Here is a 46627-nt window from a genome sequence, read left to right on the forward strand (position 1 = left end):
CTGCTCGCCGAGGGTGTGCTGGGCGCCAACGGCGCGCTCGACCATCCGGTGACAGCGGGGCAGGGCGTGACCGCCGGCGCCTTCGAGGCGGTGTTCCACATCGGCGATTACCAGCGCGCGGCCGGCGTGGCGGTCGGGTCCCCGGCCTTCCTGGAGGAGGTGCCCTTCCGCTTCACCGTCACCGACGTGGACCAGCATTATCACCTGCCGCTGAAGTTCACCCCCTGGGGTTTCTCGCTGTTCCGCGGGGCGTGATCCTCAACGAAGCTGGCGCGACAGGCCGGCGACCCGCTCCATCACCACCATGGCGAAGACGGTGACGACGATCAGCACGCCCGACACCGCGGCGGCGCGGACGTCCAGGCTGTTCTCCAGGATCTGCCACATGCGGATGGGCAGCACCTCGTTGCGGGCGTCGGCCATGAACAGCGACACGGGGATGTTGTCGAAGCTGGACATGAAGGCGATGAAGGCCCCCGCCCCGATGCCGTTGCGGATCGTCGGCAGCGTCACCCGGCGGAAGGTGTAGAGGCGCCCGGCCCCCAGGCTTTCGGAGCTTTCCAGCAGCGCGGGGTCGAGCTGCGCAAGGCTCGCCAGCGTGGTGCGCAGCACGTAGGGCACGCTGACCACGATGTGCCCGACCGCCAGCGTCAGGAAGGACAGCTCGATCCCCGCCGTGCTGAAGAACATCAGCGACGCCAGGCCGAAGGCGAGCGCCGGCAGCACCAGCGGCGACATGAACAGCGCGTCCAGCCCGCGCGCCCAGCCCTTGCGGCTGCGCCCGATGGCGAGCGCCGCGGCAGTGCCCAGCACAACCGACACCCCGGTCACCACGACGCCGAGCTGGAGGCTGGTCAGCGCCGCGTCCTGGAGCTGCCACGCATCCAGCAGCGACACGTACCAGCGCAGGCTGTAGGACGGCGGCGGGAACTTCAGCGAATAGCCGTCGGTGAAGGAGGTCACCAGCACGACCAGCGTGGGTGCCGCCAGCAGCAAAAGCGCCGCGGTGGACAGCGTGCCCATGACGAGCCCGAAGGAGAAGGTGCCCCAGGTCGGGCGGCGCGGATCAGGCATGGATGTACCCCTTGCTGGCGCGGCCGAGCAGGTTCAGCAGCATCACCACCCCCAGCACCGACACCATGAAGACCATGGAGATCGCCGCGGCGAAGGGCCAATTGTGCAGCGTGATCGTCTGCTGGTAGATGTATTGCGGCATGAACAGCAGCTGGCCGCCGCCGACCAGCGACTGCGTGATGAAGGCGGTGACCGACGCCGCGTAGGTCAGCAGGCAGCCGGCGACGATCCCCGGCAGGCTGAGCGGCAGCGTCACCTTGAAGAAGGTCCGCCACGGCCCCGCCCCCAGCGCCGAGGAGGCGTCGAGCAGGTTGGGGTCCAGCCGCGTCAGGGTGGTGATCAGCGGCAGCACCATCAGCGGCATCTGCACCTGCACCAGCGCCGCAACCAGCCCGTTCTCCGTATAGAGCAGGCGCAGCGGCGTCTCGGCCAGTCCCAGCGTTAGCAGCAGGTTGTTGACGATGCCGTCGCGCCCCAGGATGACCACCCAGGCAAAGGTGCGCACCACGACCGAGGTCAGCAGCGGCAGGATGACCACCAGGATCAGCGCCGACTGCATCCGCGGCCCGCTGCGCGTGTAGAGCCAGGCCAGCGGATAGCCGAACAGCAGGGTCAGCACCGTGACCTTGACGCCCAGGAACAGGGTGCTGCCCAGCACCTTCCAATTGAAGGCGTCGCCGAAGAACTTGGCGTACTGGTCCAGTCCGAAGCGCGTCATCTCGCTGTCGGCGAACAGGCTGACGACGACCAGAAGCAGCAGCGGCGTGACGAAGAACACCGCGAAGAAGGCGGTCAACGGCAGCGCCAGGGTCCATTCCAGCCCCGCGAGGGGCTTGGCCGGGGCAACTGTGTCGGCGGTGCTGGCGACCATGGGCGGGAGTCCGTGGGGGTGTAGGTGTCTGGGGAAAGTGCGGGCGCTGGGCCCCCACCCAACCCTCCCCCACCTTCGGCGGGGGAGGGCTTTGAGGGATGCGGGGCGGAGTTCCCTCCCCCGTCGAAGATGGGGGAGGGTTAGGGTGGGGGCCCGGATCGACCCCTTAAACCTTGATTTCCTTATTGAACCGCTCGATCCAGGCGGCGCGGTTCTTGTTGATGATCGACCAGTCGTGGAAGACGAAGGAGGCCTTCAGCTCCTCCTGGTCCTTGGCGATCATCCGGGCGATGTCGCCCTCCATCTTTACCTTGCTGTTGGTCGGGATGACGAAGAAGGGCGCCTGCATCAGCTTGGTCTGCACCTCCGGCGCCATGGCGGAGTCGATCAGCGCCGCCGCCAGCGGGCCGTTGGGGGTGTTCTTGGCGATGTGCGCCGTCGTCAGGAAGGCGATGGTGCCGGTCTTCGGCTTGGCGAATTCCACCGGCACGCCGCGGGCGCGCAAGATCTGGATGGCGTTGAAGTTGCCGGGGGAGATGTCGATCTGCCCCTGCTGGAACAGGGTGGCGAGCGCGCCGGGGTTCGGGGCGACGGCACCCAGGTTCGGCTGAAGCTCCTTCAGCGCGGCGAAGGCCGGGTCGATGTTGTCCTCGCCGCCGCCGCGGGTCTTCGCCAGTTCCACCATGAAGGCGGTGCCGAGCGTGGAGTTCATGTTGGTGATGCCGACGCGGCCCTTGTACTCCGGCTTCCACAGGTCGTCCCAGCTGGTCGGCGGGGTCTTCACCTTCTCCGGGTTGTAGGTGATGCCGACGGCCTGGAAGAAGATGCCCGGCCCCTCCGGCAGCTGCGCCACCGGCAGCAGGTCCTTGTAGTTCTTGCTGCCGTCGGTCGGGAAGGGCGCGGTCAGCCCCTGGTCGATCAGGGTCAGGCGCGGCCCCGGATCCATCAGCATGACGTCGATCGGCGGGTTGTTCTTCGCCGCGGCGACCTTGGCGATCATGTCCACCGACAGCATCGGGTCGAGCGCGATGTCGGCGTTGCCGTTGGCCTTGCGGAAATGCGGGACGATCACCTCGCGGTGCGCTTCCTCCCAGCTGCCGGTGAAGGTGGCGAACACCAGCTTGCGCGCCTGCGCCCAGCTGAGGCCCGGAAACAGGTTCATGGCGCCCAGCGTGAGGCTCGCGGCCAGGATGTGACGGCGGTTGAGGGTCATGGGCGAAACACTCCGGAAGCGGAAGGAGGAGGGGAGGTCGGGATTCAGGCGGGCTGGGCGAAGACGCGGCAGGCCTGGGGGGAGACGGGGTGCAGGCGCACCGGTGTGCCGGCCGCGCGCAAGGGGGCGCCGGCCACGCGCGGCTCGGTCACCTTGACCTGCCCGCCGTCGGCGGTGCGCACCTCGTAGACCACGACAGGGCCGAGCGGCAGGGCCAGTTCCACCGTGCCGGGGATCTGCTGCGGCGCCGGCTCCGCGGCGAGCCGCAGGTTCTCCGGCCGCACGCACAGCACGGCGGGGTCGCCCGCCGACAGAGCGGTGTCGAAGGTGCCGGCGCTCAGCACCGCGCCGGCGTCGAGCGCCACCTCGGCGGTTCCTGCGGCGTTGCGCATGATGCGCCCCTTCAGCTGGTTGGCGCTGCCGACGAAGCTGTTGACGAACAGGCTGGCCGGGCGGTCGTAGACCTCCTCCGGCGTGCCGAACTGCTCCAGCCGGCCGCGGCTCAGCACGGCGATGCGGTCGGCCATGCTCAGCGCCTCCTCCTGGTCGTGGGTGACCATGATGGTGGTGATGCCGAAGCGGCGCTGGAGCTGTTTGATCTCGATCTGCATGTCGAGCCGCAGATTCTTGTCGAGTGCGGCGAAGGGCTCGTCCAGCAGCAGGATGCTCGGCTGGATCGCCAGCGCGCGGGCCAGCGCCACGCGCTGCTGCTGGCCGCCCGACAGCTGCTTGGGGAAACGGTCGCGCATGGCGTCGAGCTTTACGAGATCCAGCATCGCCTCCACCCTAGCCCGCACCGCGTCGCGGGGCGTGCCGCGCGCCTCCAGCCCGTAGGCGACGTTCTGCGCCACGGTCATGTGCGGAAACAGCGCGTAGTTCTGGAACACGATGCCGATGCCGCGGCCGGCCGGGGGCAGGCTGTCCACCACGCGGTCGCCGATCACCACGCGGCCCAGAGTCTGCGTCTGGAAGCCGGCGAGGATGCGCAGCAGCGTGGTCTTGCCGCAGCCGGACGGCCCCAGCAAGGCCACCATCTCGCCGGCCTTGATCTCCAGCGTGACGTCGTTGACGGCGGTGGAGGTGCCGAAGCGGTGGGTGATGCCGTCCAGCGTGACCGCCACGCCGCCCGGCGTCGCGGAAGTCTCGGTGCTGGGCGGCGGGGCCTTGCGGTGCTGGGAGCGGGCGAACTGAAGTGCGGCCATGTGCCATGTCCTGGTGGGGGGCGCCGGCCGGGAACCCCCGGCGGCGCATCGCCGTTTGCGGTGCGCCGACGTCAAAGGGAGCAAGCACCGTGCCAGCGCGGTGCCTCCTGGCATGGTGGGACCGGCAATAGGCTGCCTACTCCGGTATTCCCTTGGGGTGCCCTGTTGGGGAGGGGCGCGATGCTGGGCAGACTGCCTGCCGGCACTGCCCAAAAATTCATCGCTGCCTTGGCCTTGACCAGTCCGCACGGTGAGTGGGCAGCTCCGGCGTTCATCTGGCCCCTGGCTTGCTGTCGGTCCAGCATCGCTTTCTCGAGGATTCGCCTTTTCATGACCGACAGCAACGACGCCCTGACCCGCCTGAGCGCCGCCGAGATGGCGGAGGGCGTGCGCCGCCGGCGCTTCCGCGCGCGCGACCTCGTCGCGGCGAGCCTGGAGCGCATCGCGCGGCTGGATAGCACGCTGAAGTCCTTCATCACCCTGGCGCCGGAGGCGGCGCTGGCCGCCGCGGAGGAGGCCGACCGGCGGGTGGAGGCGGGCGGGCCGCTGGGCCTGCTGCATGGCGTGCCGGTGGGGATCAAGGACCTGACGCCCACGGCGGGGCTGCGCACCACCTACGGCTCCACGCTCTACGCCGACTTCGTGCCGGACGCCGACGACCTCAGCGTCGCGCGGCTGAAGGCGGCCGGCGCCATCGTGCTGGGCAAGACCAACACGCCGGAATTCGGCTTCGGCGCCATCACCAGCAACGAGCTGTGCGGACCGACCGCCAACCCGCACAACGTGGGCATGACCAGCGGCGGGTCGAGCGGCGGCTCCGCGGCGGCAGTGGCGGCGGGGCTGGTGCCGCTGGCGCAGGGGACGGACTTCGGCGGGTCGGTGCGCACGCCGGCCAGCTTCTGCGGGGTGGTGGGGCTGCGGCCGACGCCCGGTCGCATCCCCAGCCCCGGTCGGGCGCTCGCCTGGGACGGGCTGGCGACGCAGGGCTTCCTGGCGCGCACGGTGGAGGACGCCGCCCTGGCGCTGGCGGTGGCGAGCGGGCCGGCGGCGCAGGACCCGACCTCCGTCCCGGTGCCGGCCTGGGCGATGCCGGACCTCGACGCGCTGGATCCCAAGACGCTGCGGGTCGCTTGGTCGACGGATTTGGGCTCGGCGCTGATCGACCTCGGGCTGGCGGATGTGTTCGAGGGGGTGATGCGCGGGCTGGAGGGGCGGTTCGGCGCCTTCACCGAGGCCAACCCCGATTGCCGCGACGCCAGCGAGGCGTTCGAAACGCTGCGCGCCGCACACATCCACCACACCTACGGCGCGACTCTGGAACAGGACGGCGACCGGCTGAGCCCGACCGTGGCCTGGAACATCGCCCGTGGGCGCAACCTGACCGCCGCCGACTATCTGCGGGCGGAGGCGCAGCGCAGCGCGCTCTACCGGCGCTTCGCCGCCTTCTTCCAGACGCACGACATCCTGATGACGCTGAGCGCCAGCGTCCTGCCCTTCCCCAACGCGCAGGGCGACGTGACGGGGATCAACGGCTTCCGGCTGCGCACGATCATCGACTATCTGGCGATCACCTACACGGTGTCGCTGATCGGCTTCCCCTGCCTGTCCATCCCCTGCGGCTGGACGGCCGACGGCCTCCCCATCGGCCTCCAACTGATCGCCAAGCCCTATGGGGAGGACACGCTGCTGCGCTGCGCCCGCTATCTGGAGCGGGAGCTGGGCTTCCGCCACCGCTGGCCGGCGCTCTGATCTCTCTCCCAGGGCGGGAGAGGGTTACGACATCAGATCGAACGGCCCAGTCCGCCGTCCACGCGGATGTTCTGGCCGGTGATGTAGCCCGCCCCCTTCGATGCCAGGAAGGCCACGGTCGCGGCGATCTCCTCGGCCGTGCCGTAGCGCTTCATCGGCACGCCCTGGCGGCGTTCCTCGGTCGCCGGCAGGCTGTCGATCCAGCCCGGCAGGACGTTGTTCATGCGGACGTTGTCGGCCGCGTACTGGTCGGCGAAGATCTTGGTGTAGGCAGCCAGTCCGGCCCGCGCCACGGCCGAGGTCGGGAACATGGCGGCCGGCTCGAAGGCCCAGGCGGTGGAGATGTTGACGATCGACCCCGCCTTCTGCGCCACCATAATCGGCGCCACGAGGCGGGTCGCCCGCACGACGTTGAGGAAATAGACCTCGATGCCCCGGTGCCAGTCCTCGTCGGTGATCTCCAGGATCGGCGCGCGCGGGCCGTGCCCGGCGCTGTTGACCAGCACGTCGATGCGGCCCCAGCGGGCCATCGTCTCGTCGACCAGCCGCTTCAGGTCGTCGTTGGACTGGTTCGACCCGGTCACGCCAATGCCGCCCAACTCCTTGGCCAGCGCCTCGCCCTTGCCCGATGACGACAGGATCGCGACCTTGAACCCGTCGGCGGCAAGCTTGCGCGCCGAGGCGGCACCCATGCCGCTGCCGCCCGCCGTCACGACGGCCACCTTATCACCCGACATTCCGCAACCCTCCCAAGGCCATGTTGTTGGTCCACGGCCAGCCTAGGGGCGGATCGCCATCGGTTCAAACCCGTTCTGCGGCCCTATCTCGCAGCAGCCTCACCCGATCCCGAGCCGCTCCTTCAGCGGGCCGAGGAAGCGGCGGCTGACCGGGATTGCCTGCCCGCCGTGCGTCAGGATTTCGGCCAACCCGTTGTCGATCAGGCGGATTTCCTGGATGCGGTCGGGATTGACCAGATACTGCCGGTGGCAGCGGACCAGCGGCGTCTTCTCCTGCACCGTGTTCAGGGTCAGCTCGGTGAAGCGCTCCGCCCCGTCGGCGGCGACCACGAAGACGCCGGTCGCCTTGGACACCACGCACTCCACCTCCTCCAGCTTCAGCAGCAGGATGCGGTTGTGGCCGGAGCAGGGGATCTGCCGCAGCGGCTCGGCGGCCGGCTTCAGCACGCCGACATCCTGCGGCGCGCGGTCCCGGCGCAGGCGGGCCAGCGTCTTGTCGAGCCGCGCCGGGTCGGCGGGCTTCAGCAGATAATCGAAGGCGTGCTCCTCGAAGGCCTGGACCGCGTATTCGTCATGGGCGGTCAGGAAGACGATGCGCGGCATGCGTTCCGGGTCGAGCATGGCCAGCATCTCCAGCCCGCTGACCCGCGGCATCTGGATGTCCAGGAACACCACCTGCGGCGCGCAGCGGTTGATGGCGCCGATCGCCTCGATGGCGTTGGCGCACTCCCCGACCACCTCCACGTCCGGCGCGCCGTCCAGCAGGCGGCGCAGCTCCTCGCGGGCCAGCGGCTCGTCGTCCACGATCAGGACCGTCATCATCAGGCGATCTCCGCCGCAACGGGAATTTCAAGGGGCAGGCGCAGCGTGATGCGGGTGAAGACGTCCGCCTCGCAGGCCACGGTCACGCCGTAGGCCTCGCCGTGGCGGTTGCGGACCCGGCGGTCCACGATGGTCATGCCCAACCCGTCACCGCCCGGCTTCGCCTCGTAGAGGCCGGCGTTGTCCTCCACCGACAGCAGCAGGTCCGCCCCGTCCCGCCAAGCCGCGATCCGCACATGCCCGCCGCCGAGAAGCTGGGAGGTGCCGTGCTTGATGGCGTTCTCCACCAGCGGCTGGAGCGAGAAGGCCGGCAGGCGCGCGCGGCGCAGATCCTCCGGCACGTCGATGTCCACCGACAGGCTGTCGCTGAAGCGCGCCAGCTCGATCTGGAGGTAGGCGTTCACGTGCTCGATCTCGTCGTTCAGCGACGCCTCCTGGCTGGGGCGCTTCAGGTTCTTGCGGAAGAAGACCGACAGGCTCTGCACCAGCTGGCGCGCCCGCTCCGGGTCGTTGCGGATGACGGCGGAGATGGTGTTCAGCGCGTTGAACAGGAAATGCGGATTGACCTGGGCGTGCAGCAGCTTGATCTCCGACTGGGCGAGCAGGGCCTTCTGCTGCTCGTAGCGGCCGGCCAGGATCTGGCTGGACAGCAGGCGGGCGATGCCCTCCCCCAGCGTGCGGTTGATGGTAGAGAACAGCCTGGTCTTGGGCTCGTAGAGCTTGATGGTCCCGATCACCCGCTCGTCCTCCCCCACCAGCGGGATGACCAGCGAGGCGTTCAGCCGGCACTGCGGGTGGATGGAGCACTGGTAGACCACCTCGTTGCCATCCGCATAGAGCACCTGGTTGCTGGCGATGGCCTGCCGGGTCATGGGGGAGGTGATGGGCGTGCCGGGCAGATGGTGGTCGTCCCCCACCCCGATGAAGGCCAGCAGCTTCTCCCGGTCGGTGATGGCGACCGCGCCGACGCCCGTCTCCTCATAGATGATGCGGGCGACGCGGGTGCTGTTCTCCTGGTTGAAGCCCTGGCGCAGCACGCCGTCGGCGCGCGCGGCGATCTTCAGCGCCTTGGCGGAGAAGGCGCTGGACTGCTTGTCGATCAGGGCGCGTCGGTCCATCAGGATGCGCATGAACAGACCCGCCCCCAGCGTGTTGGCGACGATCATCGGCAGGGCCACGATCTCCACCAGATGCACCGCCGCGCTGAAGGGCTTGGCGACCAGCAGGATGATCAGCATCTGGACGATCTCGGCGAACAGGGTCACGCCCCCCACCCGCAGCGGGTCGAACAGCTGGTCGATGCGGCCGCGCCGGACCATGTGGCGGTGCACGAGGCCGCCGATCAACCCTTCCGCCACCGTGGAGATGGCGCAGGCCACGGCCGACATGCCGCCCAGCGAGTAGCGGTGCAGCCCGCCGGTGAAGCCAACCGCCAGCCCGACCGACGGCCCGCCCAGGATTCCCCCCAGCACCGCGCCGATGGCGCGCGTGTTGGCGATTGAATCGTCGATCTGCAACCCAAAATAAGTTCCCATGATGCAGAACATCGAGAAGACCAGGGCGCAGGCGAGCTTGTGCGGCCACCGCACGGTGACGTGCATGACGGGCAGGAACAGCGGCGTCCGGCTGAGCAGATAGGCGATCAGCAGGTAGACGCTCATCTGCTGGAGCAGCAGGAAGACGAGGTTGAGCGGGTCGACGGTCATGGGGAGGTGGTGCGGTCGCGGGGGTGCTGAACGGGTGCGAGGATAGGCCCGCCCGCATGCTCGGGGAATGATGGGGATCAATTGGTGTAGAAACGGAATAGCCCTAAGAAAAAAGAGGAAATACCGCTTGAGACCATCGTCCAATCCGGCCCGTCACGAACACCATTGACCGAGATTCCGGGTCAACTACTCTAGGACAAAAGAGCGAAAGCGTGTGGGGACGGGACTTGGCAGACGATATCGGGAGCGGGGGCATGGATCTGTCGGCGCGCTTCCAGGCCATGCTGGACACGGTGCCGGACGGCGTCGTCATCATCGACGGGCGGGGGCGCATCCAGACCTTCAACCCGGCCTGCGAGCGGCTGTTCGGCTGGACCGCGGCGGAGGTGATCGGCCGCAACGTGAAGATGCTGATGCCCTCTCCCTACCAGGAGGAGCATGACGGCTACCTGGAGCGCTACCAGCGCACGGGGGAGCGCCGCATCATCGGCATCGGGCGGGAGGTGACCGGCGCCCGCAAGGACGGCACCACCTTCCCCATGGAACTGTCGGTCGGCGAGGCGAGCCCCGGCACCAACGGCGACGCCGTCTACATCGGCATCATCCGCGACATCACCGAGCGCAAGCAGGCCGACACGGCGCTGCGCGAGCGGGAGGCGCGGCTGACCTCCATCCTCCAGACCGTGCCGGAGGCGATCATCGTGATCGACGAGCGCGGGCTGATCGAATCCTTCAGCCCGGCGGCGGAGCGCCTGTTCGGCTACGCCGCCGACGAGGTGCGGGGGCGCAACGTCAACATGCTGATGCCGCCGCCCTACCGGGAGCAGCACGACGGCTACATGGAGCGCTATCAGCGCACGGGGGAGCGGCGCATCATCGGCATCGGCCGCGTGGTGTCGGGCCAGCGCCGCGACGGCTCCGTCTTCCCGATGGAGCTGGCGGTGGGCGAGGTCCTTCTGGCCGGCCGGCGCTGCTTCACCGGCTTCGTCCGCGACCTGACGGAGCGGCAGGCGACCGAGAAGCGCCTGCAGGAGCTTCAGGCGGAGCTGCTGCACGTCAGCCGGGTCAGCGCCATGGGCCAGATGGCCTCCACCCTCGCGCACGAGCTGAACCAGCCGCTGACCGCGGTCATCAACTACGCCAAGGCGGTGAAGCGCCTGCTCGACCGGCCGGAAGGGGCCGAGAAGGCCAAGGAGACCATGGACAAGGCGGTCGCCCAGGCGGCGCGCGCCGGCCAGATCATCCGCCGCCTGCGCAACTTCATCGAGAAGGGCCACACCGAGCGGTCGGCCGAGAGCATCAACAAGGTGGTCGAGGAGGCGAGCGCGCTGGCCCTGGTCGGCGCCAAGGAGAGCGGCGTGCGCGTCCGTCTCGACCTCTACAATGACGACGGGCTGGTGCTGATCGACAAAATCCAGATCCAGCAGGTCATCCTGAACCTCGTCCGCAACGCGATCGAGGCCATGGCCGGCCGCGAACGGCGGGACCTGACCGTCACCACGCAGCCCGACCCGGAGGCGCCCGGCCTGATGCGCGTCAGCGTCGCCGACACCGGCCCCGGCCTGGACGAGACCGTCATGGCCCAGCTGTTCCAGCCCTTCGTCACCACCAAGGCCAAGGGCATGGGCCTGGGCCTGTCGATCTGCCGCTCCATCATCGAGGCGCACGGCGGGCGCCTGTGGCTGGAACATTCGCAGGAGGGCGCCGTCTTCTCCTTCACCGTGCCGGTTGCCGGAGACGAGCATGAGCAGCCCTGATCCGACCGTCTTCATCGTCGACGACGACGAGGCCGTCCGGGACTCCGTGGCCATCCTGCTGGAATGCGCGGGCTTCCGGGTGGAAAGCTACGACTCCCCCCTGGCCTTCCTCCAGTCGGACGCGCCGTCGCGGCGCGGCTGCCTGCTGGTCGACGTGCGCATGCCGCAGATGAGCGGGCTCGACCTCCAGGAGCGGCTGGTCCAGGAGGGGCGCGCCCTGCCGGTCATCGTCATGACCGGCCACGCCGACGTGCCGCTGGCCGTGCGCGCCATGAAGGCCGGCGCCATCGACTTCGTGGAGAAGCCCTTCGAGGAGCAGGCGCTGGTCGACAGCGTCCGCTCCGCCCTGGCCCGCGCCGGCAACGGCGCTGCGGACCCTCCCGCCGCGCCGGCCGCGACCACGCCGCCGCCGCCCGAGCCGGCCGTTTCGCCCGAAATCCAGGCCCGGCTGGACAGCCTGACCCCGCGGGAGCGCGATGTCCTGCAATGGCTGGTCGAGGGCAAGTCCAACAAGGTCATCGCCTTCGAGCTGTCCATCAGCCCCCGCACGGTGGAAATCCACCGCGCCCGGGTGATGGAGAAGATGCGGGCCGACAGCCTGCCGTCGCTGGTCCGCATGGCCCTGTCCGCCGGCGTGGGGCCCCGGTCCGCCGAATAGCGGCTTCGTCTCCATGGCCGGGGCGCGGATGATGTGGATCAAAACCGCGCCCGATAAGGGGAACTCCTTATTCCGGCCCGGCATTGGGGCTTCTATCTTCCCAACAGCGCCGTCCCTTGGCGCTTTTGTGCGTGGATAGTCACCTGGAGGCAGCCTTGGCCGAAGCGAGCGATGGGATCGTCTACATCGTCGATGACGATGAGCCGGTCCGTGACTCGATGAAGGCGCTGCTGGAAGCCTGCGCCTTCGAGGTGCGGGATTACGAGTCCTGTCAGAGCTTCATCGACCATTTCGACGAAAGATCAGGCGGTTGCCTGGTCCTGGACCTACATCTGCCGGTCATGAGCGGCCTTGAGTTCATCGAGCGCTTCGGGCCGCGCCTGCACGGCATGCCGGTCATCATGGTGTCCGGCCGCGGCGATCCCGCGACCTTCGCCCGCGCCCGCGAGGCCGGGGTGACCGCTTTCCTCGAAAAGCCCTTCGAGGAGGACCAGCTGCTCGACGCGGTGCAGAAGCTGCTGCCGTCGCACGCCTGATCCCGTACGGGGTTCCGCGTATAGGTAGTCTTACGTAGGGGAACCCCCTTAGGTATAAGACCGAACTGCACAGCCCGGCACGCGGCGGATAAGTTTCGGCTCATCAAGCGGTTGGCACGGACCGGACCGGCCGCTTCCGCCAAACAGCCGAGGTCGTCATGTCCGCTCTCACCGCCGCCGCCCAGCCGAACCGCTTCGTTCCGGGTTACCTGGCCGCCTCGCTGCCGTCTTCGATCGGTGGAATGGCCAAGGTCCAGCGCAGCGCCGACCCGCTGGCCGCCATCGCCCAGGTGAAGGTGTACGACCGCGAGCACGCCATCTTCGCGGAAGGCGAAGCGGCCGACGCCATCTTCCGCGTGGTCGACGGGGTGATCCGGCTCTACAAGCTGCTGCCCGACGGCCGCCGCCAGATCATCGGCTTCCTGCAGGCCGGCGACATGATGGGGCTGGCCTTCGCCGAGCGCTACCTCTACTCGGCCGAGGCGGTCACGGCGACCACGGTGCAGCGCATCTCCCGCGCCCAGCTCGACGACCTGCTCGACGCCCAGCCCTCCCTGGCCCGCAAGCTGCTGTCGGTGACCACGTCGGAGCTGGTGGCGGCCCAGGACCAGATGCTGCTGCTCGGCCGCAAGACCGCGCTGGAGAAGCTGGCCTCCTTCCTGCTGGCGCTGAGCCGCCGCACCGACGGCAACCGCGCCATCGCCCTGCCGATGAGCCGCAGCGACATCGCCGACTATCTGGGCCTGACCACTGAGACCGTGTCGCGTGGCTTCACCAAGCTGAAGACCAATCGCCTGATCCGCATCCTCGACGGCGGCAAGGTCGAGCTGCTGGACCGCGAGGCCCTGGCCGAACTGGCCGAGTGCGCCTGACCCGTTCCTAAACACCGGCCCATTGCCGAAGCGTCGGCTTGGGCCAGATTTGGGGGCATGCGTGATGCACCCCTGATCCTGACGCTGATGATGGACGAGGCGTCCTTCCGCCGGCTGGACGACCTGCGCCGGGCCCACTTTCCGCCGGCCCGCAACCTCATTCCCGCCCACCTGACGCTGTTCCACCACCTGCCCGGCGATGCGCTGGACTCCGTGGCCGCCACGCTGGCCGGAACCACGGCCCGGCAACCCGCCTTTTCCCTGCGCGCGACCGGCCCCCGCTTCCTCGGCCGCGGCGTCGCCATCGCCTTCGAAGCCCCCGACCTGGCCGACCTGCGCAAGCGGCTGGCCGCCGGCTGGTCCGCCTGGCTGACCCCGCAGGACCGCCAGGGCTTCCGCCCCCACGTCACCATCCAGAACAAGGTTCCATCGGACGAGGCCCGCGCTCTGCACGAGCGCCTGGGCGCCGGGTTCCAGCCCTTCGACGTGCGGGCCGAGGGCCTGCTGCTCTGGCGCTATCTCGGCGGCCCGTGGGAAGCGGTCGGGGAGTTCCCGTTCCGCGGGGCCGTTCCGTGCAACGCGTTTGGCGGCGCGTCATGAAACGGAATGAAACGCTATGAAACACGAAACGCGGTGATGTCGCACGGGCGGATCTCTCCCGTTTGTGATTCTTATCCTACAGAATGTGGGGTCGGGGCGCAACGGCAACGGCGGGAACCGCAGGGGCGCAAAGGCACGCCCTGCGGAGTCCTGGAGCCCCGCCTTCGCGCGGATGATGATCGTCAGCCGGGCCTCTGCGCTGACCCGACAGGCGGACTTTCAGTCCGTCGAAAGCGGGGAGAGGGTCGGGGTGAGGGGGTTGAGGGGGGACCGGACAGCCCTGCATCCGCCGGAGCCCCCTCACCCTAAAGCGAATTTTCATTCGCTTTAGATTCACATGGCCTCATTCGCCGGCCGGGCTTCGGCCGCACATGCGGCCGGGACCGCGGTCGCGGTCCAAAGCGGATTGCAATCCGCTTTAACCCGGGCGCTCGCAAGTCTCGCGCCCTCGCTCCGCCTCTGGTCGCCTCCGGCGCCCAGCCGGCCTGCGGCCGTCGGCTCCGCGCCCCAGAGGGGAGAGGGGATTAAGTCAGCGCTCGATTTCCTTGTTCCAGCGCTGGTTCCACTCCGGGCGCTTCTCGTTGATGACGTCCCAGTCCACCAGGACGGCGTTCTTCATGTAGCCCTGGAAGGTCTCGACCAGCTTGGCCGTCTCGGCGGTCGGCTTGACGGTGGTGTTGGACGGGATCTGGCTGCCGAATTCCAGCGCCTTGGCCTGGGCTTCGGCGCCCAGCAGGAAGGCGGCCAGCTTCTGCGACAGGTCGGGCTCGCTGTTGTTGGCGACGACGCATTCGGCGACCATCAGAACGGCAGAGCCTTCCTTGGGCTGCGCGTATTCCACCGGGATGCCCTTGTCCTTCAGGGCGCCGACGGCGGTCGGGGTCAGCGGGAACATGGCCGCCTCGCCGGTCTGCACCATCTCGGAGATCTTGGCGGAGCTGGGGATGTATTCCAGCACGTTCTGGCCGATGGTGCCGCGCCACGCCTTGAAGCCCGGATCCACGTTCGCTTCGGTGCCGCCCTGGATGCGGTTGAACATCAGGAAGGCGTGCAGGCCGAAGCTGCTGCTGGCGGCCGACTGCACGACGACCTTGCCCTTGTACTTGGCGTCGGCCAGGTCCATCCAGCTGGTCGGCGGAGCCCATCCCTTCTCCTGGAACATCTTGGTGTTATAAGCGAGGCCGGTCATGCCCATGTTGACGCCGACCGCCATGTCGCCCTTCAGGCGGGAGGTCGGGTAGACCTCGTCCAGCACCGGCGAGGCGGCGGTCTTCTGGCACAGCCCCATGCCCATGGCGCGGTACATCAGCCCGTCGTCCAGGAAGACGACGTGCATCTGCGGGTTGTCCTTCTGCGCCTGGAGCTTGGCCAGGATGTCCGACGACGTGCCCGGAACCACCACGACCTTGGCGCCGGTCGCCTTCTCGAAGGCGGGGAAGACGTGCTCGGTGTAGGTCTTCTCCATCGTGCCGCCGTTCATGCCGATGTAGAGCGTCTTGCTCTGCGCGGCGGCGGTGCCGGCGAATCCCGCGACCAGGGCGGTTGAGAGAAGGGCGGTGGAGAGAAGGGCGGTGGAGAGAAGGGCGGCGCGGAGCGTGCTGGCTTTGGACATGACGTGAACCTCCTTATCGTTGTTTGAACTTCAATGACCGGCGGGGGCCGCGACGCTGAGCGCCGGGTCGGCCTTGGCGAAGCGGGTGATGGAAAAGGCGTCGAGCGGGGCGGAGCTGTGGCCGTCGCGCACCAGTTCGGCCAGCGCCTCGCCCACCGCCGGGCCGATCTGGAAGCCGGCGCCGGAGAAACCGAAGGCGTGGAACAGGCCGGGCGTCGTCGCGCTGGCGCCGATGATCGGGTTGCGGTCGGGGGTGTAGCCCTCCACGCCCGTCCAGGTGCGGATGACGTGCGCGTGGCGCAGCTGCGGGAACAGGTCCACCGCTTCCCCCATCAGGGTCAGCACGGCGTTGCGCGCGGGGCGGGCGCGGTCGGCGTCCAGCGCGAAGCCGCGCCCGCCGCCGACCACCACGTTGCCGCGCTCCACCTGCCGGCCGTAGACGCCGCCGCCCTCCACCCCGATGTTTACGTCGAGGAAGCGCGGCAGCGGCTCCGTTACCGCCATGCAGGGATGGGCGGAGGAGAGCGGCACCGGTTCGCCGAAGCTTTCCGCCAGTCGGCCGGACCAGGCGCCGGAGCAGTTGAGGAGGATGCGGGCGCGGATTTCCAGACTGTCGCCGCTGCGCAGAAGGAAGCCGGTGCCGGTGCGCTCCACATGGTCGACGGGCGTCTGCTCCCGCACGACGGCGCCGGCTTTGGCGGCGGCGCGGGCGAAGGCGGGGGAGACGAGGCGCGGGTTGGCGTGCCCGTCCTCCGGGCAGAGGGAGCCGCCGACCGCCCGGTCGCCCAGCGCCGGGTAGCGCGCGCGGAAGGCCTCCCCCGCGATGATCTCCAGCCCCAGACCGAACGGCTCCACCTTCTTGTTGTAGGCGACCAGGGAGGCGAGGTCGGCCTCGCTGCGCGCCAGCTTCAGGTGGCCGGAGCGCACATACTCCCCGTCGATCCCGACCAGCTCCGGCAGGCGGCCCCAGATGGCGTGGGAGCGCTGGGAGAGCGGAAGCTGCTCCGGCGGGCGGCCCTGGCGGCGCACGCCGCCGTAGTTCACGCCGCTCGCCTTGGCGCCGCACCAGTCGCGCTCCAGCAGGGCGACTTTGAAGCCCATGCGGGTCAGGAACAGCGCGGCCGACCCGCCGACGATGCCGCCGCCGACGATGGCGACGTCCGTTTCCAGGCGTTCGGTCATGGCGCGGCCTCCTTGTCGAGGATGCCGGCGGAGAAGGGCAGCGGCTTCACCGGGGGCTGTCCGCGCAGGCGGCCCACCGCGTCCGGGCCGGTGCCCAGCGCCTGGGAGAGGATCTCCGCCGCCGCGGCGCCGCACATGCGGCCCTGGCAGCGGCCCATGCCGACGCGGGTCAGCGCCTTCAGGCGGTTGATCTCCGCCGCCTCGCCGTCGCGCGCGGCCTTGCGCAGGGTGCCGGCGCTGACCTCCTCGCAACGGCAGACCGGCGTGTCGTCGGGCACCGCGGCCGCCCAGTCGGTGGGGAAGGGGAAGGCGTCGGTCAGCGCCCGGCGGAAGCGGGCGGAGGCGGCGAGATTTTGCTCCAGAAGGGCCGCGCGGGTGGAGTCCACGGGGCGGCCGAGGTCTTCCAGCAGGGCGAGTGCTGCGCGCTCCCCCGCCATCTCCGCGGCGTCCGCACCGGCGATGCCGGCGCTGTCGCCCGCCACATAGACCCCGGCGACGGAGGTGCGGCCGGCGGCGCTGCGCTCCGGCACCCAGGCGCGGTCCATGGCGTCGAAACGGAACCGGCAGCCGGCGAGGTCGGCGAGCTGGGTTTCCGGCCGCAGGCCGAGCCCGAAGGCGACGGCGTCGCAGGCCGTGCGCTGCTCCCGGCCGTTGCGGCGCCAGACCAGCGCCTCCACGCGGTCGGCGCCCTCGATACGGACTGGGCGGACGCCGCTGTGCACCGGCACGCCGTGGGCGCGCAGCCAGCCGACGTAATAGACGCCCTTGGCGAAGGTCGCCGGGTCGCGCAACATGCCGGGCACGGCCCGCGCCTGGTCGGCGAAGCCGGAGGTGTCGAGCACCCCCGCCACCGTTGCCCCGGCCTTGGCGTACTGGTAGGCGACGAGGTAGAGCAGCGGCCCGGTGCCGAGGAACAGCACGCGCGATCCCACGGCGCAGCCCTGGAACTTCAGCGCGACCTGGGAGCCGCCCAGCGTGAAGACGCCGGGCGTCGTCCAGCCGGGGAAGGGCAGCACGCGGTCTGTGGCGCCGGGCGCCAGGATCAGGTGGGAGAAGGGCACCGTTTCCGACCGGCCGTCACGGGCTACGTCCAGCGCGCTGTTTTCCACATTCCAGACCAGCGAGCGCGGGCGGTAGTCCACCGCGGGCAGGATGTCGGCCATGGCGCGGTGCAGGGCGTCGGCCTTGCCGGCCTCGAATCCGTAGAGGGCGCGCTTGGGGCGCTGGAACCCCTCGGGCGGCTGGCGGTAGATCTGGCCGCCCCAGCGGGCCGCCTCGTCGATCACCAGCGGGCGCAGGCCGGCGGCGACCAGCGTCTCCGCCGCGCGCACCCCGGCGGGGCCGGCGCCGACGATGATCGGGGGATGAACCGGGGCGTCCGTCATGGCTGGGCTCCGGGCTGGGCTCCGGTGACGACGTGCATGCCGGGCTCGATGAAATTGGAGCAGGCGCGCAGGCGGCGGCCGTCCTCCAGCCGGACCCAGCAGTCCTGGCAGGCGCCCATCAGGCAGAAGCCGGCGCGGGGCTGGCCGCTGAACTCCGACCGGCGCAGCTGTTCCCCGTTGGTCAGCAGGGCGGTCAGGATGGTGTCGCCCTCCAGGGCCTCGCAGGGGCGCCCGTCGAGGACGAAGGGCACCGCGCGCCGGCTCGTCTCGGCGACACGCTGAAGAAGGGGCATGGGAGTGTCTGTCTCCGCGTCGTAATCGGGGTGATCGGATGAAGAACTTCTGTCTACAGCGTGGTATTTCCGTCATCCCCGCCTTCGCGGGGATGACGAAGGCACTGAAATTGAAAGCTCTTCTCCGTATCTGTTCCCCCCTGATGTTTTTGGGCCGGCTTATTTCTGGCCGACCAGGATCCGGTCGAGGCCGTACACGCGGTCGAGCAGCAGGGCCGCCGCCGCGGTGATGCCGATGATCAGCGCCGAGACGGCCGCCATCATCGGGTCGATGGATTCGGTGGCGTACATGTACATCCGCACCGGCAGCGTCACCGTGGACGGCGAGGTGATGAAGATGGACATGGTCAGCTCGTCGAAGCTGTTGATGAAGGCCAGCAGCCAGCCGCCGGTGACGCCCGGCAGGATCATCGGCAGGGTGACGCGGCGGAACACGGTGACCTCGCTGGCGCCCAGCGAATAGGCCGCCTGCTCCACGCTGCGGTCGAAGCCGCTGATGGCGGCGAGCAGAAGGCGCATCACGTAGGGCGTGACGATCACCACATGCGCCGCGACCAGCCAGCCGAAGCTGCCCGTCGCCCCGACCACCGCGAACAGGCGCAGCATGGCGACGCCCAGCACCAGGTGCGGGATGATCAGCGGCGACAGGAACAGCGCGTTCAGGAAGCCGCGGCCGGGAAACTCCCACCGCCCGATGGCGAGTGCGGCGGGCACCGCCGCGCCGACCGAGATGCTGGCGGCCAGCACGGCCAGCCACAGGCTGTTCCAAAAGGACTGCATGAAGTCCGAATGGGCGAAGATCGCCTGGAACCAGCGCAACGAGAGGCCCTTGGTCGGCAGGCTCAGCGTGTTTTCCGGCGTGAAGGCGACCAGGCACACGATGACCAGCGGCGCCAGCATGAAGACGACGACCAGCGTGTGGAAGAGGATGGCGAGCGGACCGTTCTTCGTCATGGCGCCGTCACCCCATCCGCTTGCGGTAATGGCCGTCCACCACATGGTGGTAGGTCAGCATCACGATCAGGTTGGCGACCAGCAGGATCACGGCGATGGCGGCGCCCAGCGGCCAGTTCAGCTCGCCTAGATACTGGTCGTAGACCACGGTGGCGACCATCTTCAGCCGCCGCCCGCCGAGCAGGCCGGGAATGGCGAAGGCGCTGGCGCTGAGGCCGAAGACGATCAGGCTTCCCGACAGGATGCCCGGCAGGATCTGCGGCGCGATCACCCGGAGCATGGTGGTGGAACGCGACGCGCCGAAGGACAAGGCCGCCTGCTCCACCGCCGGGTCGAGCTTCTGCAGCGAGGTCCAGACCGGGATGACCATGAAGGGCAGCATGATGTGGACCAGCGCCACCACCACCGTGCCCTCGCTGTAGAGCAGCCGGGTGCGGCCGATGCCGACGGCCTGGAGGATCATGTTCACGACCCCGTCAGGGCCCAGCAGCATGCTCCACCCGAAGGCGCGCACGACCACCGACACCAGAAGCGGCGCCAGGACCACCAGCAGGAAGACGCTGCGCCAGGGGTTGCGCATGCGGCTGAGGATCAGCGCCTCCGGCACCCCGATCACCGCGCAGATCGCGGTGGCGAGCGCCGCCACGCGGAAGGTGCGCAGGAAGATCTCCAGGTAATAGCCGTCGGTCAGCACCTCGGCGTAGTGGCTGAGCGTGAATCCGTGGGTGCGGCCGGTGGCGTGCTCGTATTCGTTGAAGGACAGCAGGAAGGTCAGCAGCAGCGGCGTCAGGACCAGGGCGGCGAACAGGAGAGTCGCCGGCCCGGCCATCAGCGCCGGAGCGAAGCGCTGGGCGAGGCCGGGGGATGGGGCCTTTTCGGAGACCGGGGCGGCCGTATCGGTGGACAGGCTGCTCATTCCAGCGACTCCAGCTCCGGGGCGGCGGGCATGGCGCCGCGGTGGACGCGGACCACGGCGGCCGGCCAGTCCACCCCGACCGGCGCGCCGGGGTCGAGCGGCGCCTCCCCGTCGTTGGTCGCCACGGCCATCAGGGGGCCGAGCGGCCCGTCCAGGTGGTAGAGCCACTGGCTGCCCAGGAAGAAGCGGTCGGTGACGCGGCCCTGGAGGCGACCCTGGCCGGCGGGGGTGAGGCGCAGCTTCTCCGGCCGGATGCACAGCACGACCGTCTCGCCCATCGACAGGCCGTCGGCCGGTACGTCCGCGGGCATGCCGGCGAGCGACACCGTGGCGCGGCCGTCGCCGACCGCCGACACGGTGCCCGGCAGCATGTTGGTCTTGCCGACGAAGCGGGAGATGAACTCCGTCTCCGGATGCTCGTAGATGCGGTAGGGCTGGTCGATCTGGGTGATGCGGCCGGATTCCATCACCACCACGCGGTCGCTGATGGAGAAGGCCTCCGCCTGGTCGTGGGTGACCATGATGGTGGTGGTGCCGACCTTGCGCTGGATGTCGCGCAGCTCGAACTGCATGGCCTCGCGCAGCTTGGCGTCGAGGTTGGACAGCGGCTCGTCCAGCAGCAGCACCGGCGGGCGGATGACGATGGCGCGGGCCAGCGCCACGCGCTGCCGCTGGCCGCCCGACAGCTCCCGCGGGTAGCGGCCGGCGTGCTTGTCCAGGTGGACCAGGGCCAGCGCCTCCTCCACCAGGGCCGCGCGCTCCGATTTGGGCACGCGCTTCATCTCCAGCCCGAAGCTGACGTTGTCGAACACCGTCATGTGCGGGAACAGCGCGTAGCTCTGGAACACGATGCCCAGGCCGCGGCTGTTCGGCTTGGTCCGGGTGATGTCGCGCCCGTCCAGTTCGATGGTGCCGCTGGTCACGTCCACGAAGCCGGCGATCATCTGGAGCGTCGTCGTCTTGCCGCAGCCGGACGGCCCGAGCAGGGAGACGAATTCCCCCTTCTCCACGGAGAGGGTCACGTTGCCGACCGCCTCGAACGAGCCGTAGCGCTTGGTGACGTTGCGCAGTGTGAGGAAGGACACGGGCCGGGTCTCCCTGGGAGCGAACGTTTAGCCGTCTGCCCATGATCGTTTTCCCGGATTGCGGGGTCGGTCAACGAGCTTTTTCATATGCGGAAAAGAATTTGCGATTCATTCCGATATGCGGAATGGTGGCGCGAAGATCAGCGATGCGGATTTCAGGGAGGAAAAAGATGGCCGCCGATGATGCAGGCGCGAAGACGAGTTTGCAGCGCGGCCTGGCGATCCTGCGGGTGCTGGCGGAGGCGGATGAGTCCGCGGCGGAATCCGGGATGCGGCTGACCGACATCGCCCGCGCGCTGGATCTGACGCCGCCGACGGTCCATCGGATTCTGAAGACGCTGCTGGACGAGGGCATGGTGGAGGCCGACAAGGCGACCAAGCGCTACCGGCTTGGCATCGACTTCTTCGCGCTGGCCGCGCGGGCGGGGAATCCGGGCAACCTGCGCGACGTCTGCCGGCCGATCATCCTGCGCCTGTCGGCGACTCTGCGGGACACGATCTTCCTGCTGGTGCGCAGCGGCTTCGACGCCGTGTGCCTGGACCGCAGCGAGGGGCCGGTGCCCATCCGCTCCTTCACCGGGGACATCGGCGGGCGGATCGCGCTGGGCATCGGGCAGGGCAGCATCTCCATCCTCGCCTTCCTGCCGGAGGAGGAGCGGGAGGAGGTCATCCGCTTCAACCTGCCGCGCATGCACGGGCTGGGCTTCCTGGACGAGGTGTATCTGCGCACGGAGATCGCGCGGGTGCGGGAGCTTGGCTACGCCAGCCGCTCCACCGGGTTGCTGCCGGGCATGGCCGGCGTGGCGGTGCCGATCCTCGACCAGCAGGGCCACGCCGTCGCCGCGATCAGCGTCGGCACCATCGCGGAGCGGCTGAACGACGACCGGCTGCCGGTCGTCGTGGACATCCTGAAGCGCGAGGCGGCCGGGGTCAGCCGCCTGATCAGCCCCTTCGACCCGGTGCTGCGCCGCCCCGCCTCCGTGCTGGGGGGCAGCGGGCCGTAACGGTTACGGGGTGCTCTCGGGCGCCGGTTCGGCGAGGCGCCCCTCTTCGGCCTTGTGGACGTACTGGGAGCTGACGATCCAGCCCTTCAGCGGGCGCAGCAGCGCCAGGCACCCGCCCAGCAGCATCGGCAGGGAGGTGACCAGATGGACCCAGATCGGCGGCTCGTGAACGATTTCGAGCCAGCCGGCGAAGGCGACCACCGGGAAGCTGACGATCGACATCACGAAGAAGGCCGGCCCGTCCGCCGGGTCGGCGAAGGAGAAGTCCAGCCCGCACACCTCGCAACGCGGCGCGATGGTCAGGAAACCCTTGAAGATGTGGCCCTTGCCGCAACGCGGGCAGAGTCCGCGCAGGCCCGTCTGGGCGGGCGGAAGGACGGGGTAGTCGGGTTCGGTCATGCTGGTGGCCTCCGCTGGGACGTCCGGTCCGGCGGCTTTCGCCTTTGGTCCGGCCGAGGTGGCGGTTCCGTGCCCCACAAAATGCAGGCAATGCATCCAACCGCCCGATGATGGCGCTAATGTATGGCGACGCGCGGCCGCTTGCAACGTATATGTATGGATTATGGCGGCCACTTTCATGTGCGTGGGCGGAGTTCCATACAATACAGGAGCGCTTTATCCATACAATATGGTGGGCAGAGGGTCGCGGGCATCCCCTCTCCCCTCTGGGGAGAGGGTTAGGGTGAGGGGGTTGCGCTTGTGCCGGACGTACCAGAGTCGCGGGACCCCCTCACCCTCCCCTCTCCCCAGAGGGGAGAGGGTTGCGAACAACGGCTTGCGTTCTCTGTACCGAACGGTAAACTGAAGTCCATCCAGTACAGGAGAGGTCCGATGGTGTCGCTCGTTCCCCCGTTTACCCTTGAAACCGCCACCCAGAAGGTCCGTCTCGCCGAGGACGGCTGGAACAGCCGCAACCCGGAGCGGGTGTCGCTGGCCTACTCGCCGGACAGCCGCTGGCGGAACCGTGCGGAGTTCGTCAACGGCCGCGCCGAGATCGTCGCCTTCCTGACCCGCAAGTGGGCGAAGGAACTCGACTACCGCCTGATCAAGGAGCTGTGGGCCTTCACCGGCAACCGGATCGCCGTGAGGTTCGCCTATGAATGGCACGACGACAGCGGCAACTGGTTCCGCTCCTACGGGAACGAGAATTGGGAGTTCGACGCGGAGGGCTTGATGCAGCGGCGCTTCGCCTGCATCAATGACCTGCCGATCACGGAGGCGGACCGGAAGTACCACTGGCCGCTCGGCCGGCGGCCGGACGACCATCCGGGCCTGTCCGATTTGGGTCTCTGAGCGGAGCTCGGGTCTCTGAGCCATAAGGAAGAGTCGTTGGTGCGCACCGTCTATGAAAAAGCGGACGTCGTCCCGATGATCGCCGAGATCTTCCGCGACCTCGGCTATGAGGGCACGAGCCTCAGCCGGATCACGGAGCGCACGGGTCTCGGCAAGGGCAGCCTCTATCACTTCTTCCCCGGCGGGAAGGAGGAGATGGCGGCGACCGTCCTTGCCGAGGTGGACGGCTGGTTCGAGCGGTTCGTGTTCGAGCCGCTGCGGCGCGACGACCCCGCGCAGGGGATCGCCACCATGTGGGCGGCGGTGGACGACTATTTCCGCTCCGGCGGGCGCGTCTGCCTGGTCGGCGCCTTCGCGCTGGACGAGACGCGCGACCGCTTCGCCACGGCCATCCGGGGCTATTTCGCCCGTTGGATCGAAGCGTTGCGCGACGCGCTGGTGCGCGGCGGGCGCGACCCGGCCGACGCGGCGCTCGACGCGGAGGAGGTGGTGCTGGGCATCCAGGGGGCGCTGGTGCTGGCCCGCGCGCTGGGCGACCCGGCGGTCTTCACGCGGGCGCTCGACCGGCTGAAGGATCGCCTCTAACACGACTCTGCCAAGTTCAAAGAAGCGGCAGACCGCTTAAAGCCCTTCTCCCCTTGTGGGAGAAGGGTTTGGGATGGGGGGTATGCGGCGAAGCCGCGCATGCGTATCGATTTGTTCTCCAGGCTGTTGCCTGTAATTCGACCCCTCACCCCAACCCCTCTCCCACAAGGGGAGAGGGGCTTTCAACAACATGCCCGTTACCTTAAAACGACTTGGCTGGCAGGGTAGCTTTAAGCCGACGGCCGCGCCGCGGGGCGGCGCGTGGGCTGGCGGTGTTCCAGGTTGCCGCGGATCTGCTCGCGCACCCGTGCCAGACGGGAGCGGATGGTGCCCACGGGAATGCCGAGCCGGGCAGCGGCGTCCTGGTAGGCGGCGCCTTCCATCACCACCATGTCGACGAGGTCACGGCGTTCCGGCGCCAGCCGGTCCATGGCCTCGCCGACCTCCTGCAGGGCGACGTGCCAGGGCTGTGCCGGCGGGATCGCGCGGTCGTTGTCGCCCAGCTCGCAAAAACTGCAGATCCGGCTGCGCCGCCGCTCCGTGAAGAACAGGTTCCTCAGGATGGTCATCAGCCAGGCCTGGAGGTTGGTGCCGGGCTGAAACTTGTCCATGTTGCAGAGCGCACGCTCCAGGCAGTCCTGGACGAGATCCTCCGCCGCGGAGCGTTCACCGGTCAACTTGTGCGCGAAGCGGTGCAGGTCGGGGATGGTCTCGATCAACTCGGACTCGAAGGCGGTCGGCATGCTCGGGATCCTCCGCAATTCCGCGGTGAGCCAGGGAAACCAAGCAACCGTGGCCGGAGCGGACAAGTTCCGGGATTCCGGCACATATGTGTTCGATTTAATGATCCGTTCATGTGGGACCGTCGCCGGCGGGCAGGCCCGCCGGCGGTGGTTCCCAACCTGTGGTCAGTGGCCGGTGTGCTGGGCCAGCGGGCCGACGCGGCTGGTGCCGCCGACCACCGACACGTTGGTCATCATGCCGACGTCCTCGTGGTCCAGGATGTGGCAGTGGATGGGGAAAGTGCCGGTGTAGGCGGTGTATTTGGTCAACGCCTTGTAGCCGTTCGGGCCGGCCAGCATGGTGTCGCGCCACATCGGCGTCGACAGGGGCTGGCCGTCCACCTCGGTCACCAGGAACGGGTTCACGTGGATGTGGAACACGTGCAGGCCCGGGGAGGAGACCACATACTGGTCCACCGTGCCCAGCTTCGGTTCGAACATCACGCGGCCGGGGCAGAACAGCTCGCCGTTGACCTGGAACTTGAAGGCCGTCGGGGTGGCGCCGGGGTTGTAGCTGGGCAGGCCGTTGGAGGGCGTCTTCGGCGGTGCGTTGAAGCTGTTCACGTCGAACACCACCGTGCGGTAGCCGTCCGGCGTGCTGTTCTTGTCGATGTCCGGCACCAGCGGGCGCGGCAGCGGGTCGGTCGGCAGGCTCATCGCGACCTTCTCGCCGGCCACGTCGACGGTGAACAGAGTGGTGGCGTCGCCGGCGAAGGGGGCCTCCTGCCAGACTCCGTTGATCTCGAAGCCGGCGGTCATGCCGCTCTTCGGCGTGAAGTTCTCCTGCACCACATACTGGCCGACCTGGGCCTTCAGCTTCGTCGCCTTGTCCGGAGCCTGGACCAGGATGTCCGCCCGGCCGCCCGGCGGCAGGTAGACGCCCTGGACGGTCGCCGCCTTCGGGCTGAAGTTCACGCCGTCCATGGCGATCAGCGTCACGGTCTGCGGCGCGCCGGTCGCGGCGTCGAAGAGTGCGAACTTCGCCTCCGCCTGGAAGCCGGTGTTGACGATGCGCCAGCGCTGCACCTCGCCCGGCCGCAGGGCCAGCGTGCGGCCGATGGTGCCGTTGACGGTCCAGGCGGCGGCGTTGTCGGGGGCGTTCCACAGGACGTCGAAGGTCGGCAGCTCGCCGTTCCGGTCCAGCACCACCTGCTGGATCAGCAGCACCTGCTCCTTGATGCCGGAGATGCCCGGGACGGCGTCGACGGTGCCGGGACCGCCGCGGACGATCAGCGCGCCGGCCGCCCCGCTGGCCACCTGGATCGCGACCGAGCCGTGCCGGTGCGGGTGATACCAGAAGGTGCCGGGCGTGTGGTTCTTCAGGTTGTAGACGTTCTGGAACTCGCCGACGAAGGTCGTGCGGCCGTTGGCGTAGCTGGCCGCCGTGCCCTTCGGCAGCACCTCCACATAGACGTTGTCGCCGTTGCCCTCCGGCGAGACGTGCAGGCCGTGGGTGTGCAGGTTGGTGGTGTTGAACTGGCTGGGGATGTTGACGATGTGCGGCTTCGCCTGGTCGGGGTTCAGCGGCAGCTCGTTCACCAGTTGCACGCCGAAGGAGCCGGTCTGGCCGAACTCCAGCGTCGGCCCCATCACATAGTCGCGGGCGGTGACGTTGTCGTAGGTGCGCAGGTTCTTGGCCTGCCGGTTGCCCACCATCGCGGTCTGCGGCTTCATGCCCAGCCGGGTGGACTTGCCGGACGCCACCTTGAAGACCGGCGGGGTCGGCAGGGCGCCCGCGGGGGCCGTCGCCTTCAGGGTCGGGGCGGCCCCGGGTGCCGCGGGCGCCGCCAGCGCGTCGAGGGACGGCGTCGGCCGGATGCGGGTGCCGAGCGCACCGGGATGGCCGCCGGTGTGACCGATATGCCCGACGCCGGTGGTGATCTGCGCCTGCGCGGGGCCGCCGGTCGCGGTGACCGCCACGGCCACGGCCGCCGACCCGCCCAGCAGGGCCGAACGCCGCGAGATGGTGCGCTTTTCAAGCCAGTTCTTGAGCATGCCTTCCCCCAATCAACGTGTCGGTGCGGCTTCGCCGCCCCTCTTTCCGGTTGAAGGGTAGGCCTGATAATCAACCCGCGCAAAATAAGTAATTGCGTCGGGATTCAACAATTTTCGCGTCGCGAACGACAGAATTGCGACCGACTGTCAATGGCATTCGGCCGGAATGACTGCGTACATACTTAGATATGCGATTTGAATTTCAGCGCGCACTTGGAAGCGGCGCGGATCCCCGCGGTGCTGGCCCCCTCTCCCCCGGAGGAAAGAGGGGACCTTGTTGCCCGTCAAGCACCGGCGCGCGGCCACTGGCGCCAGAGCTTGGCCGCGCAGACGGCCAGCGGGATGAACAGGCCGGCCCAGCAGATCCAGTGCCAGACCCCGTCGCCGAGGATGGCGGCGGCGAGGCCGACGAGCGACAGCAGGGCGAGGGCTGTGGGGATGCGCCAGACTCCGCTCATGCCTTGCTCCCCGCCTTGCTGCCGGAGATGGAGCGCTCCTCCGCCCCGGCGGTGCGGGACCGCGGGCGCTTCACCCAGACGATGAATCCGGTGACCGTCACCACGCCGGTCACGATGGTGAAGAGTGCCCAGAGGATTTGCAGCGGCAGCCCGCCGTAGTCGCCGAAGTGGAAGGGGCCGGACAGCAGAAGCACGGTCATGTACCAGGGCGTGTCCGCCGTCTCCACCACCTTGCCGGTCTCCGCATCGACCAGCGCGACGCTGAGCAGCCGCTTGGTCAATTCGGTGTGGCCGCGCACCATCACGCTGAAGTGGCGGTCGCTGGAGTAGTTGTTGCCGGGGTAGGCAATGAAGGCCAGGTCCTTGCCGGGAAAGGCCGCCTGGCCGGCCTGGGCGGCCTGATCGATGCTGATGGGCGTCCCCGTCATCGGCTCCGCGTGGCGGGCGGCCATGGCGGTCAGTTCGGTGTTCTGCCAATAGCTGACGATCAGCGGCGAGAAGGACAGGATCGCCCCGGTCAGCCCGACCACGAAGGCCCAGGTCAGCGTCGCCACACCGAACAGGTTGTGCAGGTCGATGTTGGCGATGCGCGGGCCGCGGCCGAAGCGCAGCAGGCCGAAGGCCAGCTTCTTCATGAAGGGGCCGTAGACGACCAGCCCGCTGACCGTGCTGACCACGAACAGGATGCCCATCACGCCGACGAACATCTGGCCGGGAAAGCCGGTGAACAGGTCGACGTGCAGCTTCAGCAGGAAACCGGTCAGCGTCTCTTCCGGCGGCTTCAGGACCTGGTTGGCGCCGGTCTGGGCGTTCAGGACGACCCAGCGCCCGTCCTCGAAATCGCGCAAGCCCGGCGCGCCGAGGTAGATGTAGTTGGCGCCCGCATCGTCCGGGTCCACGGAGAAGAGCTTCGGCACCAGCGCGGGATCGGCCTTCCGCGCGATGTCCACCAGCGACTGGAGGGGCAGGTGCGCCTGCCCCTCCGTCCGGGTGGTGTCGAGCTCCTCGCCCATCAGGTGCTGGATCTCGTGGTGGAAGACCAGGATCAGCCCGGTGACGCAGAGGATCAGCAGGTTCACCGAGCAGATCAGGCTGGTCCAGCGATGGACGAGGCGCCAGCCGCGCAGGCTCGCAGGCGTCATGTCAGCGTCCTTTGCAGGGGGAAGGGGAGGGCAGTCGTCACCAGCGGTAGCGCAGGCCGGCGGTCACCGTCCGCTGGTAGCCGTAGGCGCACCAGTCGCCGTAGTAGCAGGAGGCCACATACTCCTTGTCGAACAGGTTCTTGACGTTCAGCGACACCTCCGCCCCGGTCAGCTTGGTGGACAGCGCGCCCAGGTCGTAGGACACCGCGGCGTCGACCAGCGTGAAGGACGGCACCTTGAAGGTGTTGGCGTCGTTCTTCGTGCTGCCGGTGAAGCGGACGCCGGCGCCGACGTTCAGGCCGTTCAGGGCGGTGCCCTCCGGCATGCGGTACATGGCCCAGGCCGAGGCTTGGTGGCGCGGCACGGCGGGCAGCTCCTTGCCCTGGAAGCCGTCGTTGTTCTTGGTGAACTCGACGTTCTGGTAGCTGTAGGTGCCGATGAGGTCGAGCTGCTTCGTCAGGCCGACGCGAGCCTCGAACTCCACGCCGCGGGAGCGGGCCTCGCCGGACTGGACGGAGAAGCCGGGGTTGGCCGGGTCGCCGGTCAGCAGGTTGCTGCGGGTCAGGTCGAACAGCGCCAGGGTGAACAGGCTGTTCAGCCCCGGCGGCTGGTACTTCACGCCGACCTCGTACTGGGTGCCTTCCTCCGGGTCGAACAGCTTGCCCGTTATGTCGGCGCCGCTCTGCGGCGTGAAGGACTCCGCGTAGCTGACGTAGGGGGCGATGCCGTTTTCGAAGACGTAGGTCAGGCCGGCGCGCTTGGTGAAGGCCTGGTCGTCCTTGCTGGACTTGCCGAACCCAGTGGTGGAGGCGGTGTCCGTCCAGTCGTAGCGGCCGGCCAGCGTCAGGATGAAGCCGTTCCAGCGCAGCTGGTCCTGGAGGTAGAGGCCGTACTGGTTGCTGGTCAGGTCGGTCCGGCTGGTCGGCGGCGGCGTGATGGGCAGGCCGTAAACCGGCGCGAAGATGTCGAGCGAGGGGCCCACCCCAAAGCCGGGCGCGTAGTTGCCGTCCACCCGCTGGTAATCGAAGCCAGCGAGCAGCGTGTGCTGCACCGGACCGGTGCCGAAGCGGCCCTCCACCTGGTTGTCCAGCGTGTAGCTGTCCATCTCCTCCCGCGAGGTGGCGACGCCGCGGTTCAGCGTGCGGAAGTCCGGCGACAGGCCGTTGGCGTAGACGCTGTTGTAAGCCAGCTTCGTGTGCATCCAGCGGCCGTTCAGGCGCGCGGTCCAGACGTCGCTCAGCCGCTTGTCGAAGGCGTAGCCGACGGAGGCAACCTTGCGATCGAAGGTTTCGAAGTTCGGGTCGCCGTCGTAGAAATCGACCGGGATCTTGCCGAGCGGGTTGTACAGCACCGTGCCCTGGGGTGGGATGCCGCCGTAGGAGTTGGCCTTGGGGTCGCGCTGGTAGAGGCCCAGCAGCGTCAGGCTGGTGTCGGTGTCGGGCCGCCAGGTGAAGCTGGGGGCGATGGCGACGCGCTCGTTCTCCGTCATCTTCATCTGGCCGTCCTCGCTGAGGCCGACACCGGTGAAGCGGTAGAGGTACTTGCCCTCGGCATCGATGGGGCCGGAGAAGTCCGCGGTGCCGCGCAGGTGGCTGTTGGTGCCGAACTCGAACCCGATCTCGTTCTGCCGGGTGGCGGTCGGGCGCTTGCTGACCTGGTTGATCAGGCCGCCGGCCGGCGCCTGTCCGTAGAGCACGGAGGAGGGGCCCTTCAGCACCTCGATCCGCTCCATCAGGTAGGGGTCGAGCTGCGGCGCGGCGTACCAGAGCGACTGGAGCTTCAGCCCGTTCCAATAGGTGTCCGCGTCGAAGCCGCGGACCTTCAGCTGGTCGTAGCGGGTGGCCACCGCCCCGCGCGTCTCCGGCGTGACGCCGGCGGTGTAGCGCACGACCTGGTTCAGGGTCTGCGCGTTCTGGTCGCGGATCTGGTCGCTGGGGATGACGGTGATGGACTGCGGCGTTTCGATCAGCGGCGTGTCGGTCTTGGTGCCCGTGGCCTGCTGGTTGGCAACGTAGCCGGTCACCGGGGACAGCGCCGTCTCACCCTGGCCGGTCACCGTCACCGCCGGCATTTCCACCGTACCGGCTGGCGCGCGGGTGCCGGTGCCCTGCGCCCCCGCCACGCCCGGCGCCATCAGCCCGCTCAGCACCGCCGCGCCGACCGCCTTGCCCCAGCGGCGCCCGCTCTTTCCCGCTCTCTTCGCCACTTTGCCCCACCTTCTTGCTTATGCGAGTCATTCTCAATTCCGTTCGTATACTGAAAACGATTCTTAATTGCAATAAGGGGCGGTGGGGGTGAAGGAGGCAACGAAGGGTGGCGCCAATACCCTCTCCCGCCCCGGGAGAGGGTGGCCGCGAAGCGGCCGGGTGAGGGTAAACTCAAGGATCAGCGACGGATTCTCGGCAACACCCTCACCCTTCCCGCGCTGACGCGCGGGCCCCTTCCCTCTCCCGGGGCGGGAGAGGGCATTGAAATGCAATTGCCTTGGCGGGATGGGGGCGAGGCGCCTTACGGCAGCGGGTCGGTCCGGTACAGCGACACCCGGATGCCGCCGTGCGACACCGGGGCGGTGGGGTCGGCGAAGGGCAGGGCGGTGGCTTTGGCGAGCGACGGGTCGTTGGTCACGACGCCGACCCGCCAGCCCGAGAAGCGCGCCAGCAGCGTCTGGCCGAGCGCGCCGTAGAGGGCGAACAGCGGCTTCTTGTCGCCGATCCGGCCGCCGTAGGGCGGGTTGACGATGACGAGGCCGGGCGGCCCCTCGGGCGGGACGAGGTCGCTGATGGCGTGCTGCCGGAACTCCGTCCACGCGGCGACGCCCGCGCGCTCCGCGTTGCTGCGGCTCATGGCGACGGCGCCGGCGTCGCGGTCGCTGCCGTGGAAGCGGACGGAGGGCGGGGATTGCGCGCCGGATTCCTTCATGCGCTCCCACGCCGCCGCGTCGAAGTTCGCCAGCTGTTCAAAGGCGAAGCTGCGCGACCGGCCGGGCTTCAGGCTTGCTGCGATCTCCGCCGCCTCGATGACGAAGGTGCCCGACCCGCACATGGGGTCCACCACCGGCTCCGCCCCGGTGAAGCCGCATTGGCGCAGGAACAGGGCCGCCATGGTCTCCCGCATCGGGGCCTTGTTGACGGCTTCCTTGTGGCCGCGCTTGTGCAGGGACTCGCCGGAGGTGTCGACGCTGATGGTGCACAGGTCATCGTCGATGCGCGCCTTGATCACCACCTCGGCCGTGTCGGAGACCGGGGCGCCCAGCTCCTCCCCGATCGCCCGCTGGATGCGCTGCGCCGCCGCCCCCGCGTGGTAGATGCGGGAGCCCTTGCAGGAGGCCTCGACCCGCACCGGCACGTCCGGGCGCAGCACCTCCGCCCAGGCGACCTTGCGCGCCCGCTTGTCGAGCTGGGCGAGGTGGAAGGCGCGGAAGGCGGCGATGCGCGCCAGCACGCGGGTCGCCCCGCGGAACTCCAGGTTCGCCCGCCACACCTCGGGCCAGCCGCCCTTCACGGTCACGCCGCCCTTGACGGGGGTGGGCTCCGCGAAGCCCAGCGCCCGCGCCTCCTCGCAGAGGGCGGATTCCAGGCCGGGGGTGGCCACGACGAAGATCTCGAAGGTGGCGTTGGCGGCGGGGTCGGTGGCGGGGTCGGTGTTCATGCCGCCTACATATCGCGAGAGGGCCGGCGCCATCGACAGAATTCCGCCGGTGCGGGTGGAAACGGCATGGCGGTTCCGCGTCGGGGTGGCGGGACGGGAGAACCCCCGCGGCGGTTATTGCGTTGCACCCTTCGTTCGGAACGGCCGTCGCGCGCCGTTGCCGCCCTATTCCCAGGACCAACCCCGCAGAGGACGATGGCTTCAGCCGAATGTGTCGCGCGAGCGATCACGCCTTTCCGCCACGGCCGGCGCCGCGCCACCGCCGCCGCCCGCATCATTGCCGCCTTGCTCCTGGTCGTCGGTCTCGCTGCGGTGATCCGCGCGGTCCCGGCGTCGGCCCAGATTCCAGCGGTGGCTGCCGCCCAAGCCCAAGCTCAGGCCAAGGCGCAGCCCCCGGACCCGAAGGAGATCGGGCGGCTGATGCAGACGCTGGAGGATCCCGCCCGGCGCGAGGACCTGCTGGCCCAGCTCCGCGCCCTGCAACAGGCGGAGCAGGCCACCGACGCGGAGAAGGGGCCGGACGGGATCGGCACGCGGCTGCTGACGATCCTGTCGGAACGGCTGGACAATCTGGGCAGCGAGGTCAGCACGGCCGGCGACGCCGTCCTGAACGCGCCGCAGGGGCTGAACTGGCTGAAGCGGCAGGTGTCGGACCCGGAACTCCGCTCCACGTGGGAATGGCTGTTCATCGAGTTCGCCCTGATCATCGCGGCCGGGCACGCCGCCCGATCGATTGCGGGGCGAATCCTGCGGCGGCCGCGGGCGCTGCTGGGCGCGCGGCCCTTCAAGTCTGCCATCGCCAAGGTGCCGCTGCTGCTCGTCCGCGCCGTGCTGGACGTCGGGCCGATCGCCGCCTTCGCCGCCGCGGGCTTCGGCGCGCTGGTGCTGATCGAGCCGCCGCCGGTCGTGCGGCTGCTCGGCATCACCTACCTGAACGCCAGCATCTTCGTGCAGTTCGTCTTCCTGGGGATGAGCGCGCTGCTGGCGCCCGACACGCCGAACCTGCGGCTGCTGCCGATGGGCGACGCGGCGGCGCGCCGGCTGATGCTGTGGAGCGCCGCCATCGCCATCACGACTCTGTACGGGATGCTGCTGGCGGAGGCCGCGCGGCGGCTCGGCCTGCCGCCGCAGCCGCACGCCACGCTGGTGAAGCTGGTCGGTCTGGCGGCCGCCGGCCTGCTGGCGGGGCTGGTGCTGCGAAGCCGGGCGGACGTCGCGTCCTGGCTGCGCGGGGAGATCGCGGTGGCCCCGGCGCTGCCGGCCGCGGACGCCGGGACGGCCGGCAATGGGACGGCCAATGGGACAGTAAATGGGCCGAAGACCGCCCGGCCGAGCCGCCTGCTGCGCGCCGCCGGCCGGCGCATCGCCGACGTCTGGCACGCCATCGCCATCCTCTACATCATCGTCCTGTTCGGCATCTGGGCGCTGGAGATCCACGGCGGGTTCGTCTTCGTGCTGCGCGCCACGGTCGTGTCGCTGGTCACGGTCGGCGTGGCGCGGTTCGCCGGGCGCGCGGTGGCCCGGCTCTCGCAACGGCTGCTGCTGCGGTTCAGCCAACTCCAAGGGCAGCCAAAGGCACCGGCGCGCACCACCTGGGGGGCGCGGCGCCTCCGGCGCTACATCGGGCCGAGCGCGCGGCTGGTCCAATGGTCGGTCGCCCTGGTCGCCGGCCTGATCGTGCTGGACGTCTGGGGGCTGGACGTGCGCGGCTGGCTCCAGACGGCCTACGGGTGGCGGATCGTGGCCTCCAGCCTGTCCATCCTGCTGGTCGTCGCCGTCGCCCTGGCGGTGTGGGAGGTGTCGAACGCGGTGATCGAGCGGCACCTGTCCACGACCGACCGCTACGGCCGGGCGATCCAGCGCAGCGCGCGGGTGCGCACGCTTCTGCCGCTGCTGCGCAACGCGCTGATGGTCGTGCTGCTGACCTTCGTGGTGCTGATCGCCCTGTCGGAACTGGGGCTGAACATCGGGCCGCTGCTGGCCGGCGCGGGGGTGGTCGGGTTGGCGGTGGGTTTCGGTGCCCAGACGCTGGTGAAGGACGTCATCACCGGCCTGTTCATCCTGTTCGAGGACACCATCGCCATCGGCGACGTGGTGAACGTCGCCGGGAAGGGCGGGCTGGTGGAGGGGATCACCATCCGCACGCTCCGCCTGCGCGACTTCGACGGGACGGTCCACACGATCCCCTTCAGCGCCGTCACCAGCGTGTCGAACATGACCAAGGACTTCAGCTATTACGTGTTCGACGTCACCATCACCCACCATGAATCGGTGGACCGCGTCGTGTCGGTGCTCCAGGAGATCGGGGAGGGGCTGCGCGCCGACCCCCGCTTCGCGCCGCTGATCCTGGAATCGCTGGAGGTGCTGGGCGTCGACGCCTTCCGGGAATCCTCGGTGCTGATCAAGGCCCGCATCAAGACCCTGCCGATCCAGCAGTGGAACGTGGGGCGGGAGTTCAACGGGCGGATGAAGAAGCGCTTCAACGAGCTGGGGATCCAGTTCCCCTTCCCGCAGCGCATCCTTCACGTCGCCCGCTATCCGGAGGAGACTTTTCAGCGCCGCGCCGGGGCGGCGGAGTGACCAACTCCCGCTGGCACCCGCTGACGATGGCCATTCCAATCCACCATCATGACACCAACTTGTTGTCGATTGCGGGGTTGGGATGGGAAGGGGTGTGGCGGCGGACCATGGATGATGCGTTGACCCGGCTCGCGCAGTTGACGCGCGTGCACCCCCGCCTGGACCTGCTGTGCCGCTTCGCCGATAGCTGGGCGCTGCCGCACGATCCGGAACCGGACGGCGCCGCCCCTTTCCACATCGTGTCGCGCGGCTCCTGCACGCTGGAGCTGCCCGACCAGCGCCGCAGCTTGGCCCTGGTCGCCGGTGACGTGGTGGTCCTGCCGCACGGCGCCCGCCACACGATGCGTAGCGACACCGCGCTGCCCCACCACGCCGGGCCGATCGTCCTGACCGAGAGCCACAACGGCGCGGTGACCGTGCGCACGAATGCCGACGGCCAGGACGCCTCTTGCGAGGTGATCTGCGGCCATTTCCGGTTCGAGCAGGCGCGGAGCAACCCGCTGCTGGCGGCGCTGCCCGACGCGCTGCACCTCGCCGCCGGGCGGGACGCGGCGCTGGCCCGGCTGGGCCTGCTGGTCGAAGCGGTGCGGGCGGAGTTGCAGGAGGCGCGGCCCGGGGCGGCCTCCATCGCCGCCAACCTGGCGAGCGCGCTCTTCACCATGATCATCCGCGCGCACATGGACCAGGCGAATGAGCTGCGCGGGATCCTCGCCCTGCTCGGCAACCCGACCACGGGGCGGGCGGTCGTGCGGATGCTGGAGGAGCCGGCGCGCCCCTGGACCCTGGAGGAACTGGCGGATGCCAGCCACACCTCCCGCGCCGGCCTCGTCCGCGCCTTCCGCAAGCAGGCGGACGTGGCCCCGCTCGGGCTCTTGGCACAGTTGCGCTTCCAGGCCGCCGCACAGCTTCTCACCTCCACCGAACTGCCGGTCAGCGAGGTCGGCGTGCGCGTCGGCTATCAGGCGGAGGAAGCCTTTTCGCGTGCCTTCAAGCGGCATTTTGGTGTCGCGCCGAGCGAGTTCCGGCACGCGGCAATCTGATTGCGGGAAGTGGTTGCGTTGGGCCCCCACCCTAACCTCCCCCCACTTCGCGGGGGGAGGAGTTTAGTGCGAGGACGGCGGCAGTCCCCTCCCTCGCCGAAGGTGGGGGAGGGTTAGGGTGGGGGCCCAACGCCTGCACTCTCCCCCTCCAGCCATACCCCTCACGAATGGCAGGCATGCGACACGCTGTCGCTGCGTCGATTTGACACATCAACGATCTGGGCGCAGCATATTCATTAAGAAGACGGTGTATTCTATTAGAATACACAGCCGGCCCGCGGGATGACAGAAGAAAAAGCGGCGCCGGGATGCAGGGAAGACGGATCCTTGTGAAGCCATTCGCAATGCCGAAAACGGCAAAGCTGAAATCGGTGGGTGGTTTCCGATGATGTGATCGTGATGAGGCGGGACGCCGGTGGGCGCGCCGCAGCGCGTTGCTGCGCCGACGACGAACGGAAGTGTTCCGCCGAACAGGAGGGGCTATGAGCGAAGACGTCGAGAAGACCGCCGCTGGTGGTGGCGCCGACGGCGGCGCGCGCCTGGTGTCGCGCCGCTCGGTGATGACGCTGGCCGCCGGCGCCGTGGGCGTCCTGGCGATGCCGGCGATCATCCGCAGCGCCCGCGCGGCGGAGGTTCTGTACGTCAACACCTGGGGCGGCAGCTGGGAAAAGGCCGCCTCTAAGCATCTGTTCGAACCCTTCACGAAGGAAACCGGCGTCGAGATCCGCACCGTGTCGCCGGTGTCCTTCGCCAAGCTGGCCGCCCAGGTCCGCAGCGGGGTCTATGAATTCGACGTGACGACGCTGGGCGGCGGCGACATCGTGCGGGCCAATGCCGCCAAGATCATCGAGCCGGTGGCGGGCGGCCCGCTCGCCTCCGCGCTGTGGAAGGACGCGGTGTTCGAGAACGGCGTGTCCTCGCACGCCTTCTCCACCCTGATCGCCTACCGCAAGGACCGGCTGACCAACGGCGGGCCGCAGAACTGGGCCGATTTCTGGAACCGCAAGGACTTCCCCGGCGCGCGCAGCCTGCAACGCTACGGCGCCCGCGTGCTGCCGCTGGCGCTCATGGCCGACGGCGCCCCGAAGGAGAAGCTCTACCCGCTGGACACCGACCGGGCCTTCCGCACGCTCGACCGGATCAAGCCGGATTTGCGCGTGTGGTGGACCCAGGGCCAGCAATCGCAGCAGCTTCTGCGCGACGGCGAGGTCGACATGATCGGCATCTGGCACGGCCGCGCGCTGGAGCTGATCGACCAGGGCCACCCCATCGGCATCACCTGGAACCAGGCGCAGATCGACCGCGCCTATTGGGTGGTGTCCAAGAACACGCCGCGGCGCGAGATCGCCTGGAAGTTCATCCAGAGCGCGGTGCAGCCGGAACGGCTGGCCGGCTTCTGCCGCGAGGCGCTGTACGGCCCGCTGAACCCCAAAGCCTTCGACTTCATCCCGAAGGAGGAGGCGAACCGCATGCCGACCGGACCGGAGAACTACCCGCTGGCCGTGGAGCAGAACGTCGAGGATTTCGGCGACAATCTGCAAAAGGTGACCCAGCGGTTCGAGCAGTGGATCGCCACCTGATCCCGGCCTTTTCGACCCTGCCTTTTTGATCGCCGTTTCCGGAAGGGGAGACGACCGTGCTTTCTGTCCTCAACCGGGGGACCGCCGCGCCGGGGGCGTTGAAGCCGTGGCTTCTGCTGCTTCCGCTGGTGCTGTTCCTCTGCGCCTTCTTCCTGGTGCCACTGGGGCAGGTCGCCCTGATGAGCGTGACCGAGCCGGAGTTCGGGCTCGGCAACTACGCGCACCTGACCAGCGATGGCCTCTACCTCCAGGTCTTCCTGAACACCTTCCTGACGGCGCTGGGGGTGGCGCTGTGCTGCCTGCTGCTGGGCTATCCGCTGGCCTACCTGATGGCGCAGTCGTCGCCGCGGGTCGCGGCGCTGCTGATGCTGCTGGTCACCATGAGCTTCTGGACGAGCTTCCTGGTGCGCACCTACGCCTGGATGGTGCTGCTGGGCAACAACGGGCCGGTCACCGCCTTCCTCGCCTTCCTGGGCTGGGATCCGCCGCCGCACCTGCTGTTCACGCGGCTCAGCTCCACGCTGGCGATGGTGCACATCCTCATCCCCTACATGGTGATGAGCCTCTATTCGGTGATGAAGCGCATCGACCCGGCGCTGCTGCGCGCGGCGGAAAGCCTGGGGGCGCGGCCCTGGTCGGTGTTCCGGCAGGTCTACCTGCCGCTGAGCGCGCCGGGCATGGTCAACGGCGCCACGCTGGTCTTCATGATCTGCCTCGGTTTCTACGTCACGCCGGTGCTGCTGGGCAGCCCGCAGGAGCAGATGGTCGCCGGCCTGATCGGCACGCAGATCGAGGAGTTCCTGGACTTCGGCCAGGCCTCCGCCATGGCGATGGTGCTGCTGGCCAGCACGCTGATCGTCCTGACCGTCTACCACCGCCGCTTCGGCCTCGACCGGTTGTGGGGGTGAGATGAAGCTGCTTCCCAAGCTGCTCGGCGTGCTGGTCGCCCTCTTCATCGCGGCCCCGCTGTTCATCGTCGTGCCGATGTCCTTCAGCACGGCGCCGTCGCTGGAATTCCCGCCGCCCGGCTACTGGCTCGGCTACTACGCCGCCTATTTCACGGACGAGCGCTGGACCCAGCCGACCATCAACAGCCTGATCATCGCCTTCGGGACGACGGTGCTGACCATGCTGCTGGTGACGCCGGCGACCTTCGCGGTGGTGCGCCACCGCTTCGTCGGGCGCGGGCTGGCCAACCTGATGCTGACCATGCCGATGGCGATGCCGCACATCGTGCTGGCGATCGGCTACTACTCCTACCTCGGCGACCTGCGGCTGACGCAGACGCACCTGGGCGTGATCATCGCCCACACCGCCCTGTCGGTGCCGGTGGCCTTCCTGATCCTGTCGGCCAACCTGAAGGGCTTCGACCGCAACCTGGAGCGCGCGGCGATGAGCCTGGGCGCCACGCCGCTGCGCACCTTCCGGCACGTCACGCTGCCGGTGCTGCGGCCGGGCTTCGCGATCAGCGCGCTGTTCGCCTTCATCCAGTCCTTCGACGAGACGGTCGTCGCCATCTTCATCTCCGGCCGCGAGAGCGAGACCCTGCCGCGCAAGATGTTCGAGAGCATCCGCATGCAGGCCGACCCGGTCATCTCCGTCGTGTCCACCCTGCTGTTCGCCGCGGTGGCGCTGGTCATCCTGGCGCCGGTGGTGTGGAAGGCGGTGAGCCGGCGCCGTTCCCGTCCGGATGCGCGCGGCGGCGAGCCGGTCGCCAAGGAACCCGTACCCAACCCCTGCGCGCCCACCCGCGTGCAACTGGAGGCTTGAGGCCCAACCATGCGAGACCCCTACCTTCAGGTGTCCGGCCTGACCAAGAGCTACGGCAGTGTCCAGGCGCTGGGCGGCGTGTCCCTCGATGTGGAGAAGGGGGAATTCGTCACCTTCCTCGGCCCCAGCGGGTCGGGCAAGACGACGACGCTGATGATCATCGCCGGATTCGAGAACGCGACGTCGGGCAGCGTCCGCGTCGGCGGCCGGGCGCTCAGCAACACCCCGCCGCACGCCCGCAACATCGGCATCGTCTTCCAGAACTACGCCCTGTTCCCGCACAAGACGGCGCTGCAGAACATCATGTTCCCGCTGGACATGCGCGGGGTTCCGGTTCGGGAAGCGGAGCGGAAGGCGCGCGCCATGCTGGACCTGGTCGGCCTGTCCGGCTACGGCGACCGCTGGCCCAAGGACATGTCCGGCGGCCAGCAGCAGCGCATCGCGCTGGCCCGCGCGCTGGTGTTCGAGCCGTCGCTCCTGCTGCTGGACGAGCCGCTGGGCGCGCTCGACAAGAACCTGCGCGAGCAGATGCAGATCGAGATCAAGCGCATCCAGAAGAGCCTGGGCGTGACCACGATCTTCGTCACCCACGACCAGTCGGAGGCGATGACCATGTCCGACCGGATCGCCGTGTTCGAGAAGGGCCGCATCGACCAGATCGGCACCCCGCAGGAGGTCTACCGGACGCCCAGCACGCCCTTCGTCGCGCGTTTCATCGGCGACAGCAACCTGCTGCCCGGCACCGTCCTGGACCCCGACCAGGGGCTGGTGCGGACCGAGCATCTGGGCCTGATGCGCCTGCCGAACCGGCTGGCCGCCGCGGCGGGCGCGCCGGTGACGCTGATGCTGCGCCCCGAATCCATCCATCTCGCCGGGCCGGCGGCCGGTGTGGCTGAGGACGCGCCGAACCGCGCGGACGTCAGCGTGCACACGGTCGTTCCCTACGGCGACAGCACGCTGCTGATCGGGCGGGCCGGCGGGGCCGACCTGCGCATCCGCCTGCGCGGGCCGGAGGCCGACGGCATCGGCAGCGGTGCCGCGCTCAGCGTCCTCTGGCCAGCCTCCGCCATCCACGCCATTCCGGCCCACGCCAATCCAATGGTGCAACCATGACCAAGACTCAAAATACCGGCGCCGACGCGCTGTGCGACACGCTGCTGGCCGGCGGGGTGGACGTCTGCTTCGCCAACCCCGGCACGTCGGAGATGCATTTCGTCGCGGCACTCGACCGCAAGCCGGCGATGCGCTGCATCCTGGGCCTGTCGGAAGGCGTGGTGGCCGGGGCCGCCGACGGCTACGCCCGCATGGCCGACAAGCCCGCCGTCACCCTGCTGCATTGCGGGCCGGGGCTGGCGAACGGGCTCGCCAACCTGCACAACGCGCGGCGCGCGCGGTCGCCCATCGTCAACGTGGTCGGCGACCACGCGACTTTCCACCGCGCCTACGACGCGCCCCTGACCAGCGATATCGAAGGGCTCGCCCGCCCGATGTCGCACTGGGTCCGCAGCACCGAATCCGCGGCTGCGGTGGCGGGCGACGCGGCGGAGGCCATCCGGGCGGCGCGCACCGCGCCCGGCCAGATCGCCACGCTGATCCTGCCCGCCGACGCGGCCTGGTCGGAGACGGCCCCCGCCGCCCCGCCGGTCCTGGCGCCGCCGGCCCCGGCCACGGTGTCCGCGGACGCCGTCGCCGACGCGGTCGCGGCCATCCGGTCCGGGCGGCGCACGGTTCTGCTGATGACCGGCACCGCCCTGCGCGCCGAGGCGCTGGCCACCGCGGACCGCATCGCGCAGGCGACCGGCGTCCGGCTGCTGGCGCAGCAGTCCAACAACCGGGTGGAGCGGGGCGCCGGGCGCGTGGCGGTGAACCGCGTGCCCTACCCGCTGGACGGCGCCATCGCCACCTTCCGCGACGTCGAGCAGCTGATCCTGGTCGGCGCCAAGTCGCCGGTCGCCTTCTTCGCCTATCCCGGCCGGCCGAGCACCCCGCTGCCCGAGGGCTGCCGCGTCCTGACGCTCGCGGAGCCGGGCGACGATCTGCCGGGCGCGCTCGCCGCGCTGGCCGAGGCGCTGGGGGTGGGGCAGGGCGTCCAGCCCACGCTGCAACCGCTGGACCGGCCGGCGCTGCCCACCGGAGCCCTGACCGCCGACAGCGTCGTGGCCGCGGTGGGCGCGCTGATGCCGGAAGGGGCGATCCTGTGCGACGAGGCGCTGACCTCCGGCGGGCGCCTGTTCGACCTGACGCGCGGGGCGCCGGCCCATGACTTCCTGGCGCTGACCGGCGGGTCCATCGGCATCGGCCTGCCGTTGGCGCTGGGGGCGGCGGTCGCCTGCCCGGACCGCAAGGTCATTGGGCTGCAAGCCGACGGCAGCGGCATGTACACGGCCCAGGCGCTGTGGACCTACGCCCGCGAGAACCTGGACATCGTCACGGTCGTCTTCGCCAACCGCTCCTACGCCATCCTGCGCGGCGAATACCGCAGCGTCGGGGCGGGCGAGCCGGGGGCCAACGCCAAGCGCCTGTTCGACCTGGTGGAGCCGACCATCGACTGGGTGGGGCTCGCCAACTCCCTCGGCGTGGAGGCGGCGCGCGTGGACACGGCGGAAAGCTTTGCCGACCGGCTGAAAGCGGCCGTGGGCCGGCGCGGTCCCTTCCTGATCGAGGCGGTGATCTGAAAAAACCCCTCGCCCGCCTCCGGCGGGAGAGGGAGGGGCCCACGAAGTGGGAGGGTGAGGGCTAAGATTCTCGGGAAAACCTTGCCCTCACCCTCCCGCTTCGCGGGTCCCTCCCTCTCCCAGCGGGGCTGGGAGAGGGTGAGTTTCCTGGATCCCAGCCTTCGCTGGGATGACGAGGGAAAGGAGCAGTCGTCGCTAAAAGACTTCTGCTCGATGAAAAGTAAAAACAAATAAACGGTGCTGCGCTTCTCACAAACGGCTTCCGAGATGCAAATGGTTGCGGTACAATTCATGTAGAATACAACGTCTTCAAATAGAATACAAAAACAAGCTTGCCAGACCAGGGAGCCGATCGTGAGCGTCCGTCCGCTGTCCTCCGTGCTGAAGACCTTCGCCGTGCTCGACGCCGTGTCGGCCTCGCCGGAACCGGTGCGGCTGGCGGACGTCGCCCGCAAGGTGGAGGAGGCGCGGGCGGCCACGCACCAGCGCCTGCAAACCCTGGTCGAGGCCGGCTGGGTGGAGCAGACGGAGGACGGGCGCTACCGCCTCGCGCTGCGCATCGTCGGCCACGCGGCCATGGCGATGGAGCAGGCGAACCTCGGCGCCCGGCTGGCCGACATCCTGCACGACATGGTCGCGGAGAGCGGGGAGACCGCCTCCATGGCCGTGCTCGACGGGCAGGAGGCGATCATCATGCGCCGCGTCGAGTCCAAGGGCATCCTGCGCGCCGACCTGCGCGTCGGCGCCCGGCTGGACCTGGAGCGCACCGCGCTGGGGCGCGTCCTGTCCAGCTTCGCACGTCCCGAAATCATCGCGCGCCTGTCGGGGGCCGGCGTGGCGCTGCCCGAGCCGGAGCTGGTGGAGACGATCCGCCGCGATGGCTACGCCGTGTCCGGCTACACCGGTCCCCGCACCGTTTCCGCCGTCGCCGCCCCCGTCTTCGACGGCCACGGCGACTGCATCGCCGCCCTGTCGCTCTCCGGGCCGACGGCCGGCTTCAACACGAATTCATGCGCGAGCGTTGTGGTCGCGGCGGCGGCCCGGGTCAACGCTCGCCTACGCGGAGTGAGAGAATGAACCTTGCCCAGTCTCCCGCCATCAGGGCCCCGTCCATCGGGGGCATCGCGGCCGGTCCAATTCCGGACATGGGCCCCTACAGCCTCCACCGGCTGATGCGGTCCCCGGCCGAGCTGATGCTGCCCGAACGCCTCGCGGCCATCCAGCCGTCCCGCATCAGCGCCTCGCGCGCCCTGATGAACCGCGCGATCCGGGAGCGCTGGACGATCACCCGCACCGGCTTCGACATCGACGAGCGCGGGCGCGGCACCGCCGGCTACCGCATCGACGCCGGCGGCTGGCGCTTCTCCTTCCCGGTCTTCTCGTTCGAGCCGGCGAGCCAGGGCCGCTCCGGCCGCATCATCGGCCGCTCTTGGGACATGATGGGCGCGCTCGTGGAGGGCGACATCAGCCCGGCCGACGTGGAGACGACGCGCAACGAGCTGCCGAAGCTCTACGAGGGGCGAGCGACGCCGGGCACGCTGATCTGGTGCCGGTCCAACCGCAGCCAGCGCCTGTTCGACCACACCGTGCAGTCCCTGGCCGCCGGCCACCAGCCGGACGTCGGCCAGCTGGCGCAGATCTGCTACCTGATGCGCAACACCGGGCTGGACGGCAACGGCACCTTCGGGACCAAGACCTTCCTGGCCTTCGAGAAGGACCACCCGCTGCGCTGGTCGCTCGCCGCCCAGATGCTGTGCGCCTACATGATGCGGGTCTTCGCGCAGGATCTCGTGCACCATCTGGCGCGGATGGCCTCGCCGCAGGCGGCGGCGCTGTCGCCGGATCTGGCGCGGTTCCTTGGGGTCGGCAACGGCTCGGCGCTCGGCCTCATGCTGTTCGTCAACAACCACCCGCGCCTGATCGACCGCTGGCTGGGCATCCGCGAGGAGGCCATCGCGCGGGCCAAGGCCATCGTCCCCGGCCCGGACGGGGCGGAGGTCGCGACCCTGCTGGGGCTGATCGACAAGGCCATCCGCTTCCGCCGCGAGGACCGCGTCGTCTACGAGGCGATCACGCCGAGCGACCTGATCGCCGACGACCTGTCGCTGATCCGCGACCAGGTCGACCGGCTGCTGGCCGGCATCCGCCGCGGCGAGGCGGTTGCCCCGCTGCCCATCGCCGACCTCTGCGCTGGGCTGGAAGGCCGCGTCCGGGCGGAGGCGCTGGAGACGTTGCATTCGTTGCTGATCGAGCTGGTCGCCGACGAGGCCGACGCGCTGGTCGAAACGCTGGTGCTGGACGAGGAAATGACCGGACGGCCGGAGATGCCGGTGTCCCGCCTGCGCGAGATCATCCGGAGCCAGTACGCCTGGGCCTTCGGCCTGGACCTGGAGTCCGACACCGCGCGCCGCTACGTCTGGTACAAGTCGGTGACGGCGGAGGAGCCGCGCCGCGGCCCGCGGGAGGAGGTGGGCGACGCCGTCAACCTCGGGCTCGACCTGCCGCGCCTGATCGTCCGGCTCGACGCCGACCTCGCCGCGCAGGACCCACGGCAGAGCACCGCGCGCTTCCTGCTGGCGCACCCGCAGCACCGGGCGATCGTCACGCGGGTTCAGGCGCTGGCCGGGCTGCCCTACCATTCCCCGCACGCGGACATCATGAGCGAGGGCTTCGTCCCCGCCCACATCACGCGCCTGCTGAACGTCGGCCTGCACGGCATCGACAAGACGCGCGACTTCCTGAACCGCAACCTGCGCGGCGTGCTGTTCCACGGCGCGCCGACCCCCGCCGACCTTGGCGCCGGCGCCGACCCTTCCTGGTTCTACCCCGCGGAGCCCCGGCCATGAGCCTCCACAGTGTCGACAATGAAGGTTCCCTGCGCGTCAGCCTGCGCGAAAGCCGGATGGTGCTGGAGCGGCTGATGCAGGTGACCCGCGTGGAGCCTGGGCTGGTCCCGACCTTGCGCGACTGCGCGCTCTATTCCGCGGCGCTGGGCTTGAGCGGCTACCCAGCGCTGCTCGGGCATCTGGAAACGCTGCGCGGGGCGCAGCCGGGGGCGCTGCGGCTCCTGGGCGAGGACGACGCGGCGGCGGTGGTGGACGGCGGCGGGCAGCACGCCTGGGTCGTCGCGCCGGTGCTGGTGGACCTCTGCGTCGACCGGCATCGCCGGGGGCTGCCGGCCGTCGCCGTCGTCCGGAACGTCGCGGACTGCGATGAGCTTGCCATCGTCGCGGCGCTCGCCGAGGCGCACGGGCTGTCGGCCGCGGTGGCCGCGACCGGGCACGACGGCGCGCCGGCCCTGCGCGTCACCGTCGAGGCGCGGCCGGCCGACGCGCGGACCACGCTCGACGCCATCCGCGCGGACGGCATCCCGGTGCCGGCGTCGCTGTGGTGGCGGCTGTTCCACCTCGCCAACGAGGCGCTGGCGCCGGACAGCTACGCGTCGCGCCGGCACGCCGGGGCCATCATGGTCACCGCCGACGGCCGCGTGGTCGGTCGCCAGGACGAGGACGACACCGACCTTTCCCTTCTGCGCGGCGACGCCTCGGCGGCCTGACTAAAGCGGATTTCCATCCGCTTTAGATTCACATGGCCTCATTTGCCGGCCGGGCTTCGGCCGCATGTGCGGCCGGGACTGCGGTCGCAGTCCAAAGCGGATCGCAATCCGCTTTAGCGCCCCCCTCTTTCACGGACATGCCCCCATGCTGATCGACGCCCTCCAGTGCGGCCACTTTGACCGCGCCGTTTTCGAGGAACTGAAGCGCAGCGGCTACACCTGCGTCACCCCGACCCTGGGATTTTGGGAAGACACCCTGGAATCGCTCGACGCCATCGGCCGCTGGCGCGACATGGAGCGGGAGATGGGCGACCTGTTCCTGATCGCCCGCACCACCGCCGACATCCGCCGCGCGGAGGAGACGGGCCGCGTCGCCGTCCTGCTCGGCTACCAGAACAGCAACCTGTTCCAGAACCGCATCGCCTATGTGGAGCTGTTCGCCGACCTCGGCGTCCGCGTCGTGCAGCTGACCTACAACAACCAGAACGAGCTGGGCGGCAGCTGCTACGAGGAGAAGGACAGCGGCCTCAGCCGCTTCGGCCGCGAGGTGGTGCGCGAGATGAACCGCGTCGGCATGGTCGTGGACCTGTCGCACGTCGGCGACAAGACGACGCTGGACGCCATCGAGTGGTCGGAAAAGCCGGTCGCCGTCACCCACGCCAACGCCGCCTCCCTGTTCCCGCACAAGCGGAACAAGAGCGACGACGTGCTGCGCGCGCTGACGCGCAACGGCGGCGTCATCGGCTGCGTCGCCTACCGCAACATCACGCCGGAGTCCGCCTGCGCCACGGTCGAGGGCTGGTGCGAGATGGTCGCCCGCACCGTCGACATCGCCGGCATCGACCATGTGGGCATCGGCACGGACTACAGCCACAACACCACGCAGGTGGACATCGACTGGATGCGCAAGGGCCGCTGGACGCGTTCGGTGCAGTACGGCGCCGGCTCCGCCGCCCGTCCGGGCAAGGTGCCGAAGCCCGACTGGATCGTCCAGGCCGGCCAACTCGCCTCCGTCCGCGATGGGTTGAGCCGCGTTGGATTCAGCGCGGAAGATGCGGAGAAGATCCTCGGCGGCAACTGGCTGCGGCTGTATCAGGCGGTCATGGGCTGACCAGTTCCCTCTCCCCCCTGGGGAGAGGGTTAGGGTGAGGGGGCCCCGGCAGATGCAGTGCTGTCCGGTCCCCCCTCAAGGCCCCCCCCCCCCCCCCCCCCCCCCCCGGGGGGGGGGGGGCCGCGCCCCCCCCCCCCCCCCCCGCGCCGGGGGGGGGGGGGGGGGCCCCCGGGGGGGCAGGAGC

The 46627-nt window shown here is 69.4% G+C and carries 42 protein-coding genes (1 of these 42 running past the window's edge); 21 read left to right on the forward strand and 21 right to left on the reverse strand.

Going from position 1 to position 46627, the window contains the following annotated elements; translation table 11 throughout:
- Positions 1 to 255 carry the 3' portion of a hydroxyisourate hydrolase gene (locus tag J2851_RS29770; protein ID WP_209771012.1) on the forward strand. It extends 102 nt beyond the left edge of the window, so 255 of the gene's 357 nt are visible here — the last part of the coding sequence; its start codon lies off the left edge, out of view; it ends in the stop codon at positions 253 to 255.
- A 3-nt stretch (positions 256 to 258) separates the two neighbouring features.
- On the opposite strand, the gene J2851_RS29775 is transcribed toward J2851_RS29770, so the two are convergent.
- The 4 genes from J2851_RS29775 to J2851_RS29790 all read right to left on the reverse strand — a co-directional run bounded on the left by J2851_RS29775 (position 259) and on the right by J2851_RS29790 (position 4360).
- Positions 259 to 1074, reverse strand: a complete 816-nt coding sequence (locus tag J2851_RS29775; protein ID WP_209771014.1) for an ABC transporter permease — start codon at positions 1072 to 1074, stop codon at positions 259 to 261.
- Entirely contained in the window at positions 1067 to 1945 is an 879-nt protein-coding gene (locus tag J2851_RS29780; RefSeq protein ID WP_209771018.1) for an ABC transporter permease, read from the reverse strand. The genes J2851_RS29775 and J2851_RS29780 overlap by 8 nt, the downstream gene beginning before the upstream one ends.
- Positions 1946 to 2111: 166 nt before the next feature.
- A complete protein-coding gene (locus J2851_RS29785; protein WP_209771020.1) occupies positions 2112 to 3158 on the reverse strand; it encodes an ABC transporter substrate-binding protein in 1047 nt (348 codons plus the stop codon).
- A 44-nt stretch (positions 3159 to 3202) separates the two neighbouring features.
- Positions 3203 to 4360, reverse strand: a complete 1158-nt coding sequence (locus J2851_RS29790; RefSeq protein ID WP_209771022.1) for an ABC transporter ATP-binding protein — start codon at positions 4358 to 4360, stop codon at positions 3203 to 3205.
- A gap of 330 nt (positions 4361 to 4690) precedes the next feature.
- Here J2851_RS29790 and J2851_RS29795 point away from each other — a divergent pair, with 330 nt between their 5' ends.
- On the forward strand, positions 4691 to 6109 hold the full coding sequence (locus J2851_RS29795; RefSeq protein ID WP_209771024.1) for an amidase: 1419 nt from the start codon (positions 4691 to 4693) through the stop codon (positions 6107 to 6109).
- 32 nt (positions 6110 to 6141) lie between these two features.
- Here the strand turns inward: J2851_RS29795 and J2851_RS29800 are convergent, their stop codons facing one another.
- From J2851_RS29800 to J2851_RS29810, 3 genes are all read right to left on the reverse strand, one after another.
- A complete protein-coding gene (locus J2851_RS29800; protein ID WP_209771026.1) occupies positions 6142 to 6846 on the reverse strand; it encodes an SDR family oxidoreductase in 705 nt (234 codons plus the stop codon).
- 99 nt (positions 6847 to 6945) lie between these two features.
- Positions 6946 to 7668 carry a two-component system response regulator BtsR gene (gene btsR, locus J2851_RS29805; protein WP_209771028.1) on the reverse strand — a complete coding sequence of 241 codons (723 nt, stop codon included), beginning with the start codon at positions 7666 to 7668 and terminating at the stop codon, positions 6946 to 6948.
- A complete protein-coding gene (locus J2851_RS29810; RefSeq protein ID WP_209771030.1) occupies positions 7668 to 9374 on the reverse strand; it encodes a sensor histidine kinase in 1707 nt (568 codons plus the stop codon). The genes btsR and J2851_RS29810 overlap by 1 nt, the downstream gene beginning before the upstream one ends.
- Positions 9375 to 9628: 254 nt before the next feature.
- Between J2851_RS29810 and J2851_RS29815 the strand changes: the two genes are divergently transcribed.
- From J2851_RS29815 to J2851_RS29835, 5 genes are all read left to right on the forward strand, one after another.
- Positions 9629 to 11131, forward strand: a complete 1503-nt coding sequence (locus tag J2851_RS29815) for a PAS domain-containing sensor histidine kinase (RefSeq protein ID WP_209771032.1) — start codon at positions 9629 to 9631, stop codon at positions 11129 to 11131.
- Positions 11118 to 11789: a response regulator FixJ gene (gene fixJ, locus J2851_RS29820; RefSeq protein ID WP_209771034.1), complete on the forward strand. Its 672-nt coding sequence runs from the start codon at positions 11118 to 11120 to the stop codon at positions 11787 to 11789. The genes J2851_RS29815 and fixJ overlap by 14 nt, the downstream gene beginning before the upstream one ends.
- 155 nt (positions 11790 to 11944) lie before the next feature.
- On the forward strand, positions 11945 to 12325 hold the full coding sequence (locus J2851_RS29825; protein WP_209771036.1) for a response regulator transcription factor: 381 nt from the start codon (positions 11945 to 11947) through the stop codon (positions 12323 to 12325).
- Between the two features lie 158 nt (positions 12326 to 12483).
- Positions 12484 to 13197: a helix-turn-helix domain-containing protein gene (locus J2851_RS29830; RefSeq protein WP_209771038.1), complete on the forward strand. Its 714-nt coding sequence runs from the start codon at positions 12484 to 12486 to the stop codon at positions 13195 to 13197.
- 57 nt (positions 13198 to 13254) lie between these two features.
- Entirely contained in the window at positions 13255 to 13797 is a 543-nt protein-coding gene (locus tag J2851_RS29835; RefSeq protein ID WP_209771040.1) for a 2'-5' RNA ligase family protein, read from the forward strand.
- Positions 13798 to 14326: 529 nt separating this feature from the next.
- Here the strand turns inward: J2851_RS29835 and J2851_RS29840 are convergent.
- The 7 genes from J2851_RS29840 to J2851_RS29870 all read right to left on the reverse strand — a co-directional run bounded on the left by J2851_RS29840 (position 14327) and on the right by J2851_RS29870 (position 21224).
- Positions 14327 to 15409 carry an ABC transporter substrate-binding protein gene (locus tag J2851_RS29840; RefSeq protein WP_209771041.1) on the reverse strand — a complete coding sequence of 361 codons (1083 nt, stop codon included), beginning with the start codon at positions 15407 to 15409 and terminating at the stop codon, positions 14327 to 14329.
- A gap of 30 nt (positions 15410 to 15439) precedes the next feature.
- A complete protein-coding gene (locus tag J2851_RS29845; protein WP_209771043.1) occupies positions 15440 to 16591 on the reverse strand; it encodes an NAD(P)/FAD-dependent oxidoreductase in 1152 nt (383 codons plus the stop codon).
- Positions 16588 to 17976 (reverse strand): FAD/NAD(P)-dependent oxidoreductase, encoded by a 1389-nt coding sequence (locus J2851_RS29850; protein WP_209771045.1) that lies wholly within the window; start codon positions 17974 to 17976, stop codon positions 16588 to 16590. The genes J2851_RS29845 and J2851_RS29850 overlap by 4 nt, the downstream gene beginning before the upstream one ends.
- Positions 17973 to 18269, reverse strand: coding sequence for a (2Fe-2S)-binding protein (locus J2851_RS29855; protein WP_209771046.1), 297 nt, complete (start codon positions 18267 to 18269; stop codon positions 17973 to 17975). Before J2851_RS29855 ends, J2851_RS29850 begins: the two co-directional genes overlap by 4 nt.
- Before the next feature lie 159 nt (positions 18270 to 18428).
- Positions 18429 to 19223 carry an ABC transporter permease gene (locus J2851_RS29860; RefSeq protein WP_209771050.1) on the reverse strand — a complete coding sequence of 265 codons (795 nt, stop codon included), beginning with the start codon at positions 19221 to 19223 and terminating at the stop codon, positions 18429 to 18431.
- A 7-nt stretch (positions 19224 to 19230) separates the two neighbouring features.
- Entirely contained in the window at positions 19231 to 20139 is a 909-nt protein-coding gene (locus J2851_RS29865; RefSeq protein ID WP_209771052.1) for an ABC transporter permease, read from the reverse strand.
- Positions 20136 to 21224, reverse strand: a complete 1089-nt coding sequence (locus J2851_RS29870; RefSeq protein WP_209771054.1) for an ABC transporter ATP-binding protein — start codon at positions 21222 to 21224, stop codon at positions 20136 to 20138. Before J2851_RS29870 ends, J2851_RS29865 begins: the two co-directional genes overlap by 4 nt.
- Before the next feature lie 170 nt (positions 21225 to 21394).
- Between J2851_RS29870 and J2851_RS29875 the strand changes: the two genes are divergently transcribed.
- Positions 21395 to 22228 carry an IclR family transcriptional regulator gene (locus J2851_RS29875; RefSeq protein WP_246501023.1) on the forward strand — a complete coding sequence of 278 codons (834 nt, stop codon included), beginning with the start codon at positions 21395 to 21397 and terminating at the stop codon, positions 22226 to 22228.
- Between the two features lie 3 nt (positions 22229 to 22231).
- On the opposite strand, the gene J2851_RS29880 is transcribed toward J2851_RS29875, so the two are convergent.
- On the reverse strand, positions 22232 to 22627 hold the full coding sequence (locus J2851_RS29880; RefSeq protein WP_209771058.1) for a DUF983 domain-containing protein: 396 nt from the start codon (positions 22625 to 22627) through the stop codon (positions 22232 to 22234).
- Between the two features lie 432 nt (positions 22628 to 23059).
- On the opposite strand from J2851_RS29880, the gene J2851_RS29885 reads away from it, so the two are divergent.
- Both J2851_RS29885 and J2851_RS29890 read left to right on the forward strand, forming a co-directional pair.
- Complete coding sequence (locus J2851_RS29885; protein ID WP_209771060.1) at positions 23060 to 23521, forward strand: nuclear transport factor 2 family protein; 462 nt, start codon at positions 23060 to 23062, stop codon at positions 23519 to 23521.
- A 39-nt stretch (positions 23522 to 23560) separates the two neighbouring features.
- On the forward strand, positions 23561 to 24106 hold the full coding sequence (locus tag J2851_RS29890; protein ID WP_209771063.1) for a TetR/AcrR family transcriptional regulator: 546 nt from the start codon (positions 23561 to 23563) through the stop codon (positions 24104 to 24106).
- A 230-nt stretch (positions 24107 to 24336) separates the two neighbouring features.
- Here J2851_RS29890 and J2851_RS29895 read toward each other — a convergent pair whose 3' ends face one another.
- The 6 genes from J2851_RS29895 to J2851_RS29920 form a co-directional block, all read right to left on the reverse strand.
- Complete coding sequence (locus tag J2851_RS29895) at positions 24337 to 24849, reverse strand: sigma-70 family RNA polymerase sigma factor (protein WP_209771066.1); 513 nt, start codon at positions 24847 to 24849, stop codon at positions 24337 to 24339.
- A 165-nt stretch (positions 24850 to 25014) separates the two neighbouring features.
- Positions 25015 to 26883, reverse strand: coding sequence for a multicopper oxidase family protein (locus J2851_RS29900; RefSeq protein WP_209771068.1), 1869 nt, complete (start codon positions 26881 to 26883; stop codon positions 25015 to 25017).
- A gap of 284 nt (positions 26884 to 27167) precedes the next feature.
- Positions 27168 to 27341: a hypothetical protein gene (locus tag J2851_RS29905; protein ID WP_209771070.1), complete on the reverse strand. Its 174-nt coding sequence runs from the start codon at positions 27339 to 27341 to the stop codon at positions 27168 to 27170.
- Positions 27338 to 28483 (reverse strand): PepSY-associated TM helix domain-containing protein, encoded by a 1146-nt coding sequence (locus J2851_RS29910; RefSeq protein WP_209771072.1) that lies wholly within the window; start codon positions 28481 to 28483, stop codon positions 27338 to 27340. Before J2851_RS29910 ends, J2851_RS29905 begins: the two co-directional genes overlap by 4 nt.
- 37 nt (positions 28484 to 28520) lie before the next feature.
- Positions 28521 to 30689, reverse strand: coding sequence for a TonB-dependent siderophore receptor (locus tag J2851_RS29915; protein ID WP_307419792.1), 2169 nt, complete (start codon positions 30687 to 30689; stop codon positions 28521 to 28523).
- A 302-nt stretch (positions 30690 to 30991) separates the two neighbouring features.
- The gene (locus J2851_RS29920) at positions 30992 to 32131 is read right to left on the reverse strand and encodes a THUMP domain-containing class I SAM-dependent RNA methyltransferase (RefSeq protein WP_209771074.1); all 1140 of its coding nucleotides are present in this window, start codon (positions 32129 to 32131) and stop codon (positions 30992 to 30994) included.
- 195 nt (positions 32132 to 32326) lie between these two features.
- Here J2851_RS29920 and J2851_RS29925 point away from each other — a divergent pair, with 195 nt between their 5' ends.
- The 11 genes from J2851_RS29925 (at position 32327) to J2851_RS29975 (ending at position 46443) form a co-directional block, all read left to right on the forward strand.
- Positions 32327 to 34711 (forward strand): mechanosensitive ion channel domain-containing protein, encoded by a 2385-nt coding sequence (locus J2851_RS29925; RefSeq protein WP_209771076.1) that lies wholly within the window; start codon positions 32327 to 32329, stop codon positions 34709 to 34711.
- A gap of 107 nt (positions 34712 to 34818) precedes the next feature.
- Entirely contained in the window at positions 34819 to 35751 is a 933-nt protein-coding gene (locus tag J2851_RS29930; protein WP_209771079.1) for an AraC family transcriptional regulator, read from the forward strand.
- A gap of 482 nt (positions 35752 to 36233) precedes the next feature.
- The gene (locus J2851_RS29935; RefSeq protein ID WP_209771082.1) at positions 36234 to 37331 is read left to right on the forward strand and encodes an ABC transporter substrate-binding protein; all 1098 of its coding nucleotides are present in this window, start codon (positions 36234 to 36236) and stop codon (positions 37329 to 37331) included.
- 56 nt (positions 37332 to 37387) lie between these two features.
- A complete protein-coding gene (locus J2851_RS36090; protein WP_209771085.1) occupies positions 37388 to 38239 on the forward strand; it encodes an ABC transporter permease in 852 nt (283 codons plus the stop codon).
- Between the two features lies 1 nt (position 38240).
- A complete protein-coding gene (locus J2851_RS29945; RefSeq protein WP_209771088.1) occupies positions 38241 to 39101 on the forward strand; it encodes an ABC transporter permease in 861 nt (286 codons plus the stop codon).
- 9 nt (positions 39102 to 39110) lie between these two features.
- On the forward strand, positions 39111 to 40214 hold the full coding sequence (locus J2851_RS29950) for an ABC transporter ATP-binding protein (RefSeq protein ID WP_209771091.1): 1104 nt from the start codon (positions 39111 to 39113) through the stop codon (positions 40212 to 40214).
- On the forward strand, positions 40211 to 41776 hold the full coding sequence (locus J2851_RS29955; RefSeq protein WP_209771093.1) for an acetolactate synthase large subunit: 1566 nt from the start codon (positions 40211 to 40213) through the stop codon (positions 41774 to 41776). Before J2851_RS29950 ends, J2851_RS29955 begins: the two co-directional genes overlap by 4 nt.
- A gap of 354 nt (positions 41777 to 42130) precedes the next feature.
- Positions 42131 to 42853 (forward strand): IclR family transcriptional regulator, encoded by a 723-nt coding sequence (locus J2851_RS29960; RefSeq protein ID WP_209771095.1) that lies wholly within the window; start codon positions 42131 to 42133, stop codon positions 42851 to 42853.
- The gene (locus tag J2851_RS29965; RefSeq protein ID WP_209771097.1) at positions 42850 to 44622 is read left to right on the forward strand and encodes a hypothetical protein; all 1773 of its coding nucleotides are present in this window, start codon (positions 42850 to 42852) and stop codon (positions 44620 to 44622) included. Before J2851_RS29960 ends, J2851_RS29965 begins: the two co-directional genes overlap by 4 nt.
- Positions 44619 to 45332: a hypothetical protein gene (locus J2851_RS29970; protein WP_209771099.1), complete on the forward strand. Its 714-nt coding sequence runs from the start codon at positions 44619 to 44621 to the stop codon at positions 45330 to 45332. The genes J2851_RS29965 and J2851_RS29970 overlap by 4 nt, the downstream gene beginning before the upstream one ends.
- Before the next feature lie 145 nt (positions 45333 to 45477).
- The gene (locus J2851_RS29975) at positions 45478 to 46443 is read left to right on the forward strand and encodes a dipeptidase (protein ID WP_209771101.1); all 966 of its coding nucleotides are present in this window, start codon (positions 45478 to 45480) and stop codon (positions 46441 to 46443) included.
- The last annotated feature ends 184 nt before the right edge of the window (positions 46444 to 46627 follow it).

Source organism: Azospirillum rugosum (assembly GCF_017876155.1).
GTDB lineage: Bacteria > Pseudomonadota > Alphaproteobacteria > Azospirillales > Azospirillaceae > Azospirillum > Azospirillum rugosum.

Bases quoted from the DNA above. Each gene is read 5' to 3' on its own strand.
- J2851_RS29775 (WP_209771014.1), bottom strand. From the start codon at position 1,074: ATGCCTGATCCGCGCCGCCCGACCTGGGGCACCTTCTCCTTCGGGCTC.
- J2851_RS29780 (WP_209771018.1), bottom strand. From the start codon at position 1,945: ATGGTCGCCAGCACCGCCGACACAGTTGCCCCGGCCAAGCCCCTCGCG.
- J2851_RS29785 (WP_209771020.1), bottom strand. From the start codon at position 3,158: ATGACCCTCAACCGCCGTCACATCCTGGCCGCGAGCCTCACGCTGGGC.
- J2851_RS29790 (WP_209771022.1), bottom strand. From the start codon at position 4,360: ATGGCCGCACTTCAGTTCGCCCGCTCCCAGCACCGCAAGGCCCCGCCG.
- J2851_RS29795 (WP_209771024.1), top strand. From the start codon at position 4,691: ATGACCGACAGCAACGACGCCCTGACCCGCCTGAGCGCCGCCGAGATG.
- J2851_RS29800 (WP_209771026.1), bottom strand. From the start codon at position 6,846: ATGTCGGGTGATAAGGTGGCCGTCGTGACGGCGGGCGGCAGCGGCATG.
- btsR (WP_209771028.1), bottom strand. From the start codon at position 7,668: ATGATGACGGTCCTGATCGTGGACGACGAGCCGCTGGCCCGCGAGGAG.
- J2851_RS29810 (WP_209771030.1), bottom strand. From the start codon at position 9,374: ATGACCGTCGACCCGCTCAACCTCGTCTTCCTGCTGCTCCAGCAGATG.
- J2851_RS29815 (WP_209771032.1), top strand. From the start codon at position 9,629: ATGGATCTGTCGGCGCGCTTCCAGGCCATGCTGGACACGGTGCCGGAC.
- fixJ (WP_209771034.1), top strand. From the start codon at position 11,118: ATGAGCAGCCCTGATCCGACCGTCTTCATCGTCGACGACGACGAGGCC.
- J2851_RS29830 (WP_209771038.1), top strand. From the start codon at position 12,484: ATGTCCGCTCTCACCGCCGCCGCCCAGCCGAACCGCTTCGTTCCGGGT.
- J2851_RS29835 (WP_209771040.1), top strand. From the start codon at position 13,255: ATGCGTGATGCACCCCTGATCCTGACGCTGATGATGGACGAGGCGTCC.
- J2851_RS29840 (WP_209771041.1), bottom strand. From the start codon at position 15,409: ATGTCCAAAGCCAGCACGCTCCGCGCCGCCCTTCTCTCCACCGCCCTT.
- J2851_RS29845 (WP_209771043.1), bottom strand. From the start codon at position 16,591: ATGACCGAACGCCTGGAAACGGACGTCGCCATCGTCGGCGGCGGCATC.
- J2851_RS29850 (WP_209771045.1), bottom strand. From the start codon at position 17,976: ATGACGGACGCCCCGGTTCATCCCCCGATCATCGTCGGCGCCGGCCCC.
- J2851_RS29855 (WP_209771046.1), bottom strand. From the start codon at position 18,269: ATGCCCCTTCTTCAGCGTGTCGCCGAGACGAGCCGGCGCGCGGTGCCC.
- J2851_RS29860 (WP_209771050.1), bottom strand. From the start codon at position 19,223: ATGACGAAGAACGGTCCGCTCGCCATCCTCTTCCACACGCTGGTCGTC.
- J2851_RS29865 (WP_209771052.1), bottom strand. From the start codon at position 20,139: ATGAGCAGCCTGTCCACCGATACGGCCGCCCCGGTCTCCGAAAAGGCC.
- J2851_RS29875 (WP_246501023.1), top strand. From the start codon at position 21,395: ATGGCCGCCGATGATGCAGGCGCGAAGACGAGTTTGCAGCGCGGCCTG.
- J2851_RS29880 (WP_209771058.1), bottom strand. From the start codon at position 22,627: ATGACCGAACCCGACTACCCCGTCCTTCCGCCCGCCCAGACGGGCCTG.
- J2851_RS29885 (WP_209771060.1), top strand. From the start codon at position 23,060: ATGGTGTCGCTCGTTCCCCCGTTTACCCTTGAAACCGCCACCCAGAAG.
- J2851_RS29895 (WP_209771066.1), bottom strand. From the start codon at position 24,849: ATGCCGACCGCCTTCGAGTCCGAGTTGATCGAGACCATCCCCGACCTG.
- J2851_RS29900 (WP_209771068.1), bottom strand. From the start codon at position 26,883: ATGCTCAAGAACTGGCTTGAAAAGCGCACCATCTCGCGGCGTTCGGCC.
- J2851_RS29905 (WP_209771070.1), bottom strand. From the start codon at position 27,341: ATGAGCGGAGTCTGGCGCATCCCCACAGCCCTCGCCCTGCTGTCGCTC.
- J2851_RS29910 (WP_209771072.1), bottom strand. From the start codon at position 28,483: ATGACGCCTGCGAGCCTGCGCGGCTGGCGCCTCGTCCATCGCTGGACC.
- J2851_RS29920 (WP_209771074.1), bottom strand. From the start codon at position 32,131: ATGAACACCGACCCCGCCACCGACCCCGCCGCCAACGCCACCTTCGAG.
- J2851_RS29925 (WP_209771076.1), top strand. From the start codon at position 32,327: ATGGCTTCAGCCGAATGTGTCGCGCGAGCGATCACGCCTTTCCGCCAC.
- J2851_RS29930 (WP_209771079.1), top strand. From the start codon at position 34,819: ATGGATGATGCGTTGACCCGGCTCGCGCAGTTGACGCGCGTGCACCCC.
- J2851_RS29935 (WP_209771082.1), top strand. From the start codon at position 36,234: ATGAGCGAAGACGTCGAGAAGACCGCCGCTGGTGGTGGCGCCGACGGC.
- J2851_RS29945 (WP_209771088.1), top strand. From the start codon at position 38,241: ATGAAGCTGCTTCCCAAGCTGCTCGGCGTGCTGGTCGCCCTCTTCATC.
- J2851_RS29950 (WP_209771091.1), top strand. From the start codon at position 39,111: ATGCGAGACCCCTACCTTCAGGTGTCCGGCCTGACCAAGAGCTACGGC.
- J2851_RS29955 (WP_209771093.1), top strand. From the start codon at position 40,211: ATGACCAAGACTCAAAATACCGGCGCCGACGCGCTGTGCGACACGCTG.
- J2851_RS29965 (WP_209771097.1), top strand. From the start codon at position 42,850: ATGAACCTTGCCCAGTCTCCCGCCATCAGGGCCCCGTCCATCGGGGGC.
- J2851_RS29970 (WP_209771099.1), top strand. From the start codon at position 44,619: ATGAGCCTCCACAGTGTCGACAATGAAGGTTCCCTGCGCGTCAGCCTG.
- J2851_RS29975 (WP_209771101.1), top strand. From the start codon at position 45,478: ATGCTGATCGACGCCCTCCAGTGCGGCCACTTTGACCGCGCCGTTTTC.